Here is a 55,772-nt window from a genome sequence, read left to right on the forward strand (position 1 = left end):
TGTGGCAAAGACATGGGACGGAAAAGTTCATCTATCACACTTGACCACGGTCATAAGAGCTAGCGGCCCATGCGCGGGGAATGATTGCGGTCGTCGCGAGTTTTCAATGGATCAGCGAAAGGTGGCGGGGGTATCGAGCACCGCCCGTTGACGGCGAGCATAAGCAGGGCCGGGACCGCGCATATAGTGGCGCTCGGGCCGGTAGGTGGGGGCCACGAATTCACGGATCGCCGTGGCGTAGTTGGTGAGGTGTCTCCAGAGTGCCATTTTTCTTCAAATCCAGGTCCAATCGGGTGTCCCTTCCGATATAGGCATCAATGTAGCGTACGGTCGTGAACACTGCGTAAACGCGATGTTAATCTCTGCCTGAAAATGCCGTGAATCATGGCTGGAAAGCGGAGGATTGACGGCCTTTTGCCGGCGGCCTGCACATAGCCGCCGGCTGTAGCTTTCGCGCAACAGAATCAAGTCACGCGTTGCCGATCAGCACGCCCGCCGCCAGCACCAGCGCACCGCCGAGCACCACTTGCAGCGAGGCGCGCAGCCAGGGCGTTTCCATGTAGCGGTTCTGGATGAAGACGATCGCCCAGAGCTCGACAAAGACGACCGCAACCGCAATCGTCGTCGCCGTCCAGAAGTCGGCGATCAGATAGGGCAGGGCGTGGCCGAGCCCGCCGATGGCCGTCATGATGCCGGAGGCGAGGCCGCGGATCACCGGCGAGCCGCGGCCGGAAAGCTTGCCGTCATCATGCACGGCTTCTGTGAAGCCCATGGAAATGCCGGCACCCACGGATGCCGAGAGCCCGATCAGAAATGTCTGCCAGGTATCGTGCGTGGCGAAGGCGGCGGCAAATATCGGCGCCAGCGTCGAGACCGAACCGTCCATCAGCCCCGCCAGACCAGGCTGCACCATGGTCAGGATGAATTGCTTTCGCTCAGCCGCAGCCTCCTGTGAGCGGACGTCCTCGGGCGCATGCTTCATGCCGAGGCGTTGCGCGAGCGATTCATGCGACTTCTCGGCCGCAGCCAGATCGCCAAGCAGCTTGCGGGTGGAGGCATCCGCCGTGCGCTTGGCAGCCTCGATATAGAAGCGGTAGGCCTGTTCCTCCATCTGCTCGGCCTGCGCGCGCACCTTGTCGATGCCGAGCGGGCGCACCAGCCAGTCCGGCTTGCGGTCGTACCAGTCGCGCACATGCTCGCGGCGGATCAGCGGAATGCGTTCGCCGAAGCGCCGGCGATGAAGATCGATGAGTACCGCGCGATGCCCGTCCTCTTCTTCGGCCATTTCCTCAAACAGCCTGGCTGAATCCGGAAACTGCTCGGCCAGGCCATCGGCATAGGCACGGTAGATGCGGGCGTCGTCCTCTTCCGAGGAGATCGCCAGAGCGAGGATTTCCTGTTCCGTCAGGGAAGCGAAGGAGCGGCGGCCAAAGCCGAAAACGCGTGAAAGCATGAAACAAATTCCAGTTTAGAATTATTCTAAACTAGAGATGTTGAACGTTGATTTCAATACGCCCAACGTTCCGATGGTGCCTAATCCAGTGTGCGCCTGAACCGGAACAGTGCCGCCGCCGAGAATAGGGCGACGAAACCCAGCAGTGCCATCACCTCACCGGAAATCGCGGCAAAATCCGCTCCCTTAAGCATCACGGCACGGATGATACGGATGAAATGCGTCAGCGGAAAAATCTCGCCGAGCACCTGCGCCCAATCCGGCATGCCGCGGTAGGGAAACATGAAGCCAGAGAGCATCAGCGAGGGCAGGAAGAAGAAGAATGTGAGCTGCATCGCCTGCATCTGCGTGCGCGCCATGGTGGAAATCGTATAGCCCAAAAGCACCAGCGACAGCACGAAGATCAGGATCGCCGAAAACAGGATCGGCATCGAGCCGACGAACGGTACCGAAAACATCAGCGTCGCGGCGGCCAGCACCACCGCCACCTGCACGGCACCAACCACCAGGAATGGCAGCACCTTGCCAAGCATGATCTCCGTCGGGCTTGCCGGCATGGCAAGCAGGTTTTCCATGGTGCCACGCTCGGTCTCGCGGGTCAGCGCCATGGAGGTCATCATTACCATTGTCATCTGTAAAATGACGCCGAGCAGGCCGGGCACGATGTTGTATTGCGAGATGCCTTCCGGATTGTAGCGGCGATGAACCACGACCTGAAGCTGCCTGCCGGCTTCCTCCTTGGCTTCCGCCTGGCGGCCCTGTTCGCGAAGCAGCGCCTGCGCCGCCACAGTTCCGAGTGTCGATATGGCGCCGCTCGCCACGGCCGGATCGGTGGCATCGGCTTCGATCAGGATTTGCGGGTGATCGCCCCGGTCGACGCGGCGGGCGAAATCGCTCGGGATCGTCACTGTAAACGCCACCGCGCCGGAGGCCATCAGTTCCTCCGCCTCCGCCGCACTTTGCACCACATGGTCGAACCGGTAGTAGCCCGTCATCTGCAGGGCGGAAACGACGGCGCGCGTATACTGGTCGTGGCTGGTCGAAACCAGCGCCGCCGGCAGGTCCTTGGGGTCGTTATTGATGGCGTAGCCGAACAGAACGAGCTGCATCAGCGGAACGCCGAGCATCATGGCGAAGGTGATGCGGTCGCGCCGCATCTGGATGAATTCCTTCATCAGCAGCGCGCCGAGCCGGGCGAAGGAAAACACCGCGCTTGTCATGCCATATTGTCCTTCGACCTAGCCATGAACTGGATGAATACGTCCTCCAGGCTGGTTTCGCCGGGCTCCACGCGCGTTCCTTCGCGCTGGGCGATCGCCTTCAGCGTCGCTTCCAGCAGCGCGCGGTCGGAGCCGACGACATGCAGGGTGGTGCCGAACGGCGCCACCTGTTCGACGCCGGGCTTACCTTCGAGCGCTGCCGCCACCTCGTTCAGCTTCGGACCGGCCACTACGAATGTGGTCAGCCCGGCATTGGCGATCACCTCGTCGACCGTGCCGCTCGCCAGCATCTTGCCATAGGAGATGTAGCTGATGCGGTGGCAGCGCTCGGCCTCGTCCATGTAGTGCGTGGAAACGAGCACGGTCAGCCCGTCGCGTGCCAGCCGGTGGATCTCATCCCAGAACTCGCGCCGCGCCTTCGGGTCGACGCCTGCCGTCGGCTCGTCGAGCAGAAGCAGGCGGGGCTTGTGCATGATGCAGGCGGCAAGCGCCAGCCGCTGCTTCCAGCCGCCCGAAAGCGTGCCGGCAAGCTGATGCCGTCGCGAACTTAGCCCAAGTTCTTCGAGGGTTCGGCCGACATGTTCCTCAACGGGCCTCAATTGATAGAGCCGCGCCACGAATTCGAGATTCTCGGCGATGGTCAGATCCTCGTAGAACGAGAATTTCTGGGTCATGTAGCCGACTTCGCGCTTGATCTTCAGCGTCTCGGTGCGGAGATCGTAGCCCAGCACCCGGCCTCCGCCTTCGTCGGGTGTCAGCAGGCCGCACATGATGCGGATCGTCGTCGTCTTGCCGGAGCCGTTCGGCCCGAGGAAGCCGACGATCTCGCCTTCGGCGACACTCATCGTCACGTGGTCGACAACCGTCTTGGTGCCGAACCGCTTTACCAGACCGCTGACTTCGATGGCGTTCATGGCGCGCCGCTCTTGGCTGGAGAGCGAGTGGCGAATAGCGAATAGGGAATAGAATGTTGCGTGTTTGACATTGCCGGACCAATCGAGTTCTTCGCTACTCGCTACTCGCTACTCGCTACTCGCTACTCGCTACTCGCTCTCCAATCGCACATCCACGATCTGCCCCGGCTGCAACGGCGTGGCGTCGCCCTCCGGCCGCGCTTCGACGAGGTAGACCAGCTTCTGGCGTGTCTCGAGCGAATAGATGACCGGTGGCGTGAACTCCGGGTCGGGCGATACGTAGCTCACACGTGCCCGCAAGCCGTCGCGGCAGCCGTCACAGCGCACCGAAAGCATCGAGCCGACCTTGATTGTCGAGAATTGTGCCTCGGGCACGAACACCTTCAGCTTGACCGCACCGTCGGGCAGCATGGAGATCACCGGGGAGGAGGGGCCGGCAACGTCGCCGGGATTGCGGATCACGTCGCTGATGCGGCCGGCAGCCGGCGCCTGGATGGTGCGCTGGGAAAGTCGCCAGCGCGCCTGTTCGAGCTCGGCCTCGGCTCCTTTCACCTGCTGTTCGGCCGCCTTGATCGTTTCGGCGCGCGCGGGCAGGCCGGCCACCGCCAGATTGGCCTCGCTCTGGCCGATCTCGGCCCTGGCGACCTCGACGGAGGTGGAAGCTTCGTCGAACTGCGCCTGGGTGGCGATGCCGCGCTTGAAGAGGTCGGTGACGCGCGAAAGCACGCGCTCGGCCTCCTCGGCCTTTGCCTTGGCTGAACGCACCGCAGCTTCAAGCACGGCAATCTCTTCCGGGCGTTTGCCGATCTTGAGGTCCGCCAATTGCGCATTGGCTTGCGCCAGGCTCGCTTCGGCCCGTGCCACCGCGATCCGCGCATCGGCATTCTCCAGCATGCCGATTTCCTGTCCGGCCGCGACCTGATCGCCGCGCCTGACGGCGATCGACTGCACCTGCGCCACCTCGATCGGCGCCAGAAGCACATAGTCGCCCTCCACATAGCCGACAGCTAGCGGCTCCTGCGCCAGACAGGACGAGAACAGCGAGGCCATCAGGGGCAGGGCGCATAGAAGGCTCATGGCGTTCGGCCTTTCCGGGCAGTCAGGATCGCATCCAGATTGCTTTTGGCGACCGCAACCACCTGCGAGGCTTCCGACCGGCCGATATCGCTCCAACCCATGCGGCGCATGACAGCCTCGCGGCCGATGCGGAAATAGACGACCTGGCCAATCAGGGTGAAAATGACGAGCTTGGTTTCGTCGCTCTCAGCCGGCTCGCCGGTCGCCGCTTCCCAGATGGCGCAAAGCCGCCGGTGCGTCGGCTCGAACACGCCGTCATAGATCCGGTCGAGGGCGGTGGTCGGCTGCGAAAGTTCACGCAGGACGAATTGGACGATTTCGCCGGCTTCCGGCCGCGCGACGATGAAACCCATCATCGCCTCGAGAACGTTCGACAGCTGTGCCTCGGCCGTATGCCGATCCGGCTGCTGCCCGCCGCGGATTTGCAACTTGCCGAGTGCCGTGCCGGCAATGTCGCCGATCGTCTTGACGATATAGTCGGCGACGGCGGTCCGCAGCCCTTCCTTGCCGCCGAAATGATAGGCGATGGAGCCGATATTGGCGTTGGCGCGCGCGGCAATCTCGCGTGTGGAGGTGCCGTCGAAGCCCTTCGCTCCAAACAGCGACAAGGCTGCATGAACCAGGGCCGCACGGGTCTGGTCGGCTGAGGGAGAGGGTGGCTGGCGCGCTGGCGTCGATTTCTTTCGTTCGGACATGCTCAAGAATTTAATCAATCGAATGATTAAAGTCAACTGCATCTTGCTCAGCGGGTTTGGGTAGGCTTTAGTCTCGTTTTATGGCCAAGGAGATCGAGCGCAAATTTGTGGTGGACGGAGCGGGTTGGCGCGACCTTACCGAGCGCGCCATCCCAATGCGGCAGTTCTATCTGGCCGCCGCGCCCGACCGGTCGGTGCGCATACGCGTCATCGGCGGTGTAACTGCGGTGCTGACCCTGAAATTTGGTCGTCGTGCGCGCGAACGTGACGAGTTCGAATATGCGATCCCGCTGGAGGAGGCGCGGGAGATGGAGGCTTTCGCCGTTGGCCATGTGATCGAGAAGACGCGCTACCACGTCCGCCACGATGGCTTCCTCTTCGAGGTCGATGTCTTTGCCGGCGAGCTGGCCGGTCTCGTCCTGGCCGAACTGGAAACGCCGGACGAGATGCCCGACGCCACGCTGCCAGCCTGGCTCGGACGTGAAGTCACCGACGAGGCTGCCTACTCCAACGCCGTGCTGGCGCTTCGCGGCCGGCCGGCGGAGCCGTCATGACGACAGCGGCCGATACCCTCCTTGACCGGCTCGGCTGCTGGCTCGCCGATCGCCTTCAGCGAGAATCCTTAGGCTACGAGCCTTATATCGCGTCGATTCGCAGACGTGCATGATCACGCATCATCATTCGACTTGCCTTCATTGGAGCCCCGCCGCAGCACCCAACGCGCGATGAGCCAGCACAGCATCGCCCAGGCTGCGCCTGCACACCATCCGGCCAGCACGTCGGTCGGCCAGTGGACGCCGAGATAGATGCGGCTCAGGCCGATGAGAAAGGTCAGGAGAACGGCGATGCAGATCACATAAATCCTGGAGGCCCGGTCGGGCATGATGCGCGCCAATAGCGAACCGAGCGTCAGGTATGTCACCGCCGAAAGCATGGCATGGCCGCTTGGAAAGCTGAGCGTATGCACATCGGCCAGATGCGAGACCAGATCGGGGCGCGGGCGGTCGACACCGAGTTTCAGGAGGCTGCTCAAAACCTGTCCGCCGGCCACCGCAGCGAACACGAAGAGCGCGGCGCGCGGCTTGCGTGCGACCAGCAGGTACAGGATGGAAGCAGCCGTGAGGAAGGTCAGGATCGCCGTGCCGCCAAGGCCGGTGATGTCGCGAACCACGCCCTCCATCCAGAACGGCCCGATCGGCGTGGCCGGATCGCCGGGTGTGCGGAAGGCAAGCAGGATGGCAGTGTCGAAGCCGTGAGGCGAGGCGTCGCGGGCGACTTCCATGAGTTCGACGAAACCCCACAGCCCGCCGGCCACGATCAGCCACGCCACCAATACCTTGAATTCGATTCTGCCACGAAGGGCGGCCAGCAGGTTTCGCATCACATCCACTCAATAGCAGCGCGTCCACGGCGCGCAACGGTGCCGGTGTGCAAATGATACGTTGTCCCGCCCTGTCATCTTGCTGTTACGTCCCGGCGATAGCGGTGCGCCGTCTCAAGCCATCGACGAAGCCAGAGGAAAATCGATGAACGATCATCTCTCTCCCGACAGGAAATTCCGCACCAGCCTGCTCGAGGAGAACGACGGGCCGAGCCGCAACCCGACGCAGAACCCGACCATGGGAGAGCTTATTGGCGCGCGCTTTTCACGCCGGGGCTTCCTGCGGGGCTCACTCGCCGCGACTGCGATCGCCGCGACCGTCAGCCCGATTGCGCTGATCACCGCCGAAAATGCCCGCGCCGCCAATGGTTCGGCCTTCACCTTCGATGAAGTCGAGGCCGGGATCGACGAGAAACATCATGTTGCGTCCGGCTATGACGCCGACGTTCTGCTGCGCTGGGGTGACGGGCTGTTTGCGGACGCCCCGGAGTTCGATCCGACGAAGCAGAGCGCCGAAGCGCAGCGCCGCCAGTTCGGCTATAACAACGACTATGTCGGCTATATTCCGCTGGACGGCTCGGCCGAGCACGGCCTGCTCGTCGTCAATCACGAATATACCAACCCGCACCTGATGTTTCCGGGCCTGGTCACGGTCGCCGACGGCAAGATCAAGCAGGCGCCGTTGACGAAGGAGCAGGTCGACATAGAGATTGCCGCCCATGGCTGCACGGTGGTCGAGATCCGCAAGACGGACGGCAAATGGCAGGTGGTGAAGGAGGGAAAGCTGAACCGCCGCATCACCGCCGACACGCCGATGCAGCTCACCGGACCGGCCGCCGGCCACGAGCGGCTGAAGACCAACGCCGACGCCACCGGAATCAAGGTTCTCGGCACGATCAACAACTGCGCCGGCGGCGTGACGCCCTGGGGCACCTACATCATGGCCGAGGAGAACTTCCACGGCTACTTCACCGGCGAATTGCCCGCCGGCCACAAGGAAGCCGCCAATTATGAGCGCGTTGGCGTACCGGAAGGCACCTATGAATGGGCGGCCTTCTACGATCGCTTCGATCTCTCCAAGGAACCGAACGAACCCAACCGCTTCGGCTGGATCGTCGAGGTTGACGTGGACGATCCCAACTCCGTGCCGAAAAAGCGCACCGCGCTTGGCCGCTTCAAGCATGAGGGCGCCGAATCCATCGTCGCCAAGGACGGCCGCGTCGTCTTCTATCTCGGCGACGACGAACGCTTCGACTATGTCTACAAATTCGTCACTGCCGGAAAATTCAATCCGGACGACCGTGCGGCCAATATGGACCTGCTCGACCAGGGCACGCTCTACGTCGCCAAATTCGCCGAGAACGGCAGCTTCGAATGGCTGCCGCTGGTTCATGGTGAGGGGCCGCTGACAGCCGAAAACGGCTTCGACAGCCAGGCTGACGTGGTGATCGAAACCCGCCGCGCCGCCGATCTTCTTGGCGCAACCAAGATGGACCGGCCGGAGGACATCCAGCCGAACGGCGTCAACGGCAAGGTCTACGTGATGCTGACCAACAACACAAAGCGCAAGGAAGGGCAGGTCGACGCCGCCAATCCGCGCGCCGAAAACGCCTTCGGCCATATCATCGAACTCATCGAGGCGGATGGCGATTTCGCCGCCACCCAGGGCAAGTGGGAAGTCCTGCTGAAATGCGGCGACCCCTCGGTCGCCGAGGTTGGCGCTTCCTTCTCCACCTCCACGACGGCCAATGGCTGGTTCGGCATGCCCGACAATTGCGCGGTGGATTCGGTTGGCCGTCTCTGGGTTTCGACCGACGGCAATTCGCCGGAGGCCACCGGCCGCACCGACGGCTTGTGGGCGGTCGATACCGAAGGCGAGGCGCGCGCCACGTCGAAGCTGTTCTTCCGGGTGCCGGTGGGAGCCGAAATGTGCGGTCCGCTGTTCACGCCCGACGACCAGACGGCGTTCGTCGCCGTGCAGCACCCCGGCGACGGTGGCGAGGATTGGGAAGGTTTTGGGCGTCCCTCTTACTACGAGGACCTGTCGACCCGTTGGCCCGACTTCAAGGATGACATGCCGGTGCGGCCGGCCGTCGTCGCCATCACCAAACAGGGCGGCGGCAAGATCGCGGTTTGATCGAACGCCTCTGTCGGCAACCTTGCCGCTTCCTCCTTCTCCCCGTCATGCGGGGAGAAGGTCCGGCAGGGATGAGGGGGCAACGTCGTCGGATCGAGATTTCCGCCTCAGCCCCGTTATTTCCCGCCCGCCGCCGGCCCGAACATGATCATGCCGACGGCTACGACGGCGAGAACCAGCCCGGCGCTCTGGACCGCGCCGAGTCGCTCGCCGAAATAAGCCAGCGCAATCACGTTTACCGCCACCAGTTGGATCACGGCCGACAGGCTGAAGGCCGATGACATGCCGAATTCGCGCACCAGCCTCAGCATGATCAGATTGCCGAGCGAATAAAGCAGCAGCGTAAGCACCAGCTTGCCGATGCCGGGAGCCAGAGCCCAGCTCTTGGCGACGGCTGCCGCAAAAAGAAAGATCGCCGTCGTGGCGGCCAACTGCGAAATGCCGGACAGGGTCAAGTCGTTCTCCGTTGGTCGGGCTGAGTGCGAAGCGTTGGGCGTCGATCTGTCCGGTAAAGGCGGCGGGGCGTCAAGATGGCTGCTGCTTACTGAAGCGGCCATGGCCGGCTGACGGTTGGGCCAACATCTTGCCGCGCCGCAATAGCCCGCCTACCTTGCCGGCGCAAAACAGGGACGGACAAATGGCGCAGCTCAAAGTGGCGATCATCACGGCAGGCGGCAGCGGCATGGGCGCGGATGCGGCGCGCAAGCTCGCCGAGGACGGATTCCGGGTGGCGATCCTGTCCTCCTCCGGCAAGGGCGAGGCCTTGGCGACAAAGCTCGGAGGCATCGGGGTCACCGGCTCCAATCGCTCCAACGAAGATTTGAAGCGCCTGGTCGACGCCGCGTTTGCGAAATGGGGCCGCATCGATGCGGCGGTCAACAGCGCCGGTCATGGCCCGCGCGCACCGGTGCTGGAGATCAGCGACGAGGATTGGCATCTCGGCATGGAAACCTATCTGCTCAATGCTGTCCGCGTCGCCCGTCTGGTAACGCCCATCATGCAGGCGCAGAAATCCGGATCGATAGTCAACATCTCGACCTATGCAGCTTTCGAGCCGGAAGCGCTGTTTCCGACTTCGGGCGTGTTCCGCGCCGGCCTTGCCGCTTTCACCAAGCTGTTCGCCGATAAATACGCACCCGACAATGTGCGCATGAACAATGTGCTGCCGGGCTTCATCGACAGCCTGCCGGAGAAAGACGAGCGGCGCGAGCGCATTCCCATGGGCCGCTACGGTCGCGTCGAGGAAGTGTCGGAAGTCATTGCCTTCCTCGCCAGCGACCGGTCAAGCTACATCACCGGGCAGAACATCAGGGTCGACGGCGGCATCACCAGATCGGTGTGAATGGCGAAAGCCCTCCGCCTGGCGCGGCGGCTTGCGAATTGCCGCTTTGCCTTTTGCCCGCGCGCTGCTAAATGCGCGCACCATGACCACACCGCTCGACCATATCCGCAATTTCTCCATCGTCGCTCATATCGACCATGGCAAATCCACGCTTGCCGACCGGCTGATACAGTCGACCGGCGGCCTGGAGAGCCGCGACATGAAGGAACAGGTGCTCGACAATATGGACATCGAGCGCGAGCGCGGCATCACCATCAAGGCGCAGACTGTGCGTCTGAAATACCGTGCCAAGAACGGTGAGGACTATATCCTCAACCTTATCGACACGCCCGGCCATGTCGACTTCGCCTATGAGGTTTCGCGCTCGCTTGCCGCCTGCGAGGGCTCGCTGCTGGTGGTCGACGCCTCCCAGGGTGTCGAGGCGCAGACGCTCGCCAATGTCTATCAGGCGATCGACAACGATCACGAAATCGTCGTGGTGCTCAACAAGATCGACCTGCCTGCCGCCGAACCCGAGCGCATCAAGGAACAGGTCGAGGAAGTCATCGGCATCGATGCCAGCCAGGCCGTTCATATCTCGGCCAAGACCGGCCTCGGCATTCCCGACGTGCTGGAAGCCATCGTTCATCAATTGCCGCCGCCGCGCGAGGGTGATGCCAATGCGCCGCTCAAAGCGATGCTCGTCGACAGTTGGTACGACGCCTATCTTGGCGTCATCGTGCTCGTGCGTGTCATCGACGGCGTGCTGAAGAAGGGCCAGACCATCCGCATGATGGGCACCGGCGCCAAATACCCGGTGGAGCGCACCGGTTTCTTCACGCCCAAGATGATCCAGGCCGACGAGATCGGCCCCGGCGAGTTCGGCTTCATCACCGCTTCCATCAAGGAAGTGGCTGACACTCGCGTCGGCGATACCATCACCGAGGACCGGCGTCCGACCCTCAAGGCTCTGCCGGGCTTCAAGCCGGCGCAGCCGGTGGTGTTCTGCGGCCTATTCCCGGTCGATGCGGCGGATTTCGAGGATTTGCGCGCCGCCATGGGCAAGCTGCGCCTCAACGACGCCTCCTTCTCGTTCGAGATGGAAACCAGCGCGGCATTGGGTTTCGGCTTCCGGTGCGGCTTCCTTGGCCTTCTGCATCTGGAGATCATCCAGGAACGGCTGGAGCGCGAATTCAATCTCGACCTCATTGCCACCGCGCCGAGCGTCGTCTACCGCATGGAGATGACCGACGGTACGGTCAAGGAACTGCACAATCCGGCCGACATGCCCGATCTGGTCAAGATCGACCATATCGAGGAGCCGTGGATTCGCGCCACCATCCTCACGCCCGACGACTATCTGGGCGGCATCCTCAAGCTTTGCCAGGACAGGCGCGGCATTCAGGCCGATCTTTCCTATGTCGGCAAGCGCGCCATGCTGGTCTACGATCTGCCGCTGAACGAGGTGGTCTTCGATTTCTATGACCGGCTGAAATCCATATCGAAGGGCTATGCCAGCTTCGACTACCACCTGACCGATTATCGCGAGGGCGATCTGGTCAAAATGTCGATCCTGGTCAATGACGAGCCGGTCGATGCGCTTTCCCTGCTGGTGCACCGCTCGGCGGCGGAGAAGCGTGGCCGCGTGATGTGCGAGAAGCTGAAGGAACTGATCCCGCAGCACATGTTCAAGATCCCGATCCAGGCGGCGATCGGCGGCCGGATCATTGCCCGCGAGACGATCTCGGCGCTGCGCAAGGACGTGACCGCGAAATGCTACGGCGGCGACGTGAGCCGCAAGCGCAAGCTCCTTGAAAAGCAGAAAGAGGGCAAGAAGCGCATGCGCCAGTTCGGCAAGGTCGACATCCCGCAGGAAGCCTTCATCCAGGCGCTCAAGATGGGCGACTGAGGCCCTTCGGCTTCACCGCCTTGTACGCGATACTGCTCCACAACGGATGATGCGCCTTCTCCGAGCTTTAGTCTGTTCCATCCTGTCGCTCGCCCTGTCGGCTTGCGTGGCGCAGAAGGTCGTGCCGACGCCTGCTGACACCGCACCTGCCGTGGACCAGATTCCGCATGGCATCAAGCCCTTGACGCTTGAGCAGGAAGAGCAGATTGCGCAGTAGAGGATGTCGTCGCCGGTGCGATGCCGTCCTTGGCTTTTTGGCTGTGAGCGGGGGCGAATCCGGGATGATTTGACCCTGCAATCCCGACGTGGTCAAAGGGCGGCAAACAACTCGCTCAGGGGGTCTGGAGAAGTATCATGGACGATATGGTCGAAGTGTCGGAACTGCGCGTTGCCCGCGAGTTGCACGACTTCGTGGTGGGCGAGGCGCTGGCCGGCACCGGCATCGAGGCGGCAGCCTTCTGGGACGGCCTCTCGGCGATCGTTCATGATCTCGCACCGAAAAACCGGGCGTTGCTCGCCCGACGCGAGGACCTGCAGGAGAAGCTCGACCGCTGGTATCGCCAGCATGGCGCGCCGGTCGACATGGAGGCCTATCGCCGCTTCCTGACCGAGATCGGATACCTGGTTCCGGAGGGGCCGGCATTTCAGGTGACCACGGAAAATGTTGATCCGGAGATCGCAGTGGTCGCCGGGCCGCAGCTCGTCGTCCCGGTCATGAACGCGCGTTACGCGCTGAACGCCGCCAACGCCCGGTGGGGCTCGCTTTACGACGCGCTCTACGGCACCGACGCCATCCCGGAGACAGCGGGCGCCGAGAAGGGCAAGAGCTACAATCCGGTGCGAGGAGCTGCCGTGATCGCCTGGGGCCGCAAGTTCCTTGACGAGTCGGTGCCGTTCAAGACCGGATCATGGGCTGAAGCCGGCAAGCTCACGATTAAGGATGGACGCCTGAACGTGGGTGCCGCCGAGCTTGCCGATCCAGCGCAGCTCGTCGGCTATCGCGGCGAGGCGGCGGCGCCCTCGTCGGTTCTCCTGCGCAAGAACGGGCTGCACATCGAAATCATCATCGATGAGGCGCATGTGATCGGCAAGACGGACGCGGCCGGCATCGCCGATCTCGTCATCGAAGCGGCGCTGACGACGATCATGGACTGCGAGGATTCGATCGCGGCGGTCGACGCCGAGGACAAGGTCGTGGTCTACCGCAACTGGCTTGGCCTGATGAAGGGCGATCTGAGCGAGGAGATTTCGAAGGGCGGCAAGACGTTTACGCGCAGCCTCAACCCTGACCGGACCTATACCGCGGCGGATGGAGGCGAGATCACGCTTTCCGGCCGCTCGCTGATGCTGGTGCGCAATGTCGGCCACCTGATGACCAACCCGGCCATTATCGATCGTGACGGAAACGAGATACCCGAAGGCATCATGGATGCCGCGATCACCGCGCTGATCGCTCTCAACGACGTGGGGCCGAACGGCCGTCGCGCCAATTCGCGCGCCGGTTCCATGTATATCGTCAAGCCGAAAATGCACGGGCCTGAGGAAGTCGCCTTTGCCGTCGAGCTTTTCGGGCGTGTCGAACAGTTGGTCGGCATGCCGCGGAAAACCATCAAGATGGGTATCATGGACGAGGAGCGGCGCACCACCGTCAACCTCAAGGAATGCATCCGCGCCGCCAAGGAGCGCGTGGTCTTCATCAATACCGGCTTCCTCGACCGCACCGGCGACGAGATCCATACCTCGATGGAAGCCGGACCGATGATCCGCAAGGGCGACATGAAGGAGGCGGCCTGGATTTCAGCCTACGAAAACTGGAACGTCGACACCGGACTGGAATGCGGACTCGCCGGTCACGCGCAGATCGGCAAGGGCATGTGGGCGATGCCCGATCTCATGGCGGCAATGCTGGAGCAGAAGATCGCCCATCCGAAAGCTGGCGCCAACACGGCCTGGGTGCCGTCGCCGACGGCGGCAACGCTTCACGCCACCCATTACCACAAGGTTGACGTGCACGCCGTGCAGGCGTCGCTCAAGAGCCGTCCCAAGGCGCGGCTCGACGACATCCTCTCGGTGCCGGTGGTCCTGCGCCCGAACTGGACGCCTGACGAGGTCCAGCGCGAGCTCGACAACAATGCGCAAGGCATTCTCGGCTATGTGGTGCGCTGGGTCGACCAGGGGGTTGGCTGCTCCAAGGTGCCCGACATCAACGACGTCGGCCTGATGGAGGATCGCGCCACGCTGCGCATCTCCTCGCAGCACATTGCCAACTGGCTGCGCCATGATGTCTGCTCGCACATCCAGGTGATGGACTCCTTGCAGCGTATGGCGGCGATCGTCGACCTGCAGAATGTCGGCGATCCACTCTACCGGCCGATGGCGCCGGATTTCGAGCAATCGCTGGCCTTTCGTGCGGCCTGCGACCTCGTTTTCGAGGGCCGCGCTCAGCCCAACGGCTACACCGAGCCGGCGCTGCACAAGCGCAGGCTGGAACTGAAGGCACGCGACCGGGCGGCCAAATAGGCGCTGGATCGGACCTCGCGGGATGCGTCACCACCCCCCTCTGCCCGATATTGCCCTCCGCAATGTCGAATATGACCGCCGGCGGCATCGTCTGTCATGAAGCTCCTTGCCATCGATTGTTCGGCCCGGCTTTGCGCGGCATGTGTCTATGACGCCAAGGCGCGCGCGGAACTCGGCCGCGTCGTGCTCGACATCGGCAAGGGTCATGCCGAGCATCTGATGGCGGTGGTCGAGGATGCGCTGAAAGGCGCTGGCATTGCCTTTCCCGATCTCGGCGCCATCGCCGTTTCCATCGGGCCGGGCTCGTTCACCGGAGTGCGGGTGGCCGTTTCCGCCGCACGCGGCTACGCGTTGGCGCTCGGCGTTCCGGCAATCGGCGTAACCACGCTGGAGGCCGTCGCGGCCGAGGCACGCGATGTACTGGGACCGCGCAATGTGCTTGCGGCGTTCGACGGCGGACGCGGGGAAATCCAGGCCGCACTTCACGATGCCGCCGGCGCGACAGTGTTTGCGCCTGCCGTCATCGATCTCGATCAAGCCGTTCAATTGGCGAGGGATCATTCCGCTGCGCTCGCCGGAACCGCGTCGCAGCAGATTGCCGCGATGCTTTCTCCCGATGAGATCGCTCTCGGACCGCTGGTGGCGACCGCCGACATTGCTGTCTATGCACGACTGGCTGCCGACGGACGAACCGGCGCCAGGCCGAAACCGCTTTATCTGCGTGAGCCCGATGCCAAGCCGCAGGCTGGCTTCGTGTTGCCGAGACGTGGGCCGGGAGAGAACAACTGATGCGAATTCCCTTTCTGCATCCGCGCCGTCGCGACTATTCCATCGAGCCGCTCGAAGGCGAGGACAGCGATGCGGTGGCGCTGCTGCACCAGGAGGATTTCACCAGGCCATGGACGGGTGACGAGTTCTCCGATCTGCTGGCGCAGGAAACCGTGTTCGGCTATGCCGCGCGTGAGATTGGGCAGGGCGCTGCCGCGCCTGTCGGGTTCGTTCTGGCCAGGCTTGCCGCCGGCGAGGGCGAAATCCTCACCGTGGCCGTTGCGCGTTCACATCGCCGCCAGGGCCTAGGCTGGCGGTTGATGGATGCGGTCCTGCGCGAACTTCATGCACAGCGCGCGGAATCGCTTTTTCTGGAGGTCGACGAAACCAACGCCGCCGCGATCGCGCTGTACCGGCGGCTTGGCTTTCGCGAGGTCGGGCAGCGCCCCGCCTATTATGCGACCAGCGGCGGGTCGAAGGGCGCGCTCGTCATGCGCCGCGATCTTCGCTAGAGCATCGGACCGAAAAGTGGAATCGGTTTTCGGCTTATTCCGATGCTCCATCAAAGTGTTAGAGCGTCCTTTGTGCGTCCAATTGGACGCACGGCGCTCTAGCCGGCGGATTTGATGGAGCGCGGCGCTGGAATGATCGGCGCGATCCGTGCGGGTCTGGCGCTTATGTTCGTCGCCATCGGGACGGCGGTGCTGGTTCCCTTGCAACTGCTTGCAGTGAAAACCGGCCTCTGCGGCGAGCATGTGCTGCTGCGGGCATGGCACCGCCTGGCTTTGCGGGCGCTCGGCATCCGCGTGCACGTGACGGGCAGCATGTCGTCGAAACGGCCGCTCCTGCTCGCCTCAAATCATATATCATGGACCGATGTCATGGTGTTGGGGTCGTTCAACGACCTTGCCTTCATCGCCAAGTCGGAGCTGGCCGGCTGGCCGCTACTGGGCAGCCTCGCGCGTCTGCAGCGAACCGTGTTCGTCGAACGAGACCGAAAGCGCAAATCGGGGGAGCAGGCAGGTGAGATCGCTGGTCGGCTGAGTGCCGGCGATGTCATGGTGCTGTTTGCCGAGGGCAGCACGGGCGACGGCAATCTGATGCTGCCGTTCAAGAGCACGCTGTTTGGCGCAGCCAGCATGGCGCTCAACGGCGATGCGGGCGAAACCGTCTTCATCCAGCCCGTTGCGATCGCCTATACACGGCTGCACGGCTTGCCTATGGGCCGCCGGCATCGCATGGTCGCTGCCTGGATCGGCGATATGGACCTCGTGCCGCACCTTTGGCGCCTGCTTGTGGAGGGCGCTCTCGATGTCGAGGTCCATTTCGGTGAGCCCATGGCATTCTGCGCCGGCATCAGCCGCAAGGAGGCCGCGCGCAAAGCCGAAGAACTGGTGCGCGCCATGATGCAGGACGCGCTGCGCAACCCTCGAGGCGGCAGACAGGGATAATTCGCTGTTTTTCGCCGCCGAAAAGCGTTAGAAGCCGCCGCATGAAACCAGACGAGATTTTGCAGGACAGAACCGCCACATCGGTGCCGACTGTCGCCGCGCCGGCCAGAAAGGTCTATGTCAAGACCTATGGCTGCCAGATGAATGTCTATGATTCACAGCGCATGACCGATGCGCTGGAAGCCGACGGCTATGTCGCCACACCCACCATCGACGACGCCGATCTGGTGCTGTTGAACACCTGCCATATCCGCGAAAAGGCGGCCGAAAAGGTTTATTCCGAGCTTGGCCGCATCCGTGACATGAAGGAGGAGCGGGCCGAGGCTGGGCGCGAACTGGTGATCGGCGTTACCGGCTGTGTCGCCCAGGCCGAAGGACGCGAGATCATTCGCCGCGCCCCGGCCGTCGACCTGGTGATCGGGCCGCAGACCTATCATCGCCTGCCCGAAGCGCTGAAGAAGGTGCGCGGCGGCGGCAAGGTGGTCGAGACGGACTATGCGCTCGACGACAAGTTCGAGCATCTGCCGCAGCCCAAGCGCACCGAGATCATCAGCCGCGGCGTCACCGCTTTCCTGACCGTACAGGAAGGTTGCGACAAGTTCTGCACTTTCTGCGTGGTGCCCTATACGCGCGGCTCGGAAGTTTCGCGGCCGGTCGCCCAGATCCTCGCCGAGGCCGAGCGGCTGGCCGAGGCGGGCGTGCGCGAGGTGACGCTGCTTGGCCAGAACGTCAATGCGTGGCATGGCGTGGGTCCGGATGGCAGCGAATGGGGGCTTGGCCGCCTGCTGTTTCGCCTGGCTGAAATTCCCGGACTGGCCCGGCTGCGCTACACCACCAGCCATCCGCGCGACATGGATGACGAGCTGATCGCCGCGCACCGCGATCTGGCCGCGCTGATGCCCTATCTGCATCTTCCGGTTCAGTCCGGGTCCGACCGCATGCTGAAGGCGATGAACCGCAAGCATTCGGCCGCCGACTACCTGCGGCTGATCGAGCGCATCAGAAACGCGCGCCCGGACATCGCCATGTCGGGAGATTTCATCGTCGGCTTCCCCGGCGAGACCGAAGCGGATTTCGAAGCGACCATGCAACTGGTCCGGAACGTCGGCTACGCTCAGGCGTTCTCGTTCAAATACTCGCCTCGCCCCGGCACACCGGGGGCCGAGCTGAAGGATCAGGTGGAGGAACCGGTCAAGGATGAGAGGCTGCAACGGTTGCAGGGCCTGTTGATGGACCAGCAGAGCGGATTCGTCGCGAGCCTGGTTGGCCGGACCATTGAGGCGCTGATCGAAAAGCCGGGCCGGCAGGCGGGTCAGATCGTCGGGCGCTCGCCTTGGCTGCAGCCCGTTATTCTTGATGAAAAGGCCGGCAGAATCGGCGACATTGTCAATGCACGAATCATGAGAACGGGCCATGCCAGCCTGTTCGCCGAACCGGCCTGATGGCTTCGGCAACAAGGAGAGACGCTTGAGCGCCAGGACGGATCTGAAGAAAGTGCCCTCCGGGGCGTCGGATATGGCGCACATCGTTCTGACCTTCGACAACAACAAGCTTGCCAGCGCCCTCTACGGTCAGTTCGACGAGAATCTGGCCCGCCTCGAACAGAAGCTCGGTGTCGATATCAATTCACGCGGCAATCAGCTGACCATCAAGGGCGATCCGACCGCCGCCGAACAGGCGCGCCGGGCGCTCGATCATCTCTATGGCATCTTGCAGAAGGGCGCCGAGATCGCCCAGTCGGATGTCGACGGCGCGGTCCGCATGGCGGTTGCCGCCGACGATCAGCTGACGCTGCCGACGCTGGAGCGCAAGGGAAAGATGGCTGCCGCGCAGATTGCCACGCGCAAGCGCACCATCTACGCCCGTTCGCTCAATCAGGATGCATATATGCGGGCGCTGGAGCGCTCCGAGCTTGTCTTCGGCATCGGTCCCGCAGGCACCGGCAAGACCTATCTTGCGGTTGCCCACGCCGCCATGCTTCTGGAGCGTGGCATGGTCGAGCGCATCATCCTGTCGCGACCGGCGGTGGAGGCCGGCGAGCGGCTGGGTTTCCTGCCCGGCGACATGAAGGAGAAGGTCGACCCCTATCTGCGCCCGCTCTATGATGCGCTCTACGACATGATGCCACCTGACAAGGTGGAACGCGCCATTGCCGCCGAAGTGATCGAAATCGCGCCGCTGGCCTTCATGCGCGGGCGCACGCTCTCCCATGCCGCCGTCATCCTGGATGAGGCGCAAAACACCACGACGATGCAGATGAAGATGTTTCTGACGCGTCTCGGTGAGAATTCGCGCATGATCGTCACCGGGGATCCTTCGCAGATCGACCTGCCGCCGAACACCAAGTCCGGGCTCGTCGAAGCCTTGCGCATTCTCGATGGCGTGCCTGGGGTGGTTACCGTACGCTTCAACGACAGCGACGTCGTCCGTCATCCGCTGGTGGCCGAGATCGTTCGCGCCTACGACCGCGATGGCAAGGTGGCGCGCGGCCTCGGGGCGACGGAAAGCTGATCAAGCACCATGCGCCATGACTGACGCGGGCCGAGACGCGCCGGCGTTTCCGGTAGAAATCGATCTTACGATCGAGGCGGGCGACTGGCCGGCCGACGAAGAGCTGAGCGCGCTCGCCCATGAGGCTGTCATGGCCGCGCTTGCCGAAGTGAGGGCAAAGGTCGCGGGTGGCAGCGAACTCAGCATCGTTTTTTCAGATGACGCACGGGTGCAAAAGCTGAACGCCGAATGGCGTGGCAAGGACAAGCCGACCAATGTGCTGTCCTTTCCGGCGTTTCCGATCGAGCCGGGAGCCGTTCTTCCGCCGCTTCTTGGCGATATCGTGCTTGCAGCCGAGACTGTTGCGCGCGAAGCTGCACTGGAAGAAAAACCACTGAGGCATCATATTACGCATCTCGTCGTGCATGGTCTGCTGCATCTCCTGGGCTACGACCACGAAACCGACGACGAGGCCGAAGAGATGGAAGCCCTGGAGCGCAGGACCCTGGCAAGGCTTGCCATTCCCGACCCCTACGGATAACAGAAAGCTGCAACCGACCGGAAGACGATGAACGACAAACCAGAGACTGCCGCAAATACCGATGCCGGCAGCGGCCATACGGCCACCGAGAACGCCGAAGACGGATCAAGTCACAGTCCGGCGAGCAGCGGTACATCTCCCGAAGCGCAGCAAGAGCGCCCTTCGTTCTTTGATCGGCTTGCCGGCCTGTTCCGTCATCGGAACGGATCGAGCCTGCGCGAGAACCTGACCGACGCGCTGGCGGAAAGCACCGTCGATGCGGAATCCTTTTCGCCCGGCGAACGCGCGATGCTGAACAATATTCTGCGTCTGCGTGAAGTTCGCGTCGAGGACGTCATGGTGCCGCGCGCCGACGTCGAGGCGGTGGAGCTGAAGACGACGCTCGGCGAACTCATGGTGGTGTTCGAGCAGTCCGGGCATTCGCGCATGCCGGTCTATGCCGAAACGCTGGATGATCCGCGTGGCATGGTCCACATTCGCGACGTGCTTGCCCATCTCACCCGTGTCGCCAGCGCCAGGAAAGGCCGGCGGTCCAAGAGGCCCGTGGCGGCTGCAGCGGCGCTGAACCTCGCCGAAGTCGATCTCTCGCGTACGATCGGCGAGCTCGACCTGATCCGCACCGTGCTGTTCGTGCCGCCGTCGATGCTGGCCTCCGACCTGATGGCGCGCATGCAGGCCTCTCGCACTCAAATGGCCCTTGTCATCGATGAGTATGGCGGCACCGACGGGCTGGTCTCCATGGAAGACATCGTCGAAACGGTGGTCGGCGACATCGAGGATGAGCACGACGACGATGAACCGCTGATAACCGAGGCCGCCGACGGCGTGTTCGTGGTCGATGCCAAGGCCGAGATCGATGACGTTGCCGAGAAGATCGGGGGCGAATTCGCGGCTGGCGAGCACGGCGAGTATGTCGATACGATCGGCGGCATGATCTTCAATGCGCTCGGACGGGTGCCGGCCCGCGGCGAAGTGGTCCAGGCGATACCGGGGTTCGAGTTCCATGTCCTCGACGCCGATCCGCGCCGCGTCAAACGTGTCCGCATCGTCCAGAGCCCGAAGGGCGAGCGCCGCCGTCGTACGGCGCGCGCGGAGCAGGCGTGAGGCGGGTTGGTCCCGGCAAAGCCCTCTGCATGATCTTCGCATGCCGAGCGTCCGCCTGGAAGCGAATGACGCTGCAGCAATCGAACCGGCGTGTAACCCCGAAAATCGGCTTCGGTTTCTGAGGTTACACGTTGCTTTTGGTTGCTGCGCCCGGATACTGCCGTCCGAACGAAAAAGGTGAGGGGCCGCGCATATGGAGCGCCTGACAGGGCGGATAATCTTGCTGTGGGGCTGGCGCCGCTCGCTCACTGCCTTTCTGGCAGGCGCGTTCGCTGTCCTGTCGCAGGCGCCCTACGATTTTTTCGCCGTCTGCTTCATCTCGTTTCCGGTTCTCGTCTGGCTGCTCGATGGCGCGACGGTTGCGCCCCGAAGCGGCGCCTTGCGGCGCATCGCGCCGGCCTTCGCCATCGGCTGGTGGTTCGGCTTCGGCTATTTCCTTGCCGGACTCTGGTGGGTCGGTGGCGCGGTGCTGGTGGAGGCCGAGAGCTTTGCCTGGGCCCTGCCTTTCGCGGTGTTCGGCATTCCCGCGCTGCTCGCATTCTTCTACGGCTTTGCCTGCGCGGTAGCGCGGCCACTATGGAGCAACGGCCTCGGACGTATTGCGGCCCTTGCCTTCGCCTTTGGCCTCGCTGAATGGCTGCGGTCGTTTCTGTTCACCGGCTTTCCGTGGAATGCGATCGGCTATGCCGCGATGCCGGTGCCGCTGATGATGCAAAGCGCGTCGGCGGTCGGCATGGTCGGCATGAACGTGCTTGCCGTCTTCGTCTTCGCCTTGCCGGCCCTGTTCGCAGACAGGCGCCACTTGCGGCTTGGTCTGACGCTTGGAGCCGTGCTTGTCACGGCGCACCTCGCCTTCGGCTATGTCAGGCTTGCAACGCCGGCGACTGCCGATGGACCCACGCTTGCCGTAAGAATCGTCCAGCCGGACATCGACCTCAGCGAAAAATGGGATGCAGATGTGCGCGATCGCATTTTCCGCACGATGCTGGAACTTTCGGCAAAGCCGCCCGAAGCGGGGCAGCCTGTCCCGCAACTGATCCTGTGGCCGGAAACCTCCGTGCCGTTTTTCTTCACCGAGCGGCCGGATGCCCTGACGGCGCTTGGCGAGATGCTTGGCGATGGTCAACTGCTGGTCGCCGGCGCGATGCGTGAGGAGAGTGGACGCGCGACCGGGGAGGAGACCCGCTACTACAACTCGGTGATCGCCATCAACGACAAGGGGGAAATCGTCGATGCGGTCGACAAGGTGCATCTGGTGCCGTTCGGCGAATATATGCCTTTCGCCGATCTGCTTGCCCGCTTCGGCCTCGAGCAGGTGGTGGCCGGTCCGATGAACCTGTCGCCGGGAGCAAGCCGCCACGCCATTGCCGCGCCGAACGGACTTCGTGCCCTGCCGTTTGTCTGTTATGAAATAATATTTCCCGACCTGATTGCGGTTGACGCAACGTCAGCAGATATTATTGTCAATGTTACGAACGACGCATGGTTCGGCGATACGCCGGGTCCATACCAGCATTTCCGACAAGCGCAGGTCCGCGCAGTTGAGACGGGGCTTCCATTGGTACGTGCCGCCAATACAGGAATTTCCGGGCTGGTGGACCCGCAAGGACGCATTGTCGACGCTTTGGCGATCAACGTTCGCGGTGTCATCGACGCGAGCATTCCTTCCTATCGGAGGGATGCGCGTGTAGCTGGCGGCGCGCGCGTTAACGGTTTGATTATTCTCTTTGTTTTTGGAGCGTTGGGCCTTGGAATGGTGTTGCGGCAAGGACTCCGACCGAATTGACAGCTTATATTGCGAAAATCCATAGTCCTGGCCGGGCGGACTTGGCAGACGAAAATATGGAACGGCCATCAATTCCGCTTCCCGCGCGAACAGCTACTGCCCCCAATCAAAAACGCCGGAAAGGCGATGAGGAACAAATGATCGATCAGGATAAGAAGAAGCCGAATCCAACGGACATCTATGTTGGGAGTCGAATTCGACTGCGCCGCAACATGCTGGGAATGAGCCAGGAGACCCTGGGCGAGAAGTTGGGAATTACCTTTCAGCAGATACAGAAATACGAAAAAGGTACAAACCGCGTCGGTGCCAGTCGGTTGCAGGCGATCGCCTCGGTGCTTGGCGCCCCGGTCTCGTTCTTCTTCGAGGGTTCGCCGACGGAAGGCGGCGCCCCTGGCCAGGGTTTTGCCGAGGATGCGTCGTCGGCCTTTTCGCTCGATTTCTGCACGACCCCCGAGGGGCTTCAGCTCAATCGTGCCTTCGTCAAGATCGCGGATGTGAAGGTGCGCCGCAAGATCATCGATCTCGTCAAGGTGCTCGCCGCAGACGACGAATGACGCGCCTGGGAAACGGCGAGGACCCAATCCCACAAACGCCTTGAGCCACGCAAAATGCTGCCTTGACGAGCTCTGATCCTGTTGGCTAACAGGTATGCCGTCAGAACGCGGCATTCTGCCGTTCGTTTTTTCCAGAGGGGACACCCGTGACACGGCAGAACTATCTTTTCACTTCCGAATCCGTTTCGGAGGGCCACCCTGACAAGGTCTGCGACCGCATTTCCGACGAAATCGTCGACCTGGTCTATCGCGAAGCCAAGAAGGCCGGCATGAACGCGTGGGACGTGCGCGTTGCTTGCGAAACCCTGGCCACAACCAATCGCGTCATCATTGCCGGCGAGGTCCGCGTTCCGCCGACGCTTTTGAAGATGGGCAAGGACGGCAAGCCGCTGATGGACGCGAGCGGCCACCCGGTCATCAATCCGTCGAAGTTCCGCACCGCCGCGCGCAAGGCCATCCGGGCCATCGGTTATGAGCAGAACGGTTTCCACTGGAAGACCGCCAAGATCGACGTGCTTCTGCACGCGCAGTCGGCCGATATCGCTCAGGGCGTCGACAAGGCGGCCGACGCCAATACGGAAGGCGCCGGCGACCAGGGCATCATGTTTGGCTACGCCTGCCGCGAAACGCCGGATCTGATGCCGGCGCCGATCTATTACAGCCACAAGGTTCTGGAACTGCTTTCAAGCGCTCGCCGCGAAGGCAAGGGCGACGTCGGCAGGCTCGGCCCGGATGCCAAGAGCCAGATCACCGTGCGTTACGATGGCGGCAAGCCATCCGAGGTGACCTCGATCGTGCTCTCCACCCAGCACCTTGATTCGAGCTGGGATTCCGGCAAGGTCCGCACCGTCGTGGAGCCCTATATCCGCGAAGCGCTCGGAGACCTGAAAATCGCCGACGACTGCAACTGGTACATCAATCCGACCGGCAAGTTCGTCATCGGTGGTCCTGACGGCGATGCCGGCCTCACCGGGCGCAAGATCATCGTCGACACCTATGGCGGTGCCGCCCCCCATGGCGGCGGCGCGTTCTCGGGCAAGGACACGACCAAGGTCGATCGTTCGGCGGCCTATGCCGCGCGCTATCTTGCCAAGAACGTCGTGGCGGCCAAGCTTGCCGAGCGCTGCACGATCCAGCTTTCCTATGCCATCGGCGTGGCGCAGCCGCTGTCGGTCTATGTCGACCTGCACGAGACCGGCTCCGTCGAAGCGTCGGTGCTCGAAAAGGCGCTGCGCGAGGTGATGGACCTGTCGCCCTCCGGCATTCGCCGCCATCTCGACCTCAACAAGCCGATCTACGCGAAAACCACCGCCTACGGCCATTTCGGCCGCAAGCCCGGCCGTGACGGCTCCTTCTCGTGGGAGAGGACCGACCTGGTCAAGGCGATCAAGGAAGCCGTGGCCTGACGCCGCGGAGCCGGTGCCATGAACACTGAAGACAGGCGTGGCACTTACGCCAGCCGCGCGACCGAAGCGTTCTTCGGCCGTCGGCACGGGAAGACGATCCGGCCGCAACAGGCCGCAGCCCTTGAGTCCGGCCTGAAGAGATACGGGCTGGACCTGGGGGGAGCGGTGCCGGCAAGTCTGCCCGCGCTGTTTTCCGCGCCGGTGACCGACATACGTCTGGAGATCGGCTTCGGCGGCGGTGAGCATCTTCTCCACGCCGCTCGCGGCAACCCGCAGACCGGTTTCATCGGCGTCGAGCCATTCGTCAACGGCATGGCGCGGCTGATGACGTCACTGGCCGAGACCCCGCTGGAAAATCTGCGGGTCTATGACGACGATGCCACCAGAGTGCTCGACTGGCTGCCCGATGCATGTCTTTCGGGCATCGACCTTCTTTATCCCGATCCCTGGCCCAAGAAGAAGCACTGGAAACGGCGGTTCGTCAGTCCGACCAATCTGGATCGCTTCGCCCGCGTCATGAAAAGCGGCGCGAGGTTTCGTTTCGCTTCGGACATCGACACTTATGTGAACTGGACCCTGATGCACTGCCGGGCACACGGCGCGTTTGAGTGGCAGGCCAAGGATGCCGACGACTGGCATCAGCCTTACAAGGACTGGATTCGCACGCGCTACGAGGCGAAAGCGGTCCGCGAAGGGCGTCGGCCGGCCTATCTGACATTCGTACGGGTCTGATCGAACCTGGTCTCGGCTCGATGAAACGATGGCTTGCGAGGCCGGTATTGTGCTGCCAAGATGCGGCGCATCGCGCAGGCTGCAAACCCAGTCGGCGGGGAAGCTTGGGAGGATTTCAATATCCATTTCAGAAGCTTGCACCAGAGCCCCGGCAAGCTGCAATTTTCCATCTCTGTCAACCGGGGCATTCGGCAGGCGCGGCAGGTTCTTTTCGCCGCAACATTTTCACAGCGGTTCCGCTCCTTGGGGGAGACGGGCTGACAACCAAGGAGGAAACACCGTGAGACATTTCCTGATCGCGTCCCTACTCGGCGGCTTGCTGGCCCTGCCGGCGCATGCCGCCGACTACAAGATCATGGCGCCGGCGGCCCCGGGCGGCGGCTGGGACCAGACGGCACGGACCATGCAGACCGCCCTTCAGGATGAGAAGATTTCGTCGAACGTGCAGGTCACCAACGTTCCGGGCGCCGGCGGCACGATCGGCCTTGCCCAGTTCGTCAATCAGGCGAAGGGCGATCCCTCGCAACTGATCGTCGGCGGCTATGTCATGGTCGGTGCGATCCTGACCAATGCCTCGCCGGTTTCTCTCGATCAGGTGACGCCTATCGCCAGGTTGACCGGCGAGTATGAGGCGGTGGTCGTTCCGGCGGCCTCCGACATCAAGGACATGGCCGGCCTGGTCGAGAAATTGAAGGCCGATCCCGGCGCGGTTTCCTGGGCAGGCGGCTCGGCCGGTGGTACCGACCACATCACAGCCGGTCTCATCGCCAAGGCCGTCGGTGTCGATCCGACCAAGATCAACTACATTGCCTTTTCCGGCGGCGGCGAGGCGCTGGCGGCTATCCTCGGCGGGCAGGTGACGGTGGGCATCTCCGGCTATGGCGAGTTCGAATCGCAGATCAAGGCTGGCGAACTGCGCATCATCGGCATTTCCAGCGATGAGAAGATCGAAGGTATCGACGCGCCGACCTTCAAGGAAGGCGGCGTGGATGTGTCGATCCAGAACTGGCGCATGGTGGCTGCCGCACCTGACATAACAGACGAGCAGAAGGCGGCGATCACCGCCGACATCGACAAGATGGTGACGTCGAAAACCTGGCAGGATGCGCTTGCCGCCAAGGGATGGGCAAACACCTATCTGGCCGGCGACGAATTCAAGGCGCAGCTTGCCAAGGACATCGAATCGACCTCGGCCATCCTGAAAGAGATCGGCTTGGTCAAATAATCGGAAAGCCAGATGACCGACAAAGGCTCCAGCGCCGGGCGCCGCGCCGACAAGGCGGCGCTCGTCATCGCGGCTGCACTGGCAGGCATTGCCGCACTCATCGGCTGGAGCACCTATTCGATGGGCGGGGCAGCGAGCTATTCGCGCCTCGGCCCGACCGCCTTCCCCTATGCGATCGCCGGTGGCCTGTTCATCCTGGCGATCTGGACGGTGTTTGAGGCACTCCGCAACGACTTCCCCAAACGCGAGCCGCAGAAATTCGGCCCGGTGGTTTGGATCGTCGGCGGTCTCGTGGCGCAGATGCTGCTGCTTGGCGTCGCCGGTTTTTCCATAGCGACCGGACTGCTGTTTGCCGCCACTGCGCGGGGATTCGGCCGTGGGCCTCTATGGATGACCATTCCGCTTGGAATAGTGCTTTCCTTCGTCGTCTGGTTCATTTTCGCCAAGGGCCTCAAGCTCACTTTGCCTGCCGGCCCGCTCGAGCGGCTGATTTAGCGAGATAGAGCATGGATACATTCGCTCTGCTGGCCCAAGGCTTCCTGGTGGCGCTCGAGCCGATCAATCTCTTCTATGCGCTGCTCGGTGTCACGCTCGGCACGGCAGTGGGCGTGCTGCCCGGCATCGGGCCGGCGCTGACGGTGGCGCTCTTGCTACCCGTCACCTACAAGCTCGATCCGGCGGGGTCGCTGATCATGTTCGCCGGCATCTATTATGGCGGCATGTATGGCGGCTCGACCACTTCCATCCTGCTCAACACGCCGGGTGAAAGTGCCTCAATCGTCACCGCGCTCGAAGGCAACAAGATGGCCCGCAAGGGCAGGGGTGGGCCGGCGCTCGCGACAGCGGCAATCGGTTCCTTTATCGCCGGTCTCATCGCCACTGCCGGTTTGGCGCTTATCGCACCCTGGATAGTCAAGTTCGCTCTTTCCTTCGGACCGGCGGAATATTTTGCGCTGATGGTGCTGGCCTTCATGACGGTTTCGGCGGCATTCGGCGATTCCTCGCTGCGCGGCCTGACCGCCTTGTTCATCGGCTTGACGCTCGGGCTGATCGGCATCGATCTGCAAACCGGCCAGGCGCGGCTGGCCTTCGGCGTTCCCGACCTGCTCGACGGCATCGAGGTGACGACGCTTGCGGTTGCGTTGTTTGCCATCGGCGAAACGCTGGCGGTCGCCGCTTCCACCACCGCCGGCGGCGAGCGAGTCGAGCCGGTGAGAGGTTCGGTATGGATGAACCGGGAGGACTGGTCGCGCTCCTGGATGCCGTGGCTGCGCGGCACGGCAATCGGTTTCCCGATCGGCGCCATGCCGGCCGGCGGCGCCGAGATCGGCACCTTCCTGTCCTATTCGGTGGAAAAGCAGTTGACCAACAAGCCGGAGGAGTTCGGCCATGGAGCGATCGAAGGCGTTGCCGGACCGGAGGCCGCCAACAATGCTTCGGCGGCGGGAACGCTGGTGCCGCTTCTGACCCTTGGTTTGCCGACAACCGCCACCGCCGCCATCATGCTTGCCGGCTTCCAGCAATTCGGCCTTCAGCCGGGACCGCTGCTCTTCACCAACAATTCAGCACTTGTCTGGGGGCTGATTGCCAGCCTGCTGGTTGCAAACTTCATGCTGCTGGTGCTGAACCTGCCCTTGATCGGCCTGTGGGTGAGGCTGCTGTCGATCCCGCGCCACTGGCTCTATGCAGGCATCCTGGTATTCGCCACGCTCGGCACGATCGGCGCCAATCCGTCGACATTCGAGCTTGGAATACTCCTCGCCTTCGGACTGCTCGGCTATCTGCTGCGCCAGTTCGGTTACCCGATCGCCCCGGTCGTGGTCGGCTTGATCCTGGGGCCGCTCGCCGAACAGCAATTGCGACGCGCATTGGCGATCAGCCAGGGCGATCTCACGGTTCTCGTGCAGTCGCCGATTTCGATCGTCCTTCTGCTGCTTGCGGCGGCGGCGGTTATTGTCCCGCTGGTGTTGCGTGCCCGAGGCAAGGGCAAGCTGTTGTCGCAGCTTGCGGCCGACGAGGATTGACGTCGGCGAACGTTGTTCAGAAGTTCCTGATCTTGCGGAACTGCTCGGCATCGATACCGAGGCCGCGCAGGTCGCGGGCGCGCGGCTGGCGACCATAACTGACGGCTGAGGCCGCAGCGATCGCGTTGCCGAACACCTGGAGGAATTCGCCGATTTTCAAGCTCTGCTGACGATTTGACATTGCGACGCCCTTTCTTTTTGTGCGTTGCAACATAAATGGGGTTTGGAGCCCGTTCGTGCCAGTGTCCGCGGCGCAAGGCTCCCATGCGCCAGTCGCAGGGATGCCGGCGGTGCGGAAAACCGGAGCATGGTGGAGGCCGGGCCTTGCCATCAACGGCGCCATCCTCTATGTAATGTGGAAATTCTTGGTCGGTATGACGAAGAGTGGGTCCACCCGGTCCCGCTCTTTTTTGTTAACTGGCCCAGCTTCGGAACGGGAATGACGGCAGAAACGAGCGGAATCGCTGGAGACGACAGGATCGTCCGCGAAAGCGGCATAGACGCCCGCGTGGCCTCGATTGTCGCGCCGGTGTTGCGCGGAATTGGTTTTCGGCTGGTGCGTGTGCGGCTGTCCGGGCAAAACGGCCTGACCCTGCAGATCATGGCCGAGCGCGAAGACGGCACGATGACGGTCGAGGATTGCGAAGAGGTCAGCCGTGCGGTTTCGCCGGCGCTCGATGTCGACGATCCGATCGACAGGGCCTATCATCTGGAAGTGTCGTCGCCCGGTATCGACCGGCCGCTGGTGCGCAAGGCGGATTTCGTCACCTGGCGAGGTCATTTGGCCCGCATCGAAACCTCGATCCTCGTTGCCGGCCGCAAGCGGTTTCGCGGCAAGATCGCCGAGACCACCGAAGATGGCGTCGCAATCGAGCGCGACAAGCCGGCCGACGATGAAGGCCCGACGGCGTTCGTTCCGTTCGACACGATTGCCGACGCAAGGCTGATCCTGACCGACGACCTGATCCGGGATGCCCTGAGCAAGGACAACCAGGCGCGCAAGGAAGCCAGGAAGCGCCGTGGCGAGCCCGAGGAAGACGACGCGGACGAAGGCGCGGAAGACGAAACCGGAACTGATTGAACAGCAGGCGGGATGGCTCGCCGGCACCGTTCAGGGAGACGAAAATGGTAGTAACTGCCAACAGACTTGAATTGCTGCAGATCGCAGATGCGGTCGCGCGCGAAAAGTCGATCGACAAGCAAATCGTCATCGACGCCATGGCGGACGCGATCCAGAAGGCGGCGCGCTCGCGCTACGGTCAGGAAACCAACATCCGCGCCGATATCAATCCCAACACCGGCGAAATGAAGCTCCAGCGCTTGATGGAGGTCGTCGAAACTGTCGAGGACTATGCCACGCAGATCGCGCTGTTGACGGCCCGCGAGCGCAATCCGGACGCGCAGGTCGGCGATTTCATTGCCGAGCAGCTTCCGCCGATGGAGTTCGGCCGCATCGCTGCCCAGTCGGCCAAGCAGGTCATCGTGCAGAAAGTGCGCGAAGCCGAGCGCGACCGCCAATATGACGAATACAAGGATCGCATCGGCGAGATCGTCAACGGCACGGTCAAGCGGGTCGAATACGGCAATGTCATCGTCGATCTGGGGCGCGGCGAGGCGATCATCCGCCGTGACGAGCTGATCCCACGCGAAAACTACAAATATGGCGATCGCGTCCGCGCCTATGTCTACGATGTGCGCCGCGAACAGCGCGGCCCGCAGATTTTCCTGTCGCGCACCCATCCGCAGTTCATGGCCAAGCTTTTCACCATGGAAGTGCCGGAAATCTACGACGGCATCATCGAGATCAAGTCGGTGGCCCGTGATCCGGGCTCGCGCGCCAAGATCGCCGTCATCTCCCGCGACAGCTCGATCGATCCGGTCGGCGCCTGCGTCGGCATGCGCGGTTCGCGCGTTCAGGCCGTCGTCGGCGAGCTGCAGGGCGAGAAGATCGACATCATTCCGTGGTCGCCTTCGGCCGCTTCCTTCATCGTCAACGCGCTGCAGCCGGCGGAAGTCGCCAAGGTTGTGCTGGACGAGGATGCCGAGCGCATCGAGGTGGTGGTGCCTGACGACCAGTTGTCGCTGGCCATTGGCCGTCGTGGCCAGAATGTGCGCCTCGCCTCCCAGCTTACCGGCTGGGATATCGACATCCTGACCGAGCAGGAAGAGTCCGAGCGGCGCCAGAAGGAATTCGTCGAGCGCTCCAACCTGTTCATGGACGCGCTGAATGTCGACGAGATGGTCGGCCAGGTGCTCGCCTCGGAAGGCTTCACCAGCGTCGAGGAAGTCGCCTATGTCGATTCCGACGAGATTTCGTCGATCGACGGCTTCGACGAGGACACCGCGAGCGAGATCCAGGCGCGCGCCAAGGAATATCTCGACAGGATCGAGGCCGAGCATGACAGCCGCCGTCTCGAGCTCGGCGTTTCCGACGAATTGCGCGAAATTCCCGGCGTCACCACGGCGATGCTGGTGGCGCTCGGCGAGGACGGGGTCAAGACGATCGAGGACTTTGCCGGCTATGCGGTGGACGATCTGGTCGGCTGGAAGGAACGCAAGGACGGCGAGACCAAGTTCTTCCCCGGCGTTCTGGCAAGCTTCGGCACCTCGCGCGCCGAGGCCGAGCAGATGGTCATGGCCGCGCGCCTGAAGGCTGGCTGGATCACGCAGGACGAAGCGGCCGCCGAAGAAGACACGTCTTCCGAAGCCACCGGTGCGTGAGGTGAACACGCATCGAAACGCCGTTGGACGAGATGAACGATCGCACGTGCATCGTCACGCGCAGACAAGCCGAACCGGATGAACTGATCCGTTTCGTCGTCGGCCCGGATTCCGTCATCGTTCCGGACTTGAAAAGAAACCTTCCCGGCCGTGGTTGCTGGGTGACGGCCGACCGCCTACATATAGACAAGGCGGCGGGCAAGAATCTCTTTGCCCGTGCTTTCCGCAAGGATGTCGCCGTCCCGCCTGACCTGGGCGCGACGGTCGATGCGCTGCTTGCAAAGGCAGCACTCGGCGTCCTTGGCTTGGCGCGCAAGGCCGGCGCAGTTGCGCTTGGTGCGACGAAGGTCGAAAGCGCGGTTCGCAGCGGCAAGGCGCTACTGGTTCTGCATGCGCGGGAAGCCTCCGAAGACGGCTTGCGCAAGATCACACAAGCGCGCCGGGCGACCGCCTATGCGGGCGGCCCAGAGATATATGCCTACAAACTTTTTTCGGAAGCCGATTTGAGTTTGGCATTAGGGGCCACAAATGTGATACATGCTGCCGTTCTCGCGCAAGAGGCGGGAAACGCGGTGCTGAAGCGCATGGTTGCGCTTGACCGATACCGGGGCGGATCCTCGGATGACCGGGCAATGTTTGCGGCAATTGCTGACGAAGATGACGCCGCCGCAGAGGATATGGAATGAGCGATAACAAATCGGGAGATGACAACACTTTGAGCGTCAACATGAAGAAGACCTTGACGTTGAAGCGCCCTGGTGTGGAACAGGGCACGGTACGCCAGAACTTCTCGCATGGGCGCACGAAGTCGGTTGTCGTCGAGACCAAGAAGCGCAAGTTCACTCTGCCTGGCGAGCGGCCGGAAACTGCCGCCGCGCCCGCTTTCTCGCCGAAGCCTCAGGCGCCCGCCGCGGCAGCTCCTGCGGCGCCGGAGGTTGTCAAGCCCGCGCCGCCACCCGCGCCGGACCGCACCGGCGTCGTGTTGAACGAGCTGTCGACCAGCGAGATGGAAGCGCGTCGGCGTGCGCTCGAAGGCTCCAAGGCGCGTGAGATGGAGGATCGGCAGCGTGCTCTCGAAGAGTCGCGGCGCCGCCAGGAAGAAGAAGAGCGCCGCAAGCGCGAACGCGAGGAATCGGCGCGCCGGCAGGCCGAGGAGGAGGCTCGGCTTCAGGCCGAGGCCGAATCGCGGCGTCGTGCCGAAGAGGAAGCGCGTCGCCGCGCCCCTCAGCATGCCGATGTGGCGGCCGCCGATGAGGAGCCTGAAGCGAAGGCCAAGAGCCTGGTGCGCGGTACGCCGGTCAAGCGCGTCGTGACGCCTGAGGTCGCGCGTCCGGCCAAGACCAAGGGCGAGGAAGATCGCCGTCGCGGCAAGCTCACGCTGAACTCGGCGATGTCCGACGACGATGCACGCGCCCGGTCCCTGTCGTCGATGCGTCGCCGGCAAGAGAAATTCAAGCGGGCCATGCATCAGGAGCCGCGCGAGAAGATTTCGCGCGAGGTCGTGCTTCCCGAGACGATCACCATCCAGGAACTGGCGCAGCGCATGTCGGAGCGCGCCGTCGATGTGGTCAAATATTTCATGAAGCAGGGCCAGATCCTGAAGCCCGGCGACGTGATCGACGCCGATACGGCCGAACTGATCGCGTCCGAATTCGGGCATACGGTGCGCCGTGTGGCCGAGTCGGACATTGAGGAAGGCCTGTTCGACGTTGCCGATCGGCCCGAGGACCTTCGGCCGCGCTCGCCGGTTGTCACCATCATGGGCCATGTCGACCACGGCAAGACCTCGCTGCTCGACGCGATCCGCAATGCCAATGTGGTCTCCAGCGAATCCGGCGGCATCACCCAGCATATCGGCGCCTATCAGGTCGAAAAGAACGGTCAGAAGATCACCTTCATCGACACGCCGGGCCACGCGGCCTTCACGGCGATGCGCGCTCGCGGCGCACAGGCTACCGACATCGCCATCCTGGTGGTGGCGGCCGATGACAGCGTGATGCCGCAGACGGTTGAATCAATCAATCACGCCAAGGCGGCGGGCGTGCCGATCATCGTGGCGATCAACAAGATCGACAAGCCGTCGGCCGACCCGCAGAAGGTGCGTTCGGAACTGCTTCGTCACGAGGTCTTCGTCGAATCGATGGGCGGCGAGGTGCTGGATGTCGAGGTGTCCGCCACCAAGGGCACCAATCTCGACAAGCTGCTCGAAGCCATCCTGCTGCAGGCCGAACTGCTCGACCTGCAGGCCAACCCCAACCGCACCGCCGAAGGCGTTATCATCGAGGCCAAGCTCGACAAAGGCCGCGGCCCGGTTGCCACCGTTCTGGTGCAGACCGGCACGCTCCTGGTCGGCGATATCGTCGTGGCCGGCAATGAATGGGGACGCGTGCGCGCCCTCGTCAACGATCGCGGCGATCATCTGGAGCAGGCGCTGCCGGCCACGCCGGTCGAAATCCTCGGCCTCCAGGGCACGCCACAGGCGGGCGACCGCTTTGCCGTGGTCAACAACGAGGCCAAGGCGCGCGAGATCACCGAATATCGCCAGCGCAAGGCGCGCGACAAGGCGGCTGCCCGTCACGCCGGCCAGCGCGGCTCGCTCGAGCACATGATGTCGCAATTGCAATCCAGCGGCCTGAAGGAATTCCCGCTGGTCATCAAGGCCGACGTCCAGGGCTCAGTCGAGGCGATCGTCAATGCGCTCGCCGAGCTCGGCACCGACGAGGTTCGGGCGCGGATCGTCCATGCCGGTGCCGGCGGCATCACCGAAAGCGACGTGTCGCTGGCCGAAACGTCCGGCGCGGCCATGATCGGCTTCAACGTTCGCGCCAATCCGCAGGCGCGACACGCGGCCGAACAGGCCGGTCTCGATATCCGTTACTACAACATCATCTACACCCTCGTGGACGATGTGAAGGCGGCGATGTCGGGCCTGTTGTCGCCGGAGCGCCGCGAGACCTTCATCGGCAACGCCGAGATCCTCGAGGTCTTCGACATCACCAAGGTCGGCAAGGTCGCGGGCTGCCGCGTGACGGAAGGCAAGGTCGAACGGGGTGCCGGGGTCCGGCTGATCCGCGACAACGTCGTCATCCACGAAGGCACGCTGAAGACGCTGAAGCGCTTCAAGGACGAGGTGTCTGAAGTGCCTGCCGGCCAGGAATGCGGCATGGCCTTCGCCAATTACGAGGACATCCGCCAGGGCGACATCATCGAGGCCTTCCGCGTGGAGCATGTGTCGCGGACGCTTTAAGCGGACTGCCGTATTGATGATGGAGTAGCCACCCGCTTAGCGGCGGAAGGCGCAACCTCCACCCGGCGTTCCATCTCCACCCTTCATTGCCGGAAGGGTGGAGACCGCGTTTTCGATAATCGCGTCAGATACGATCGAACTGATCGCCGAAAGGCAATGATACTCATGTCACGAACATCTTCGTCCGGCCCCTCACAGCGCCAACTCCGCGTCGGCGAGCAGGTGCGCCACGCACTGTCGGATGTGTTCCGGCGCGGCGAGGTCAGCGACGGTCTCATCGAGACGACCGTGATTTCGATCTCCGAAGTGCGCATGTCGCCTGACCTGAAAATCGCCACGGCCTTCGTTTCGCCGCTCGGCGCGCGTGACGATGCCGCGGTGATCGAGGCTCTCAACCGCAATGCACGCTTCATCCGCGGCCGCGTCTCGCCGGCCTTGCGGCAGATGAAATATATGCCGGAATTCCGTTTCCGGCTCGACACGAGCTACGACAATTTCGCCAGGATCGACGAGTTGCTGAAGTCGCCGGAGGTCGTGCGCGACCTGAAGGCCGATGGCGAGGAGAACGACTAATGGGCCGCCGAGGCAAGAAGAAGGGCCGCCCGGTTTCCGGTTGGCTGGTGTTCGACAAGCCGATCGGCATGGGCTCGACCGAGGCCGTGGCCAAGATCAAATGGCTGTTTCAGGCCGAAAAGGCCGGCCACGCTGGAACGCTGGATCCGCTGGCTTCCGGCATGCTGCCGATCGCGCTGGGCGAGGCCACGAAAACCGTGCCCTATGTCATGGACGGCGCCAAGGTCTACCGGTTTACCGTCGCCTGGGGCGAGGAGCGCTCGACGGACGATCTCGAGGGGCCTGTGACCAGAACCTCCGAGAAGCGCCCCGCGCAGGCCGAAATCCTCGGCTTGCTGCCGAAATATACCGGCATCATCATGCAGACGCCGCCGCAGTTCTCGGCAATCAAGATCGCCGGCGAACGCGCCTACGATCTGGCGCGCGAGGGGCAGACGCTCGACATTCCGCCGCGCGAGATCGAGATCGGCCGGCTCGAACTCGTCGACACGACGCCAGATGGCAATGCCATATTCGAGGTCGAATGCGGCAAGGGCACTTATGTTCGCTCGCTGGCGCGCGACATGGGCCGCGATCTCGGCTGCTTTGGCCATATTGCCGATCTGCGGCGCATCGAGGTCGAGCCATTCACCGCCGACGATCTTGTGACCCTGGAGCAGCTTGAGGCCGCTATGCCGCAAGCCGCGGAAACAGCGGAAGAGGAGGGCGTGATCGGCAGGCGCGGTGACCGTTTTGGAGCGATGGACGCCTATCTGGTCGATGCCGCGGCAGCGCTCGAGTGCCTGCCGCAGGTGGCGATCTCCGACGATGCGGCGGCAAAGATCAGGCTCGGCAATCCAATCATCGTGCGCGGCCGCGATGCGCCGGTGGAGGCGGACGAGGCTTGCGCCACGGCGCGCGGCAAGCTGGTGGCGATCGGCGCGATCGAAGCCGGCATGTTCAAGCCGAAGCGGGTTTTTGCGGCTTGAACCGCAGCTCCAGTGCGATTTTCGAATAGGACTGGTCTTTATCGCCATTTTGCCCTATATGCGCCGCAGCATTGCGCTTTGAGCGCCATGTTCATCGGCCCCAGCTGGACGACATCCCGGCCGAGGGCGTCCCGTTTCCTCAAATTCGAAAGGAAAAACTCGATGTCGATTACCGCCGAACGCAAAAAGGAACTCATGGCCGAATTTGCGACCGTCAAGGGCGACACCGGTTCGCCGGAAGTCCAGGTCGCCATTCTGTCGGAGCGCATCAAGAACCTGACCGAGCACTTCAAGGACCACAAGAATGACAATCATTCGCGCCGTGGCCTGCTCGCGCTCGTGTCGCAGCGCCGCCGTCTCCTCGACTATCTGAAGAATCGGGAAGAAGGCCGCTACCAAACGCTGATCGAGAAACTCGGTCTGCGCCGCTGATACTGGACCGGCGGACCTTCAGGTGAAGGTCCGCCGGTCTGCCATTCGGGCGTGCATAAGGCACGTTCCGACGGCACATGATCCCGTGCTGTAGAGCTTTTTCGGGATATCATGTGCCAAAAGGTTCTGCCGCTGCAGAGGGCAACGTCGGAACCGCCCATGAGACAGGTCATGGGGCAGGATTGCAGGATGCCCGGAGCGTTGCCCGCAACGCCCGCACTCACCGGACCTCCCGCTGTCTTGCCCATGGCTCGTCTGAAACAAGCCGGGAAGGCCGCGCGCGCGAATGGTGCGCCCCCTTCCATTTCTTAAGGACAAGACATGTTCAACCATCACAAGGTCGAAATCGAGTGGGCCGGACGCCCGCTCATTCTCGAAACCGGCAAGATCGCCCGTCAGGCCGATGGCGCCGTTCTCGCCACCTATGGCGAGACGATCGTGCTCGCCACGGTCGTCTCGGCGAAGGAGCCGAAGCCGGGCTTCGACTTCTTTCCGCTTACCGTCAACTACCAGGAAAAGACCTATGCCGCCGGCAAGATTCCGGGCGGCTATTTCAAGCGCGAAGGCCGTCCGAGCGAAAAGGAAACGCTGGTTTCCCGCCTGATCGACCGCCCGATCCGCCCGCTTTTCGCCGATGGCTACAAGAACGACACGCAGGTCGTGGTCACGGTCGTGCAGCACGATCTTGAAAACGACCCGGACATTCTGTCGATCGTCGCCACCTCGGCGGCCCTGACGCTTTCGGGCGTGCCGTTCATGGGGCCGATCGGCGGCGCCCGCGTCGGCTACATTAACGGCGAATATGTGCTCAACCCGCATATCGACGAGATGGAGGAATCCAAGCTCGATCTCGTCGTCGCCGGCACTTCGGAAGCCGTTCTCATGGTCGAATCCGAAGCCAAGGAACTGCCGGAAGACGTCATGCTCGGCGCGGTCATGTTCGGCCATAAGGGTTTCCAGCCGGTCATCGACGCGATCATCCGGCTCGCCGAAGTCGCCGCCAAGGACCCGCGCGACCATACCGCGCCAAGCTATGACGATCTCGAAGCGGAAATGCTGAAGATCGCCGAGGCCGATCTGCGCGCTGCGTACAAGAACATCAACAAGCAGGAGCGCTATGGCGCGGTCGATGCCGTCAAGGCGAAGGTCAAGGCGGCATTCGCTCCGGCTGACGAGGAAGAGCCGAAATGGTCGGCCGAGCAGGTCGCGACGGTGTTCAAGCACCTCCAGGCCAAGATCGTCCGCTGGAACATCCTCGACACCGGTTCCCGCATCGACGGTCGCGACCTGAAGACTGTTCGCAACATAGTTTCCGAAGTCGGCATCCTGCCGCGCACCCACGGTTCGGCGCTGTTCACGCGCGGCGAGACGCAGGCGGTGGTGGTTGCCACGCTCGGCACCGGCGAGGACGAGCAGTATGTCGACAGCCTGACCGGCATGTACAAGGAGAAGTTCCTTCTCCACTACAACTTCCCGCCCTATTCGGTCGGCGAGACCGGCCGCATGGGCTCGCCTGGCCGTCGCGAGATCGGTCACGGCAAGCTCGCCTGGCGCGCCGTTCATCCGATGCTGCCGAGCGCCGAGCAGTTCCCCTACACGCTGCGCGTCGTCTCGGAAATCACCGAATCCAACGGTTCGTCTTCGATGGCGACCGTCTGCGGCACCTCGCTGGCGCTGATGGATGCCGGCGTTCCGCTGCAGAAGCCGGTGGCCGGCATCGCCATGGGCCTGATCAAGGAAGGCGAGCGCTTTGCCATTCTCTCCGACATTCTTGGCGACGAGGATCACCTCGGCGACATGGATTTCAAGGTGGCCGGCACCACCAACGGCATCACCGCATTGCAGATGGACATCAAGATCGACGGCATCACCGAAGAGATCATGAATGTCGCGTTGGGTCAGGCCAAGGAGGGCCGCCTGCACATCCTCGGCGAGATGGCGAAAGCCTTGTCCGAGGGCCGCAAGGAGCTTGGCGAGTTCGCGCCGCGCATCGAGGTCATGCACATCCCGACCGACAAGATCCGCGATGTCATCGGTTCGGGTGGCAAGGTGATCCGCGAGATCGTCGAGAAGACCGGCGCCAAGATCAACATCGAGGATGACGGCACGATCAAGATCGCTTCTTCCAACGCCAAGGAGATCGAGGCGGCGAAGAAGTGGATCCACACCATCGTCGCTGAACCGGAAGTCGGTGAGATCTATGAAGGCACGGTCGTCAAGACCGCCGATTTCGGCGCTTTTGTCAATTTCTTCGGTCCCAAGGACGGTCTCGTCCACATCTCGCAGCTTGCCAACGACCGCGTCGCCAAGACGTCGGATGTCGTCAAGGAAGGCCAGAAGGTCTTCGTCAAGCTGATGGGCTTCGACGAGCGCGGCAAGGTTCGCCTGTCGATGAAGGTCGTCGACCAGGAGACCGGCAAGGAAATCGTGCGCGAGAAGAAGGCCGAGGGCGAAGAAACCGCCGCCTGATGGCATTTAGTTAGCGACTGAGATTGAAGCGGGCGCACCGGAAGGTAGCGCCCGCTTTTCTATTGCGCCACCGAACCGAGCTCTAAAATGACGCGTGATACGCTGAAGACCCTTTTTCATCCCTTCGAAGCGGGCGCACTTGATGCGCCGGGAAAGGGCGAACGGGTCCTGTTCCTCGGGGCGGAGCCTGGCTTCCGCTTGCCGGATGACTTCACGGCCGCACTTTCGATGGTGCAAGGCTTCCGGCCTTATGTGCGTGGGCTTGAGGCCGGTGGACATACGGTCACGCCCAAGGCGGAAGGACAGGATTTCGATGCTGCGCTGGTTTTATGCGGCCGCCACCGCGGATGGAACGAAATGCTTGTCGCAGACGCGCTCGAACGGGTGAGGGCCGGCGGATTGGTTCTCGTTGCCGGCAGCAAGGACGACGGCATTGCCAGCCTGCGCAAGCGCGTCGGCGACCTTGTCGAGATCGAAGATTACTTGCCCAAACATCATGGCGTTGCCTTCTGGTTCCGCCGCTCCGAAGACAGCTCCGCGGCAGTGGCGGCGCTGCGCGAGGGCAATGGCGAGCGGCTGATCGACGGGCGCTTCCACACCGCGCCCGGCATGTTCTCAGCCGACGAGGTTGATCCCGGCTCGAAGCTGCTGGTCGAGCATCTGCCGGACAAGATCACCGGCGCTGTCGCGGATTTCTGCGCGGGCTGGGGCTATCTCGCTGCCGAACTGGCGCGGATGCATCCGAAGATTTCGACGCTCGACCTTTACGAGGCCGATTTCGCTTCGCTGGAGGCAGCCAGGCGCAATCTGGCCCGAATCGCCTCGATCGAGCCGCGCTTCTTCTGGCACGATTTGCTCAGCGAGGAGGTCCGGTATCGATATGACCTGATCGTCATGAATCCGCCCTTCCATCAGCGGCGTTCGGCCGAGCCGGATATGGGGCAGCGAATGATTCGCGCTGCCGCGGCCGCGCTGAAGCCCGGCGGCAGGCTCTATATGGTGGCGAACCGGCAACTGCCCTACGAGAGAACGTTGGCCGAGACCTTTTCCAGCCACGCCGAGGTGGCTCGCACCGGCGTGTTCAAGGTGCTGAGCGCACGCCGGTAAAAATCGCTCTATTCGCCCTTGTCGGACTGCTTCAGTTCGTCAAGCGTCGGCATCGAGACGATGTGATAGCCGGAATCCACATAGTGGATTTCGCCGGTGACGCCTGACGATAAATCGGACAGCAGATAAAGCGCCGAGCCGCCGACCTCGTCGATGGTGACCGTGCGGCGCAGCGGCGAATTGCGCTGCTGATAGGCGAACATATGGCGCGCATCGGCAATGCCTGCTCCCGCAAGCGTGCGCACCGGGCCGGCCGAAATGGCGTTCACCCGGATGCCGCGCGGGCCGTAATCGTTGGCGAGGTAGCGCACGCTCGCCTCAAGCCCGGCCTTGGCAACGCCCATGACATTGTAGTTCGGCATGATGCGTGTCGACCCGGCATAGGTCAGCGTGATCATAGAGCCGCCGTCCTTCATGAGTGCTGCGGCGTTGCGCGCGACTTCGGTGAAGGAGTAGCAGGAGATCACCATCGTGCGGATGAAATTCTCCCGGCTGGTATCGGCGTAAAGGCCCTTGAGCTCGTTCTTGTCGGAGAAGCCGATGGCATGCACGACGAAATCGAGTCCGTTCCAGGCTTCGCCCAATGCCTCGAAAACCGAGCTGACCGAGGCGCTGTCCTCGACGTCGCAGGGCAGCACCAGCGAGGCGGCTACCTGCTCGGCCAGCGGCTTGACGCGACGGCCGAAGGCCTCGCCCTGATAGGTGAATGCCAGTTCCGCGCCATGCGCGGCCAATTGCTTGGCGATGCCCCAGGCAATCGAATGGTCGTTGGCGACGCCCATGATGAGGCCGCGCTTACCCTTCATCAAAGCTTCCATCGAAAGAAGACCTCAGCCGTTGTGGCGCTGGAAAACGAGCGTGGCGTTGGTGCCGCCGAAGCCGAAAGAATTGGACAGGACCGTGTCGATCCTGGCGTCGTCGATACGCTTGCGCACGATCGGCATGCCTTCGAATTCGGGGTCGAGTTCCTCGATATGGGCGCTCTCGCCGATGAAGCGGCCCTGCATCATCAGGATGGAATAGATCGATTCCTGCACGCCCGCGGCTCCCAGCGAGTGGCCGGTAAGGGACTTGGTGGAGGTGATGTTCGGCATCTCCTCGCCGAACACGTCGCGAATCGCGCCCATCTCCTTGGAATCGCCGACCGGCGTGGAGGTGCCGTGGGTGTTGATATAGTCGACCGGTCCCGAAACGCCGGCAAGCGCCTGGCGCATGCAGCGCACCGCGCCCTCGCCGGAAGGCGCCACCATGTCGTAGCCGTCGGAGGTGGCGCCGTAGCCGACGATCTCGGCGTAAATCTTGGCGCCGCGCGCCTTGGCGTGCTCAAGTTCCTCCAGAACCAGCACGCCCGCGCCGCCGGCGATGACGAAGCCGTCGCGGGCCACATCATAGGCACGCGAGGCGACCGCCGGGCGGTCGTTGAACTTCGACGACATCGCACCCATCGCGTCGAACAGGTCCGACATCGTCCAGTCGAGGTCCTCGTGGCCGCCGGCAAAGATCATGTCCTGCTTGCCCCACTGGATCAACTCATAGGCGTTGCCGATGCAATGCGCCGAGGTCGAGCAGGCCGAGGAGATCGAATAGTTGACGCCGTGGATCTTGAACCAGGTGGCAAGCGTGGCGGACGCGGTGGAAGACATGGCCTTCGGCACCGCAAACGGCCCGATGCGCTTGGGGCTACCGTTCTTCAACGTGGTTTCGGCGGCCTCGACGATGGTGCGCGTGGAGGGGCCGCCCGAACCCATGATGATGCCGGTGCGCTCGTTGGTTATGTCGCCCTGTTCGAGCCCAGCATCCGCGATCGCCTGCTCCATGGCGACGTGGTTCCAGGCGCCGCCCTTGGAGAGAAAGCGCATGGCGCGACGGTCGACCAGCTCGGAGGGGTCAAGCGTCGGCGCTCCCCAGACCTGGCAGCGGAAACCGTGCTCGGCAAAGGAATCGGAGAAATGTATCCCTGACTTGGCGTCACGCAGGGATGCCTGCACCTCGTCGGCGTTGTTTCCGATTGAAGATACGATGCCAAGGCCCGTGACAACGACGCGTCTCATGAGAAACTCCTTCGGTCTCGGTTCCAGCGCTCAGGCTGCTTGCTCTTTGAACAGGCCGACGCGCAGATCGGTGGCCTTGTATATGGTCTCGCCATCGGCCTTCAGCCAGCCATCGCCGATGCCGAGCACCAGACGGCCGCGCATTACGCGCTTGAAGTCGACACCATATTCGACCTTCTTGTTGGCGGGCGTCACCATGCCGGTGAATTTCACCTCGCCCGTCGAAAGCGCCCGGCCCTTGCCGGGCTCGCCCAGCCAGCCGAGGAAGAAGCCGCTCAACTGCCACAGAGCATCGAGGCCGAGGCAGCCGGGCATCACCGGGTCGCCGATGAAGTGGCAGGGGAAGAACCATAGATCGCGGCGGATATCGAGTTCGGCGCGCACGAATCCCTTTTCGAACGCGCCGCCGGTGTCGCTGATTTCGGTAATCCGGTTGAACATGAGCATGGGAGGGTAGGGCAGTTGCGCGTTGCCCGGCCCGAACAGTTCGCCGCGGGCGCAGGCAAGCAGGTCCTCATATTCGTAGCTGGACTTCGAAACCGCCATAAAACGTCTTCCCTCTCGCGCTCCGACGCCTTCGCGCCCTTGCCGCTTCCTAGCACAGGCAGTTTCCGTGCGGAAACCGTCGATTGCGATTAACCTGCCGGTCTGCCTGGGTCAATGTGCGCCTATTGATCACGTTAGGCCCACAGAATATATACACTTACGAGGACAGAGTTCTCAGACATTGATCGAATGTCTGAAAACCGGAACGGATATTGGCGAAGCGATGGATTGGCCCGTCCCGCATGACATTGCAGTAGACGAACGCGTACGCCAGGCAGGCCTGCGTCCGACGCGTCAGCGCGTCGCCTTGGCCAATCTTCTTTTCGCCAAGGGGGATCGCCATCTGTCGGCCGAGGAACTTCACGAAGAAGCTGTAAACGCCGGCGTACCGGTGTCTCTGGCGACCGTCTATAACGCCCTCCACCAGTTCACCAAAGCAGGGCTGCTGCGGATTCTGGCCGTGGAAGGCTCGAAAACCTATTTCGATACCAACACGTCTGACCACCACCACTTCTACATCGAAGGCGAGAACAAGATTTTCGACATTTCCTCGGGACCGGTCAGGGTCGTCAACCTGCCGGAACCACCCGAAGACATGGAAATCGCCAACGTCGACATCATCGTCCGTTTGCGGCCGAAGCAGAAAGCCTGAACTTCCAATGCTGAACAAAGGGCCGGTCGATTTGATCGTCCGGCTGGAATGGCTGTTTCTTGTGGCCGCGGCGGTGCTCGGTTACGCGCTTGCCGGCGGCTCTTGGGGACTTTTTGCCCTGCTTATCCTCGCGCCGGATTTGTCGATGCTGTTCTATGCCGCCGGTCCGCGTGTCGGAGCCTTCGCCTACAACATGCTGCATGTGACGGTCTGGCCGCTATGTCTGCTGGTCTTCGGGCTCTACACGGGTGACGCGCTTGCGATCCAGATTTCGGCCGTCTGGATCGCACATATTGCAGCGGACCGGGCGCTCGGTTATGGGCTGAAACACGCGAGCGGGTTTCAGGATACGCATCTTGGGCGCATCGGGAAACGCCCCTCCTAATCTTTCACCAGTTCGCCCGGATAGGCGCCCCATACCAGTTTCTGGCTGATCCAACCGGTATGGCCGTCGAAAGTCATTTCGCACCATTCGCCGGTGCAGGATTTTATCGTCCCGATGACCCCCGGCTCGAGCAGGGCCACCGCGCGGGCCGTGTTGTTCGGCTCCGCCAGTAGCGAGATGCTGGCGTCCTTGCCGCGCTGCCAGGGTGCGGCGATTGCCGTGCGACGACCGGAAAGCAGCGACTGGTTGATCCAGCCTTCCGCTCCGTCCGCATCGCGCACGCGGCGCCAGTTGTCATATTCCTGGATGATCTCCATCGGCAGGCCGGGCTTGGTGTAGAGCCAGTCGACGGCATAGTTCAGTCCCGGACCGATTCGTGAATTGACTCGCCCCGATTTCAGGCTGACGAATCGTGGCAATGGCAGCCCGCTCGGGCCCCGCGTCACGCCCTGGGAAGGCGCGCTCTGGGCAAAGGCGACCGAGACGCCCGGAAGGACCAGCGCGAGGCCGAGCAACGCTGAAACGACCGTCATGCGAAGCGATACCAAACCAGACACCTTGGTTCCTTTTCCTCTTTTTGCGCCATCGCAGCCCTCGATGCGCGAGCCCGTTTTTCTTTGTCTTCCACGGCCCCGCTTGTTACACAGGCTGTGATGCGGGGACGGGTTTGCAGTTTCGCGCGTCTTGGTTAAAGAGGTCTCAACAACGTCGGGATCCGGGAAAGCAATGGCCGTCAGAAACAAGCCTCTCGTGGTGATTACGCGCAAGCTTCCCGACCAGGTCGAGACGCGCATGCGCGAGCTTTTCGACGCGCGGCTGAATCTTGATGACCGTCCGATGAGCCAGCCCGAACTGGTTGCCGCCGTCAAGGAAGCCGACGTGCTGGTGCCGACGGTCACCGATCGCATCGATGAGGCGCTTATCGAGCAGGCCGGCGAGAATTTGAAGCTGATCGCCAATTTCGGCAATGGCGTCGACAAGATCGACGTGACGGCGGCGGCCAGGCGCGGAATTACCGTCACCAACACGCCGAACGTGCTGACCGAAGACACCGCCGACATGACCATGGCGCTGATGCTGGCCGTTCCGCGGCGGCTGGCGGAAGGCGCCAACATACTGGATGGCTCCGGGAAATGGGGCGGATGGTCGCCGACCTGGATGCTGGGGCGGCGCATCTGGGGCAAGCGGCTTGGCATCGTCGGCATGGGCCGCATCGGAACGGCGGTGGCGCGGCGCGCCAAGGCGTTCGGCCTGTCGATCCACTACCATAACCGCAACCATGTGCTTCGGGAGGTGGAGGACGAGCTGGAGGCGACCTATTGGGACAGCCTCGACCAGATGCTGGCGCGGATGGACATCATCTCCGTCAACTGTCCCTCGACGCCGGCCACCTATCACCTGCTGTCGGCGCGGCGGCTCGCCTTGATGCAGCCGACCGCCTATCTGGTCAATACCGCGCGTGGCGACCTGATCGACGAGGAGGCGCTGGTCAAGCTGCTCCAGGACGGCAAGATTGCGGGCGCCGGACTTGATGTTTTCGAGAACGAGCCGGTGGTCAACCCGAAGCTGGTCAAGCTCGCCGCCAAGGGCAAAGTAGTGATTCTGCCGCATATGGGTTCGGCTACCATCGAGGGCCGCATCGACATGGGCGAGAAGGTGATCATCAACATCCGCACCTTCATCGACGGCCACCGTCCGCCCGACCGGGTGCTGCCGCTGCGCACCTGAAAACAAAGCGTTCGATTCGCCGATTCGGGTTTTCGTTACCCGCGTCTCTTGTAGCGCATGACGTCGAAGCGCGCCGCCAGCGCGTCATAGAGCAAAAGCCTGCCAATCAGAGGCTCGCCGATGCCGACGATCAGCTTGATCACCTCCATCGCCTGCAGCGTACCGATCACGCCGGTGAGCGCGCCGACAACGCCGGCCTCGGCGCAGGACGGCACCAGGCCGGCCGGCGGCGGTTCCGGGAACAGATCGCGATAGCTCGGGTTGAGTGTTCCATCCGGGCCGCTCTCGAACGGCTTGAGCACGGTCAGCGTGCCGTCGAAACGCCCGACCGCCGCATGGACCAGCGGGCGCCCCACTGCGGCTGCCGCATCGGCCACGGCATAGCGCGTTGCGAAATTGTCGGAGCCATCGGTGACGATGTCATACTGCGCGACAAGATCGCGGATATTGTCGTCGGTCAGGCGGATATTGTGTAAGTCGATGCTTACATTAGGATTGATGCGCGTCAGCGCGGCGCGAGCGCTTTCGATTTTCGGTTGCCCGACCGATCCGGTGTCGTGAATCACCTGCCGGTGCAGGTTGGAAAGCGAAACCGTGTCGTCATCGACGATGCCGAGCGTGCCGACGCCTGCCGCCGCAAGATACTGCAGTGCCGGCGCGCCAAGTCCGCCGGCGCCGACAACCAGCACGCGCGCCCGCTTCAGCTTCTGCTGGCCGGCGCCGCCGATTTCCGGCAGCACGATATGGCGCGCATAGCGTTCGAGTTCTTCATCGGTGAGCGGGGCAAGGCCTTGCGTGGTCATGGCCGGAACCTATCGCATCAGCCGGAAAATCGAAAGACTGGCGGCTCACCTGTCATCGGCCGGCCGGGCTGTTCCATGATCGACCAATATGAACTGCGCCTTGCCCTTCAGACTGGAAAACAGCGCCGATTCGGTGCCGGTCATGAAGCATTGGCACCGAAGTTCAGCCAGGATGTCAAACAGCGCCGCCCGCCGGCCGGCATCAAGATGCGCGGCAATCTCGTCGAGCAGCAGGATGGGAACCGTGCCGGAGATTTCGCCGCAAAGCCGCGCATGGGAAAGCACGATGCCCACCAAAAGCGCCTTTTGCTCGCCCGTCGAGCAGAGCCCCGCCGGCATCGATTTCGGGCGATGCATGACGATGAGTTCGGTGCGATGCGGGCCTTCGAGCGTGCGGCCGGCCGCGCGGTCGCGCTCGCGGCCATCAGCCAGTGCGCGGCGAAATGCTTCCTCGAGGTCCACTGCCGGGCGCATGCCGATCTCATTTTCGAGCGTGCCTGAAAGCTGGAGATCGGCCTGTGGAAAGGGGCCGGTATTCGGCATTTTTTCGATCATGGCGGCAAGCAGTTTGACGGTTTCGACGCGGGCAGCGGCGATCGCCACTCCGGTTTCAGCCATCTGCATCTCGATCGCATCCAGCCAGCCTCGGTCGCGCGAACCCTCGGCCAGCAACCGGTTGCGGCCGCGCATCGCCTTTTCGTAGTTCACCGCCCGCTGGCCGTGGCTGCCATCGACCGTCAGGATCAGCCGGTCGAGAAAGCGACGGCGGTCACCGGCCGGCCCGGTGAACAGCGCGTCCATGGAAGGCGTCAGCCAGACGACACGCAGCCATTCGAGCATTTCTTCGGCGGATTTCGCCGTCGCCCCATTGATGCGCACGCGCCGCCCGCTTTCGCTGGATTGATCCGTGCCAAGCGTTCCGGTGCCGATTTCGGCGCTGCCTGACTCGCCTTCCAGCCGTGCATGGACAGAAAAACCACCGCCGCTGCCTTCCCTGGCGACATCGGCATAGGGCGCGCGGCGGAGCCCTCGACCGGGCGTCAGGAACGAGACCGCCTCGAGCAGATTGGTCTTGCCGGCGCCATTGTCGCCGGTCAGCACGACGGCGCCGGGGTTGAGCTCAAGCGAAAGCGACGCGTAGTTACGGAAGTTCGTAAGCGTGAGCCTGCTTATGTAGGTTTGGCTGCGGGCGATGTCGCTGAGGCGCGTCTCTGTAGTCATGGCCGCATGACGATATGCCGTCGACGATCACGGCCGGCAGGGCAGAATGGGGTAAAGCCTGACATAAACCCTTGATTGCCGGGCTACACCCGCATCGGCATCAGCACGTAGAGTGCGTTCTCGTCGGACGTGTCGTGAATCAGCGTCGGCGACCCCGCGTCGGCCAGCATGAACCGTGTCTCGCTGCCGGAAAGCTGGGCGGTCACATCGAGAAGATATTTGGCGTTGAAGCCGATCTCGATGGGGTCGGACGAATAGTCGGCCGCAACCTCCTCGACCGCGCTGCCGGAATCCGGATTGTTGACGGCAAGCGTCACCTGGCCGTCCGAAATCGAGAGCTTGACGGCGCGCCCGCGCTCCGAAGAGATCGTCGAGACGCGGTCGACCGCGCGCGCGAAGGTCTCGCGGTCGATGACCAGCTTCTTGTCGTTTCCGGTCGGAATGACGCGCTGATAGTCCGGGAAGGTGCCGTCGATGAGCTTCGAGGTCAGGATCACGCTGCCGATGGTGAAGCGGATCTTGGTGTCCGACAATTCTGTCGTGACGGCGACGTCGGGATCGTCGACCAGCTTCTGCAACTCGCTGACGGTCTTGCGCGGAATGATGACGCCCGGCATTCCCTCCGTGCCGGCGGGAGCGTCCATCTCGGCGCGGGCCAGGCGATGCCCGTCGGTGGCCACCGAGCGCAGCTTCAGCTTGCCGTCCGATTCGATCGCGTGGAAATAGATGCCGTTCAGATAATAGCGCGTTTCCTCGGTCGAGATCGCGAACTGCGTCTTGTCGATCAGGCCCTTGAGTGCAGCGGACTCAAGGCGGAAAATGTGGGAAAACGAGCCGGCCGACAGTTCGGGGAAATCCGATTGCGGCAGGCATTGAAGTCGAAAGCTGGAGCGACCCGAGATCACCGACATGGCATTGCCGTCCTCGTCGGTCTTCAGCATCACCTCTGCCCCCTCGGGCAGCTTGCGCACGATGTCATAAAGCAGATGGGCCGGCACCGTCGTCGACCCGCCTTGCTCGACCGTGGCCGCCGTGGCTTCCGTGACCTCCAGGTCGAGGTCGGTCGCCTTCATTTCAAGGCTGGCACCCTCGGCATTCAAGAGCACGTTCGACAGGATCGGTATCGTGTTGCGCCTTTCGACCACGCGATGAACGTGGTTGAGGGACTTCAGAAGGTTTGAGCGTTCCAGAATAACACGCATGACGGACAGGCTCGCTTGAATGAAAGGCGGATCTCCGGGGCCGGATTCCCGCGAAAAGGCCCAACAGGGTTGGAAACCGGTCAAACTGACAGGAAAATATCACGAAACGCAAGCCCGCGCCGCTTTTGGAGCACGGTCGGCCAAGCTTTCTGGGGATAATCCGGTGCTGTTGACTGATCTCCGTGCCCGTTTCATGCCTGATCGGTGATCAGCCGGCGCAACAATTCGAGCTCCTGCGCCAGCGTGTTGTCGCCGCCCGAGAGATCCTCGATCTTGCGCACGGCGTGCAGCACCGTGGTGTGATCCCGACCGCCGAAACGCCGCCCGATCTCCGGCAGCGAGCGCGGCGTCATCACCTTGGCCAGATACATCGCGATCTGGCGCGGCTTGACGATGGTGCGGGTGCGGCGGTTGGAAAGAAGCTCGGTCTTCGAGACGTTGTAGTGCCGTGCGACGATGCGCTGGATGTCCTCGATACGCACGCGCTTCGGCTCACCCGAGCGATAGATATGGCCCAGTATCTCATCGATGCGCTCGATGGTGATCTGCGGCTCGAAGGATTGCCGGAACAGCAGCTGGTTGAAGGCGCCTTCCAGTTCGCGCCCGCTGCCGGTTACCGTGCGCGCGACGTGGCAAAGGATCTCTTCTCCGATGTTCAGCGTCGGGTCTTCGGCCTTGGCGCTTTCCAGCCGCAGCTTGAGGATGTCGAGCCGCATTGCGTAGTCCGGAGCCGACATTTCAAGCGCCACGCCGCCGTTCAGGCGCGAGCGCACGCGCGGTTCAAGCGACTCCAGCTCGGAGGGCGGGCGGTCGGCGGCAACCACGACCTGCTTGGCGCTGTCGAGCAGCATATTGATCAGATGGCAGAATTCGTGCTGGATCGACTTGCCCTGCAGGAACTGCATGTCGTCGATGATCAGGAGGTCGATGTCGCGAAGCTGCTCTTTCAAGGTCAGCGCATTGTTGTCGCGGATGGCGGTGGCGAAGCGCCACATGAAATATTCGGCGGTAAGATAAACGACGCGGGATTTCGGGTTCTGTCGCAGCGACTCGGCGGCAATCGCCTGCAGCAGATGCGTTTTGCCGAGGCCGACGGTGGCGTGAAGGAACAGCGGGTTGAAGCGCGAAGTGGATTCGGCGACCGTGCGCGCCGCTGCCAGCGCCACCCGATTGGAAGGCCCTTCGATGAAGGATTCGAACGTATAGCGCGCATCAAGCGGCGAGCCGAGTATGCTCTGCCGGAATTCGCCCTCGCCCGAGGCAGCGCCGGTGCGGACCGGAGCCGCGCGCTCCATGCCGACCGGGGCCGCGGTAGTGCCGTTGGCAAGCACCGAGTGGGTGCTGCGGACAGCCTTGCGGGGAGGCAACTGCTCCGCTTCGTCGGAGGCCGGAGTTAGACGGGTGGCGGTTCGCACCACGATATCGATCTTCAGGATTTCAGGGTCTTCCTGCTTCCAGAGATCGTTGATGATGTCGAGGTAGTGACTGTTGATCCAGGAGCGCAGAAACGCCGTCGGTACGGAAATCCGCACCAGGCCCTTTGAGGCCTCCGCCAGCTTCATGCGACCGAACCAGCTCGAATAAACTTCGCCTCCAAGCCGTGCCTTCAACTGCGCGTTGACCCGGTCGAATGTTTTTTCCGCGCTGCTGGAAGCCGCTTCGGAAGCCGCCATGGTGTTCCCCTCGATCAAATTTCCTCGGAAAGGAAAGCCGGACTTGGCGTTCCCTTCTATGCCGCTATGCATCGTCGAAACCCCTCGAATTTCCTGCTGCCCGTTCTGTGGCGACGTGCGGACACGCCTCTGCCTCGCCCGGTACAGGCACCCCCGCCGCCATTGTTGGAAACGGTGCATTTCAATGTCACAGCCACGCCCGCCTGGCGTGGCAGCCGCTCTATACGCGCGGCAAACAACAAACTCTCCGGCCACGTGACCGGACTGCGCATCTACTTACAAAATAAACTTACCCCGCTTTTTACTCACATCAGAAAGGACAAATCATACGCGTCCGCGGAATCGCTCCGCGCTAAAAATCTTACGATTTTCAGGTGGGTACTCGGACCGAGGGCCCGTCCCTTTCGATGAGGAGACACTACAAAAAACGCTGTGGGCAGGGCAAGGCCGCATCTAACGGTTTTTTAAGCAATCCGGTCGGCGAAATGCTTGACTCGGGGGTTGCGACGACTGCCAAAATTGGCAAGGCGTTGCGATTCAAACTCTTTTCCCTCCGGTCAAAAATCGGACCGCCGGGAGGAAAATATTTCAAATAATTTGCTTGACATGCGGTTGTTAACCGGGGCTCGACCGGCGCTTGAACAAGCTGTGGATAAATGTTCGCAACTCGTTGATAAGAAAAGGCGATTCTTGCCGGCGCAAAAACTTGCAACCCCTTATGGCGCCGCCCGAAGACATAAGTAATTACGCATATGCCGGCAAAGGGTATTTCGCCCCATGCCACACGCTTGGGTAGACGAAGGGAGCGGGCTCACAAGCTATTGTTCGGCAAACGAAAAAAACCCGGCGGTTAGGCCGGGCTTCTCGATCCGTGCTGAAGATGGGCTCAGGCAGAAAGGGTCTTGAGCCGCTGGGCCAGACGCGAAACCTTCCGTGAAGCGGTGTTCTTGTGCATCACGCCCTTGTTGGCGGCGCGCATCAGTTCGGGCTGCGCGGCGAGGAATGCGGCTTCGGCTGCGGTCTTGTCGCCGGCCGTCAGAGCCTCTTCGACCTTCCGGACAAAGGTCCGGACCCGCGAGCGACGGTTCTTGTTGATCGCCGTGCGGCGAGCAATCTTGCGGGTCGCCTTTTTGGCCGAGGATGTATTGGCCATGATGCCTCTCTTTTGTCTCAGAAATACGCCTGAACGTCAGGGCGCAAAAAACAAGCGGGCAGCCGCAAGGCCGCCCCGGTTGATGCGGCTTATAGTGTAGCTTTCCCGCACAGTCAACGCCGTTTTGACCCGGACTTTTGCATGGCACACCGCCGCGGCTCAGCGGTTCGCAAAGCTTGCCGTGCGCTTTTCGGCGAATGCCGCCATGCCTTCCTTCTGGTCTTCCAGCGCGAACATGGAATGGAACAGCCGGCGCTCGAAGCGCAGCCCCTCCGACAGCGTCGTCTCATAGGCGCGGTTGACGGCCTCCTTGGCCATCATCACCGCCGGCAGCGAGAATTCGGCGATCTTTTCGGCTGTCTTCAGCGCTTCGTCCAACAGGTCGACAGTTGGCACGACGCGCGAGACGAGGCCTGAGCGCTCCGCCTCGGTGGCGTCCATCATGCGGCCGGTCAGGCACATGTCCATCGCCTTCGCTTTGCCGACGAAACGCGTCAGGCGCTGCGAGCCGCCCATGCCGGGCATGACGCCGAGCGTGATTTCGGGCTGGCCGAATTTCGCGGTTTCTCCGGCGATAATGAAGTCGCACATCATCGCCAGTTCGCAGCCGCCGCCCAGCGCATAGCCGGACACCGCCGCGATGACGGGTTTGCGGATTCGCGTGAACGCTTCCCAACCGACGAAAAAATCCTCCAGATAGGCTTCGACGAAGCTTTTCGATTGCATTTCCTTGATGTCGGCGCCGGCGGCAAAGGCCTTTTCCGAACCGGTAAGCACGATGGCGCCTATTTTCGGGTCGGCCTCGTATGCATGGCATGCGGCAAGCAGTTCGGTCAGAACCGTGGTGTTCAGCGCATTCAGCGCCTTCGGCCGGTTCAGCGTGACGAGACCCACCTTGCCGCGAGTCTCGACGATGATCGTTTCATAGGCCATCGGGCATCCTCCTGGTTTGCGTCGCGCCGCCGCAACACGATTACTTAACGCTGGCACTCTGGGCAATAGAACGTCGAGCGGCCGCTCTGCACGATGCGGGCGATATGGCCGCCGCAGCCCGCTTTGGGACATGGCATTCCCTCACGGTCGTAAACGGAGAAGGAGTGCTGGAAATAGCCGAGCGATCCGTCGGTCTGGACATAATCGCGCAATGACGATCCTCCCGCCTGAATCGCGTCGGCGATCACCGAGCGCACGGCGTTGGCCAGCCGGTCGCAAGCTTCAGCGGCCTTCCTGCCGCCCGCAGCGATGGAACCGGCGGATCGCAACGGCGACAGGCCTGCCCGCCACAGGGCCTCCGAAACATAGATGTTGCCAAGGCCCGCAATCAGCCGCTGGTCGAGGAGAGCGGCCTTCAGCGGCGCCTTCCGGTCGCGGAACAGGCGGCTCAGAAGCTCGCCGTCGAGCCTGTTGCCGGTCGGCTCGACCCCGAGACCGGCCAGCATCGGGTGATCGTCGGCATTGGCTTCCGCAAAGAGCATGAAGCCGAAGCGCCTCGGGTCGTTGAAGACGATGCGCGCGGCCTCTTCCTGCGGCGAGGCGACGTGAAAGACCACATGATCGTGAGCCGCCGCCTTCGAGCGATCGTGATGGAAGACGCCGGGAGCCTCGACATCTCCTTCGCGCTCCACCCGGAACGATCCCGACATGCCGAGATGGCAGATCAGCACCGGCCCGTCTTCGATGTGAGCGGTCAGATATTTCGCCCGACGCCCGAGCGAAATCACCCGGCGTCCGGCAAGCCTTTCGGCGAAGCGATCCGGAAAGGGGAAGCGCAGGTCCGGCCGCCTGGTCTCGACAGCGACGATCCGCGCGCCTTCCAGGACAGGTTGCAGGCCGCGCCGCACGGTTTCGACTTCGGGAAGCTCAGGCATTGTGTCTGATCCCCGCGTGGAACGAGGTTCCGTGGGAGCCGGACGCCAGTCCGAGGTGCTCGGCCACGGTCTCACCGATATCGGCAAATGTCTTTCGCAAGCCGACGCTGCCGCCAGGCAGTCCGGGCGCGATGCCGAAGATCGGCACCCGCTCGCGCGTGTGCTCGGTGCCGTGCCAGGATGGGTCGCAGCCATGGTCGGCCGTGAGCAGCAGCAGGTCGCCGGGCTTCAGGCGCGATATCGCCTCCGGCAGCCGCCGGTCGAAGGCTTCGAGTGCCGCTGCATAGCCGGCAATGTCGCGGCGGTGCCCGAACAGCGTATCGAAATCGACGAAATTTGCGAACACCAGATCGCCGTCGCCGGCCTCGTCCATCGCGGTAAGCGTGGCATCGAACAGCGCCATATTGCCGGCCGCCTTGCGCACCTCTGTGACGCCCTGATGCGCGAAGATGTCGCCAATCTTGCCCATGCCGACGACCTTGCTGCCCCGCGCCTTCAAGCGGTCGAGCAGCGTTGGCTCTGGCGGCGCGACGGCGAAATCGCGTCGGTTCGCCGTTCGCTCGAAATCGGCCGGCGTCTCGCCGACAAAGGGGCGGGCGATCACACGCCCGATATTCAGCGGATCGACAAGCCGCCGCACGGCCAGGCAAAGATCGTAGAGACGCTCCAGCCCGAAATGCGTCTCGTGTGCGGCGATCTGCAGGACCGAATCCGCCGAGGTGTAGCAGATGGGCTTACCGGTGCGGATATGTTCCAGGCCAAGTTCCTCGATGATCTGCGTGCCGGAGGCGTGCCTGTTGCCGAGGATGCCGGGAAGCTTCGCTTGGCCGATGATCGCGGAGACCAGATCGGCGGGAAAGGTGGGCTCGGTGTCCGGGAAATAGCCCCAGTCGAAAGTTACCGGCACGGCGGCGATCTCCCAATGGCCGGAGGGAGTATCCTTGCCGCTCGATACTTCATCGGCCGCGCCGTGAAACGAAAAGGGTCGAAGCTCGGCGTCAGCCCCTTGCGATGAAAATCCGGTTGCGATCTTGGCCGCATGGCCGAGACCGAGCGACAGCATGATCGGCACATGCAGCGGTCCTCGACGCAGGCCGTCGCTATCGGCGCCGCCGTGCGCGCAAGCCTCGACAATATGGGCAAAGGTATTTGCGCCGGTATCGCCAAAGCGCGCCGCATCGGCAGCGCCGCCGATGCCGAAGGAATCAAGTACAAACAGGAATGCGCGCGCCATCTGGATTTTCGGGCCTATAGTTGCCGGCTGGCCCAGAGATAAGGTTCGGCGCCGCCATTGGCAATTCGCAATGCGCCGGCAATCAGCAGTTGTCGCAGGTCACCTGCGGGCTCATACGCGGCCTGAGATAGTAGGTTTCGCTCATGTCCAGCCCATCGAAGGCCGCTGCCAGGCCGAGCGCCGGCTTGGCCTCGGCCGACCAGGTGATGACCGGCTTGTAGTTGAGCTTGCTCTCGACCCGCACCAGAAACGTGCCGGGGATCATCAGCGCGTCGGGAATGGTGGCAACCGTATCCTTGACGTAGGGACGGGTCACCGCATCCATCTTGCGCGACCATCTGATCAGAACCTCCGAATCCGGCTCGGGCGTGACTTCTATTCCGGTGACAATGATCTCCGGCTTCGATCTTTGATAGGGCTGCAGGATCGATTCGCTGACCTTCATGACCGCCTGGAGCTCGGTGGTGTTCGTCGTCGGATTCTGCGTTACGAGATCGGCCACCATGCTGCCGACGCGCGCCACCTTCTTGTTGGCTTCGATGCCCTGCGACAGTTCCATGGTTACGAAATACATGGCCAGCAGCAACGGCGCGACGAGAGCGAATTCCACCGCGGCGGTGCCGCGTCGGTCGGCCCTGAGGCCGGCGATCTTGCGCCACAATCCAGACATTCTCATATGCGCCCCCGCAAGAATTTCATGTCTTGGCATCAATCGTTGAACGGCTCGTTCTGCCAGACGGCGGCCGCGAAATGCAGCGTCTTGCCGCCCGCCAGATTGGACATGGAGGCGCGCATGAAATCGGTCATGACCGGCCATTCATAGAAGACCCGCAGCATGTTCCTGGACTGCGCCAGACCCGGATCGACCGAAAAGCCCTGAGGGTCGGGCAGCCCACCCTTCGTCAACGCGATCTGCTCGTCGTAGATCTGGAACCCGTCCTTGGCCATTTCGGCGAAACTGTCATAGTGGCGAAGATCGACCTTGAGGCCGGGACAACCCTTGGCCACCATGATCTCGAGATGGCCACAGA

At 62.8% G+C, this 55,772-nt stretch carries 55 protein-coding genes (1 of these 55 running past the window's edge); 32 read left to right on the plus strand and 23 right to left on the minus strand.

The features are described from left to right. Positions 1-111: 111 nt before the first annotated feature. The 6 genes from ACLKMW_RS19685 to ACLKMW_RS19710 form a co-directional block, all read right to left on the minus strand. Complete coding sequence (locus ACLKMW_RS19685) at positions 112-267, minus strand: hypothetical protein (protein ID WP_415726214.1); 156 nt, start codon at positions 265-267, stop codon at positions 112-114. A 202-nt stretch (positions 268-469) separates the two neighbouring features. Beyond that, the gene (gene mbfA / locus ACLKMW_RS19690) at positions 470-1,453 is read right to left on the minus strand and encodes an iron exporter MbfA (protein ID WP_415726215.1); all 984 of its coding nucleotides are present in this window, start codon (positions 1,451-1,453) and stop codon (positions 470-472) included. Positions 1,454-1,533: 80 nt separating this feature from the next. Continuing rightward, positions 1,534-2,673: an ABC transporter permease gene (locus ACLKMW_RS19695; RefSeq protein ID WP_415726216.1), complete on the minus strand. Its 1,140-nt coding sequence runs from the start codon at positions 2,671-2,673 to the stop codon at positions 1,534-1,536. Beyond that, positions 2,670-3,587: an ABC transporter ATP-binding protein gene (locus ACLKMW_RS19700; RefSeq protein WP_415726217.1), complete on the minus strand. Its 918-nt coding sequence runs from the start codon at positions 3,585-3,587 to the stop codon at positions 2,670-2,672. The genes ACLKMW_RS19695 and ACLKMW_RS19700 overlap by 4 nt, the downstream gene beginning before the upstream one ends. A gap of 129 nt (positions 3,588-3,716) precedes the next feature. Next, positions 3,717-4,664 (minus strand): HlyD family secretion protein, encoded by a 948-nt coding sequence (locus ACLKMW_RS19705; protein WP_415726218.1) that lies wholly within the window; start codon positions 4,662-4,664, stop codon positions 3,717-3,719. Then, positions 4,661-5,359 (minus strand): CerR family C-terminal domain-containing protein, encoded by a 699-nt coding sequence (locus ACLKMW_RS19710; protein ID WP_415726219.1) that lies wholly within the window; start codon positions 5,357-5,359, stop codon positions 4,661-4,663. The genes ACLKMW_RS19705 and ACLKMW_RS19710 overlap by 4 nt, the downstream gene beginning before the upstream one ends. An 80-nt stretch (positions 5,360-5,439) precedes the next feature. Between ACLKMW_RS19710 and ACLKMW_RS19715 the strand changes: the two genes are divergently transcribed. Next, complete coding sequence (locus ACLKMW_RS19715; RefSeq protein WP_415726220.1) at positions 5,440-5,913, plus strand: CYTH domain-containing protein; 474 nt, start codon at positions 5,440-5,442, stop codon at positions 5,911-5,913. A 113-nt stretch (positions 5,914-6,026) separates the two neighbouring features. On the opposite strand, the gene ACLKMW_RS19720 is transcribed toward ACLKMW_RS19715, so the two are convergent. Then, positions 6,027-6,740 (minus strand): phosphatase PAP2 family protein, encoded by a 714-nt coding sequence (locus ACLKMW_RS19720; RefSeq protein WP_415726221.1) that lies wholly within the window; start codon positions 6,738-6,740, stop codon positions 6,027-6,029. Between the two features lie 145 nt (positions 6,741-6,885). Here ACLKMW_RS19720 and ACLKMW_RS19725 point away from each other — a divergent pair, with 145 nt between their 5' ends. Further along, positions 6,886-8,877 carry a PhoX family protein gene (locus tag ACLKMW_RS19725; RefSeq protein WP_415726222.1) on the plus strand — a complete coding sequence of 664 codons (1,992 nt, stop codon included), beginning with the start codon at positions 6,886-6,888 and terminating at the stop codon, positions 8,875-8,877. Positions 8,878-8,993: 116 nt separating this feature from the next. Here the strand turns inward: ACLKMW_RS19725 and ACLKMW_RS19730 are convergent, their stop codons facing one another. After that, positions 8,994-9,332 carry a hypothetical protein gene (locus ACLKMW_RS19730; RefSeq protein ID WP_415726223.1) on the minus strand — a complete coding sequence of 113 codons (339 nt, stop codon included), beginning with the start codon at positions 9,330-9,332 and terminating at the stop codon, positions 8,994-8,996. A gap of 182 nt (positions 9,333-9,514) precedes the next feature. Here ACLKMW_RS19730 and ACLKMW_RS19735 point away from each other — a divergent pair, with 182 nt between their 5' ends. The 18 genes from ACLKMW_RS19735 to ACLKMW_RS19820 all read left to right on the plus strand — a co-directional run bounded on the left by ACLKMW_RS19735 (position 9,515) and on the right by ACLKMW_RS19820 (position 28,708). Continuing rightward, positions 9,515-10,219: an SDR family oxidoreductase gene (locus ACLKMW_RS19735; protein WP_415726224.1), complete on the plus strand. Its 705-nt coding sequence runs from the start codon at positions 9,515-9,517 to the stop codon at positions 10,217-10,219. 82 nt (positions 10,220-10,301) lie between these two features. Then, entirely contained in the window at positions 10,302-12,107 is a 1,806-nt protein-coding gene (gene lepA, locus ACLKMW_RS19740; RefSeq protein WP_415726225.1) for a translation elongation factor 4, read from the plus strand. A 46-nt stretch (positions 12,108-12,153) separates the two neighbouring features. Then, a complete protein-coding gene (locus ACLKMW_RS19745; protein WP_415726226.1) occupies positions 12,154-12,324 on the plus strand; it encodes a hypothetical protein in 171 nt (56 codons plus the stop codon). 137 nt (positions 12,325-12,461) lie between these two features. Next, positions 12,462-14,627, plus strand: a complete 2,166-nt coding sequence (locus ACLKMW_RS19750) for a malate synthase G (protein WP_415726227.1) — start codon at positions 12,462-12,464, stop codon at positions 14,625-14,627. A 96-nt stretch (positions 14,628-14,723) separates the two neighbouring features. Continuing rightward, a complete protein-coding gene (gene tsaB, locus ACLKMW_RS19755) occupies positions 14,724-15,416 on the plus strand; it encodes a tRNA (adenosine(37)-N6)-threonylcarbamoyltransferase complex dimerization subunit type 1 TsaB (RefSeq protein WP_415726228.1) in 693 nt (230 codons plus the stop codon). Next, complete coding sequence (rimI, locus tag ACLKMW_RS19760; protein ID WP_415726229.1) at positions 15,416-15,907, plus strand: ribosomal protein S18-alanine N-acetyltransferase; 492 nt, start codon at positions 15,416-15,418, stop codon at positions 15,905-15,907. Before tsaB ends, rimI begins: the two co-directional genes overlap by 1 nt. Positions 15,908-16,039: 132 nt before the next feature. Then, positions 16,040-16,846 (plus strand): lyso-ornithine lipid O-acyltransferase, encoded by an 807-nt coding sequence (gene olsA, locus ACLKMW_RS19765; RefSeq protein WP_415726299.1) that lies wholly within the window; start codon positions 16,040-16,042, stop codon positions 16,844-16,846. A 41-nt stretch (positions 16,847-16,887) separates the two neighbouring features. Beyond that, the gene (gene miaB / locus ACLKMW_RS19770) at positions 16,888-18,288 is read left to right on the plus strand and encodes a tRNA (N6-isopentenyl adenosine(37)-C2)-methylthiotransferase MiaB (protein WP_415726230.1); all 1,401 of its coding nucleotides are present in this window, start codon (positions 16,888-16,890) and stop codon (positions 18,286-18,288) included. A gap of 73 nt (positions 18,289-18,361) precedes the next feature. Beyond that, positions 18,362-19,357, plus strand: a complete 996-nt coding sequence (locus ACLKMW_RS19775) for a PhoH family protein (protein ID WP_415726300.1) — start codon at positions 18,362-18,364, stop codon at positions 19,355-19,357. Positions 19,358-19,373: 16 nt separating this feature from the next. After that, the gene (gene ybeY / locus ACLKMW_RS19780; RefSeq protein ID WP_415726231.1) at positions 19,374-19,877 is read left to right on the plus strand and encodes an rRNA maturation RNase YbeY; all 504 of its coding nucleotides are present in this window, start codon (positions 19,374-19,376) and stop codon (positions 19,875-19,877) included. 27 nt (positions 19,878-19,904) lie between these two features. Beyond that, positions 19,905-20,981 (plus strand): hemolysin family protein, encoded by a 1,077-nt coding sequence (locus ACLKMW_RS19785; RefSeq protein WP_415726232.1) that lies wholly within the window; start codon positions 19,905-19,907, stop codon positions 20,979-20,981. Positions 20,982-21,174: 193 nt separating this feature from the next. Beyond that, a complete protein-coding gene (gene lnt, locus ACLKMW_RS19790) occupies positions 21,175-22,767 on the plus strand; it encodes an apolipoprotein N-acyltransferase (protein WP_415726233.1) in 1,593 nt (530 codons plus the stop codon). Positions 22,768-22,907: 140 nt separating this feature from the next. Further along, positions 22,908-23,321 carry a helix-turn-helix domain-containing protein gene (locus tag ACLKMW_RS19795; protein WP_415726301.1) on the plus strand — a complete coding sequence of 138 codons (414 nt, stop codon included), beginning with the start codon at positions 22,908-22,910 and terminating at the stop codon, positions 23,319-23,321. 146 nt (positions 23,322-23,467) lie between these two features. Then, the gene (metK, locus tag ACLKMW_RS19800; protein WP_415726234.1) at positions 23,468-24,727 is read left to right on the plus strand and encodes a methionine adenosyltransferase; all 1,260 of its coding nucleotides are present in this window, start codon (positions 23,468-23,470) and stop codon (positions 24,725-24,727) included. An 18-nt stretch (positions 24,728-24,745) separates the two neighbouring features. Continuing rightward, positions 24,746-25,459: a tRNA (guanine(46)-N(7))-methyltransferase TrmB gene (gene trmB, locus ACLKMW_RS19805; protein WP_415726235.1), complete on the plus strand. Its 714-nt coding sequence runs from the start codon at positions 24,746-24,748 to the stop codon at positions 25,457-25,459. Positions 25,460-25,739: 280 nt separating this feature from the next. Further along, complete coding sequence (locus ACLKMW_RS19810) at positions 25,740-26,684, plus strand: Bug family tripartite tricarboxylate transporter substrate binding protein (protein ID WP_415726236.1); 945 nt, start codon at positions 25,740-25,742, stop codon at positions 26,682-26,684. Between the two features lie 12 nt (positions 26,685-26,696). Continuing rightward, positions 26,697-27,179 (plus strand): tripartite tricarboxylate transporter TctB family protein, encoded by a 483-nt coding sequence (locus ACLKMW_RS19815; protein WP_415726237.1) that lies wholly within the window; start codon positions 26,697-26,699, stop codon positions 27,177-27,179. 11 nt (positions 27,180-27,190) lie between these two features. Then, complete coding sequence (locus tag ACLKMW_RS19820; protein WP_415726238.1) at positions 27,191-28,708, plus strand: tripartite tricarboxylate transporter permease; 1,518 nt, start codon at positions 27,191-27,193, stop codon at positions 28,706-28,708. A gap of 16 nt (positions 28,709-28,724) precedes the next feature. Here ACLKMW_RS19820 and ACLKMW_RS19825 read toward each other — a convergent pair whose 3' ends face one another. After that, positions 28,725-28,889, minus strand: coding sequence for a hypothetical protein (locus ACLKMW_RS19825; RefSeq protein WP_415726240.1), 165 nt, complete (start codon positions 28,887-28,889; stop codon positions 28,725-28,727). Positions 28,890-29,147: 258 nt separating this feature from the next. On the opposite strand from ACLKMW_RS19825, the gene rimP reads away from it, so the two are divergent. From rimP to ACLKMW_RS19870, 9 genes are all read left to right on the plus strand, one after another. Next, the gene (rimP, locus tag ACLKMW_RS19830) at positions 29,148-29,789 is read left to right on the plus strand and encodes a ribosome maturation factor RimP (protein ID WP_415726241.1); all 642 of its coding nucleotides are present in this window, start codon (positions 29,148-29,150) and stop codon (positions 29,787-29,789) included. 44 nt (positions 29,790-29,833) lie between these two features. Next, positions 29,834-31,429 (plus strand): transcription termination factor NusA, encoded by a 1,596-nt coding sequence (gene nusA / locus ACLKMW_RS19835; RefSeq protein ID WP_415726242.1) that lies wholly within the window; start codon positions 29,834-29,836, stop codon positions 31,427-31,429. 32 nt (positions 31,430-31,461) lie between these two features. Beyond that, positions 31,462-32,115 carry an RNA-binding protein gene (locus tag ACLKMW_RS19840; RefSeq protein ID WP_415726243.1) on the plus strand — a complete coding sequence of 218 codons (654 nt, stop codon included), beginning with the start codon at positions 31,462-31,464 and terminating at the stop codon, positions 32,113-32,115. Further along, positions 32,112-34,676: a translation initiation factor IF-2 gene (infB, locus tag ACLKMW_RS19845; RefSeq protein ID WP_415726244.1), complete on the plus strand. Its 2,565-nt coding sequence runs from the start codon at positions 32,112-32,114 to the stop codon at positions 34,674-34,676. Before ACLKMW_RS19840 ends, infB begins: the two co-directional genes overlap by 4 nt. Before the next feature lie 165 nt (positions 34,677-34,841). Next, positions 34,842-35,249, plus strand: a complete 408-nt coding sequence (gene rbfA, locus ACLKMW_RS19850) for a 30S ribosome-binding factor RbfA (RefSeq protein ID WP_415726245.1) — start codon at positions 34,842-34,844, stop codon at positions 35,247-35,249. After that, positions 35,249-36,217, plus strand: coding sequence for a tRNA pseudouridine(55) synthase TruB (gene truB / locus ACLKMW_RS19855; protein WP_415726246.1), 969 nt, complete (start codon positions 35,249-35,251; stop codon positions 36,215-36,217). Before rbfA ends, truB begins: the two co-directional genes overlap by 1 nt. Before the next feature lie 162 nt (positions 36,218-36,379). Then, complete coding sequence (gene rpsO, locus ACLKMW_RS19860; protein ID WP_415726247.1) at positions 36,380-36,649, plus strand: 30S ribosomal protein S15; 270 nt, start codon at positions 36,380-36,382, stop codon at positions 36,647-36,649. Positions 36,650-36,970: 321 nt separating this feature from the next. After that, complete coding sequence (gene pnp, locus ACLKMW_RS19865; protein WP_415726248.1) at positions 36,971-39,118, plus strand: polyribonucleotide nucleotidyltransferase; 2,148 nt, start codon at positions 36,971-36,973, stop codon at positions 39,116-39,118. Positions 39,119-39,205: 87 nt separating this feature from the next. After that, positions 39,206-40,225 carry a class I SAM-dependent methyltransferase gene (locus ACLKMW_RS19870; RefSeq protein ID WP_415726249.1) on the plus strand — a complete coding sequence of 340 codons (1,020 nt, stop codon included), beginning with the start codon at positions 39,206-39,208 and terminating at the stop codon, positions 40,223-40,225. Between the two features lie 8 nt (positions 40,226-40,233). Here ACLKMW_RS19870 and fabI read toward each other — a convergent pair whose 3' ends face one another. From fabI to fabA, 3 genes are read right to left on the minus strand one after another with little or no spacing between them, the layout of a single operon-like run. Continuing rightward, positions 40,234-41,043: an enoyl-ACP reductase FabI gene (fabI, locus tag ACLKMW_RS19875; protein WP_415726250.1), complete on the minus strand. Its 810-nt coding sequence runs from the start codon at positions 41,041-41,043 to the stop codon at positions 40,234-40,236. A 12-nt stretch (positions 41,044-41,055) separates the two neighbouring features. Beyond that, positions 41,056-42,276 (minus strand): beta-ketoacyl-ACP synthase I, encoded by a 1,221-nt coding sequence (gene fabB, locus ACLKMW_RS19880; protein ID WP_415726251.1) that lies wholly within the window; start codon positions 42,274-42,276, stop codon positions 41,056-41,058. 30 nt (positions 42,277-42,306) lie between these two features. Further along, on the minus strand, positions 42,307-42,822 hold the full coding sequence (fabA, locus tag ACLKMW_RS19885; protein WP_415726252.1) for a 3-hydroxyacyl-[acyl-carrier-protein] dehydratase FabA: 516 nt from the start codon (positions 42,820-42,822) through the stop codon (positions 42,307-42,309). A gap of 223 nt (positions 42,823-43,045) precedes the next feature. Here fabA and irrA point away from each other — a divergent pair, with 223 nt between their 5' ends. Continuing rightward, the gene (gene irrA, locus ACLKMW_RS19890) at positions 43,046-43,474 is read left to right on the plus strand and encodes an iron response transcriptional regulator IrrA (protein ID WP_415726253.1); all 429 of its coding nucleotides are present in this window, start codon (positions 43,046-43,048) and stop codon (positions 43,472-43,474) included. A 7-nt stretch (positions 43,475-43,481) separates the two neighbouring features. Continuing rightward, positions 43,482-43,859 carry a DUF4260 domain-containing protein gene (locus ACLKMW_RS19895; RefSeq protein ID WP_415726254.1) on the plus strand — a complete coding sequence of 126 codons (378 nt, stop codon included), beginning with the start codon at positions 43,482-43,484 and terminating at the stop codon, positions 43,857-43,859. On the opposite strand, the gene ACLKMW_RS19900 is transcribed toward ACLKMW_RS19895, so the two are convergent. Further along, complete coding sequence (locus ACLKMW_RS19900) at positions 43,856-44,416, minus strand: SH3 domain-containing protein (protein WP_415726255.1); 561 nt, start codon at positions 44,414-44,416, stop codon at positions 43,856-43,858. The genes ACLKMW_RS19895 and ACLKMW_RS19900 overlap by 4 nt on opposite strands. Before the next feature lie 169 nt (positions 44,417-44,585). On the opposite strand from ACLKMW_RS19900, the gene ACLKMW_RS19905 reads away from it, so the two are divergent. Then, positions 44,586-45,587: a 2-hydroxyacid dehydrogenase gene (locus ACLKMW_RS19905; RefSeq protein ID WP_415726256.1), complete on the plus strand. Its 1,002-nt coding sequence runs from the start codon at positions 44,586-44,588 to the stop codon at positions 45,585-45,587. Between the two features lie 35 nt (positions 45,588-45,622). Here ACLKMW_RS19905 and ACLKMW_RS19910 read toward each other — a convergent pair whose 3' ends face one another. The 10 genes from ACLKMW_RS19910 to ACLKMW_RS19955 form a co-directional block, all read right to left on the minus strand. Continuing rightward, positions 45,623-46,390: a molybdopterin-synthase adenylyltransferase MoeB gene (locus ACLKMW_RS19910; protein ID WP_415726257.1), complete on the minus strand. Its 768-nt coding sequence runs from the start codon at positions 46,388-46,390 to the stop codon at positions 45,623-45,625. 45 nt (positions 46,391-46,435) lie between these two features. Beyond that, entirely contained in the window at positions 46,436-47,611 is a 1,176-nt protein-coding gene (recF, locus tag ACLKMW_RS19915; RefSeq protein WP_415726258.1) for a DNA replication/repair protein RecF, read from the minus strand. An 83-nt stretch (positions 47,612-47,694) separates the two neighbouring features. Beyond that, positions 47,695-48,813, minus strand: coding sequence for a DNA polymerase III subunit beta (gene dnaN, locus ACLKMW_RS19920; RefSeq protein WP_415726259.1), 1,119 nt, complete (start codon positions 48,811-48,813; stop codon positions 47,695-47,697). Positions 48,814-49,004: 191 nt separating this feature from the next. Continuing rightward, positions 49,005-50,558: a chromosomal replication initiator protein DnaA gene (gene dnaA / locus ACLKMW_RS19925; protein ID WP_415726260.1), complete on the minus strand. Its 1,554-nt coding sequence runs from the start codon at positions 50,556-50,558 to the stop codon at positions 49,005-49,007. 814 nt (positions 50,559-51,372) lie between these two features. Next, complete coding sequence (gene rpsT / locus ACLKMW_RS19930) at positions 51,373-51,639, minus strand: 30S ribosomal protein S20 (RefSeq protein WP_415726261.1); 267 nt, start codon at positions 51,637-51,639, stop codon at positions 51,373-51,375. Between the two features lie 159 nt (positions 51,640-51,798). Next, positions 51,799-52,572 (minus strand): enoyl-CoA hydratase, encoded by a 774-nt coding sequence (locus ACLKMW_RS19935; protein ID WP_415726262.1) that lies wholly within the window; start codon positions 52,570-52,572, stop codon positions 51,799-51,801. 44 nt (positions 52,573-52,616) lie between these two features. Further along, a complete protein-coding gene (gene mutM / locus ACLKMW_RS19940) occupies positions 52,617-53,507 on the minus strand; it encodes a bifunctional DNA-formamidopyrimidine glycosylase/DNA-(apurinic or apyrimidinic site) lyase (RefSeq protein ID WP_415726263.1) in 891 nt (296 codons plus the stop codon). Then, complete coding sequence (locus ACLKMW_RS19945; RefSeq protein WP_415726264.1) at positions 53,500-54,741, minus strand: phosphopentomutase; 1,242 nt, start codon at positions 54,739-54,741, stop codon at positions 53,500-53,502. The genes mutM and ACLKMW_RS19945 overlap by 8 nt, the downstream gene beginning before the upstream one ends. A gap of 82 nt (positions 54,742-54,823) precedes the next feature. Then, entirely contained in the window at positions 54,824-55,411 is a 588-nt protein-coding gene (locus ACLKMW_RS19950) for a TadE/TadG family type IV pilus assembly protein (protein ID WP_415726265.1), read from the minus strand. 38 nt (positions 55,412-55,449) lie between these two features. Further along, positions 55,450-55,772, minus strand: the 3' portion of a protein-coding gene (locus ACLKMW_RS19955; RefSeq protein ID WP_415726266.1) for a TadE/TadG family type IV pilus assembly protein. The gene runs 277 nt beyond the window's last position; only the last 323 of its 600 coding nucleotides appear in the window; its start codon lies beyond the right edge, outside the window; its stop codon occupies positions 55,450-55,452.

Source organism: Borborobacter xinjiangensis (assembly GCF_047739745.1).
Taxonomy (GTDB): domain Bacteria; phylum Pseudomonadota; class Alphaproteobacteria; order Rhizobiales; family Rhizobiaceae; genus Pseudaminobacter.

Bases quoted from the DNA above. Each gene is read 5' to 3' on its own strand.
- mbfA (WP_415726215.1), bottom strand. From the start codon at position 1,453: ATGCTTTCACGCGTTTTCGGCTTTGGCCGCCGCTCCTTCGCTTCCCTG.
- ACLKMW_RS19745 (WP_415726226.1), top strand. From the start codon at position 12,154: ATGATGCGCCTTCTCCGAGCTTTAGTCTGTTCCATCCTGTCGCTCGCC.
- ACLKMW_RS19710 (WP_415726219.1), bottom strand. From the start codon at position 5,359: ATGTCCGAACGAAAGAAATCGACGCCAGCGCGCCAGCCACCCTCTCCC.
- ybeY (WP_415726231.1), top strand. From the start codon at position 19,374: ATGACTGACGCGGGCCGAGACGCGCCGGCGTTTCCGGTAGAAATCGAT.
- ACLKMW_RS19825 (WP_415726240.1), bottom strand. From the start codon at position 28,889: ATGTCAAATCGTCAGCAGAGCTTGAAAATCGGCGAATTCCTCCAGGTG.
- ACLKMW_RS19705 (WP_415726218.1), bottom strand. From the start codon at position 4,664: ATGAGCCTTCTATGCGCCCTGCCCCTGATGGCCTCGCTGTTCTCGTCC.
- ACLKMW_RS19910 (WP_415726257.1), bottom strand. From the start codon at position 46,390: ATGACCACGCAAGGCCTTGCCCCGCTCACCGATGAAGAACTCGAACGC.
- ACLKMW_RS19820 (WP_415726238.1), top strand. From the start codon at position 27,191: ATGGATACATTCGCTCTGCTGGCCCAAGGCTTCCTGGTGGCGCTCGAG.
- ACLKMW_RS19700 (WP_415726217.1), bottom strand. From the start codon at position 3,587: ATGAACGCCATCGAAGTCAGCGGTCTGGTAAAGCGGTTCGGCACCAAG.
- ACLKMW_RS19840 (WP_415726243.1), top strand. From the start codon at position 31,462: ATGAACGATCGCACGTGCATCGTCACGCGCAGACAAGCCGAACCGGAT.
- ACLKMW_RS19715 (WP_415726220.1), top strand. From the start codon at position 5,440: ATGGCCAAGGAGATCGAGCGCAAATTTGTGGTGGACGGAGCGGGTTGG.
- ACLKMW_RS19720 (WP_415726221.1), bottom strand. From the start codon at position 6,740: ATGCGAAACCTGCTGGCCGCCCTTCGTGGCAGAATCGAATTCAAGGTA.
- ACLKMW_RS19775 (WP_415726300.1), top strand. From the start codon at position 18,362: ATGGCGCACATCGTTCTGACCTTCGACAACAACAAGCTTGCCAGCGCC.
- ACLKMW_RS19935 (WP_415726262.1), bottom strand. From the start codon at position 52,572: ATGGCCTATGAAACGATCATCGTCGAGACTCGCGGCAAGGTGGGTCTC.
- dnaA (WP_415726260.1), bottom strand. From the start codon at position 50,558: ATGCATAGCGGCATAGAAGGGAACGCCAAGTCCGGCTTTCCTTTCCGA.
- infB (WP_415726244.1), top strand. From the start codon at position 32,112: ATGAGCGATAACAAATCGGGAGATGACAACACTTTGAGCGTCAACATG.
- ACLKMW_RS19895 (WP_415726254.1), top strand. From the start codon at position 43,482: ATGCTGAACAAAGGGCCGGTCGATTTGATCGTCCGGCTGGAATGGCTG.
- mutM (WP_415726263.1), bottom strand. From the start codon at position 53,507: ATGCCTGAGCTTCCCGAAGTCGAAACCGTGCGGCGCGGCCTGCAACCT.
- ACLKMW_RS19750 (WP_415726227.1), top strand. From the start codon at position 12,462: ATGGACGATATGGTCGAAGTGTCGGAACTGCGCGTTGCCCGCGAGTTG.
- rimI (WP_415726229.1), top strand. From the start codon at position 15,416: ATGCGAATTCCCTTTCTGCATCCGCGCCGTCGCGACTATTCCATCGAG.
- ACLKMW_RS19735 (WP_415726224.1), top strand. From the start codon at position 9,515: ATGGCGCAGCTCAAAGTGGCGATCATCACGGCAGGCGGCAGCGGCATG.
- lnt (WP_415726233.1), top strand. From the start codon at position 21,175: ATGGAGCGCCTGACAGGGCGGATAATCTTGCTGTGGGGCTGGCGCCGC.
- ACLKMW_RS19950 (WP_415726265.1), bottom strand. From the start codon at position 55,411: ATGTCTGGATTGTGGCGCAAGATCGCCGGCCTCAGGGCCGACCGACGC.
- rimP (WP_415726241.1), top strand. From the start codon at position 29,148: ATGACGGCAGAAACGAGCGGAATCGCTGGAGACGACAGGATCGTCCGC.
- ACLKMW_RS19725 (WP_415726222.1), top strand. From the start codon at position 6,886: ATGAACGATCATCTCTCTCCCGACAGGAAATTCCGCACCAGCCTGCTC.
- miaB (WP_415726230.1), top strand. From the start codon at position 16,888: ATGAAACCAGACGAGATTTTGCAGGACAGAACCGCCACATCGGTGCCG.
- recF (WP_415726258.1), bottom strand. From the start codon at position 47,611: ATGACTACAGAGACGCGCCTCAGCGACATCGCCCGCAGCCAAACCTAC.
- rbfA (WP_415726245.1), top strand. From the start codon at position 34,842: ATGTCACGAACATCTTCGTCCGGCCCCTCACAGCGCCAACTCCGCGTC.
- ACLKMW_RS19695 (WP_415726216.1), bottom strand. From the start codon at position 2,673: ATGACAAGCGCGGTGTTTTCCTTCGCCCGGCTCGGCGCGCTGCTGATG.
- truB (WP_415726246.1), top strand. From the start codon at position 35,249: ATGGGCCGCCGAGGCAAGAAGAAGGGCCGCCCGGTTTCCGGTTGGCTG.
- fabB (WP_415726251.1), bottom strand. From the start codon at position 42,276: ATGAGACGCGTCGTTGTCACGGGCCTTGGCATCGTATCTTCAATCGGA.
- nusA (WP_415726242.1), top strand. From the start codon at position 29,834: ATGGTAGTAACTGCCAACAGACTTGAATTGCTGCAGATCGCAGATGCG.
- ACLKMW_RS19905 (WP_415726256.1), top strand. From the start codon at position 44,586: ATGGCCGTCAGAAACAAGCCTCTCGTGGTGATTACGCGCAAGCTTCCC.
- dnaN (WP_415726259.1), bottom strand. From the start codon at position 48,813: ATGCGTGTTATTCTGGAACGCTCAAACCTTCTGAAGTCCCTCAACCAC.
- trmB (WP_415726235.1), top strand. From the start codon at position 24,746: ATGAACACTGAAGACAGGCGTGGCACTTACGCCAGCCGCGCGACCGAA.
- ACLKMW_RS19945 (WP_415726264.1), bottom strand. From the start codon at position 54,741: ATGGCGCGCGCATTCCTGTTTGTACTTGATTCCTTCGGCATCGGCGGC.
- ACLKMW_RS19785 (WP_415726232.1), top strand. From the start codon at position 19,905: ATGAACGACAAACCAGAGACTGCCGCAAATACCGATGCCGGCAGCGGC.
- fabI (WP_415726250.1), bottom strand. From the start codon at position 41,043: ATGGAAGCTTTGATGAAGGGTAAGCGCGGCCTCATCATGGGCGTCGCC.
- fabA (WP_415726252.1), bottom strand. From the start codon at position 42,822: ATGGCGGTTTCGAAGTCCAGCTACGAATATGAGGACCTGCTTGCCTGC.
- rpsO (WP_415726247.1), top strand. From the start codon at position 36,380: ATGTCGATTACCGCCGAACGCAAAAAGGAACTCATGGCCGAATTTGCG.
- rpsT (WP_415726261.1), bottom strand. From the start codon at position 51,639: ATGGCCAATACATCCTCGGCCAAAAAGGCGACCCGCAAGATTGCTCGC.
- ACLKMW_RS19815 (WP_415726237.1), top strand. From the start codon at position 26,697: ATGACCGACAAAGGCTCCAGCGCCGGGCGCCGCGCCGACAAGGCGGCG.
- ACLKMW_RS19685 (WP_415726214.1), bottom strand. From the start codon at position 267: ATGGCACTCTGGAGACACCTCACCAACTACGCCACGGCGATCCGTGAA.
- olsA (WP_415726299.1), top strand. From the start codon at position 16,040: ATGATCGGCGCGATCCGTGCGGGTCTGGCGCTTATGTTCGTCGCCATC.
- ACLKMW_RS19870 (WP_415726249.1), top strand. From the start codon at position 39,206: ATGACGCGTGATACGCTGAAGACCCTTTTTCATCCCTTCGAAGCGGGC.
- lepA (WP_415726225.1), top strand. From the start codon at position 10,302: ATGACCACACCGCTCGACCATATCCGCAATTTCTCCATCGTCGCTCAT.
- pnp (WP_415726248.1), top strand. From the start codon at position 36,971: ATGTTCAACCATCACAAGGTCGAAATCGAGTGGGCCGGACGCCCGCTC.
- irrA (WP_415726253.1), top strand. From the start codon at position 43,046: ATGGATTGGCCCGTCCCGCATGACATTGCAGTAGACGAACGCGTACGC.
- tsaB (WP_415726228.1), top strand. From the start codon at position 14,724: ATGAAGCTCCTTGCCATCGATTGTTCGGCCCGGCTTTGCGCGGCATGT.